Here is a 56000-nt window from a genome sequence, read left to right as displayed (position 1 = left end):
TTTACGGAACCACGGGCAAGAGCGGCCAAGACAGGAATCGGACTCGCTGGCCACCGTTTCCCAAAAGTCTCCGCCGCGGTTTCCGAGATTTAGCTCCTCGTCATCCCCCGTCTCCGTTTGAGCCAGCCACACGATCATCTGAGCGGCCGTCATCACCTCTTCTTTAGGTGTCGCAAAGTCTCTTCTATTAATTTTATGTTCAAATTTGCGTAAACACAAATAGTGTTGCCTTCCCTTGAATACGGCAGCGCGGAACGGAAAAGGAACGACTTCCGTTAACAGGGGCACATCCCTTTCCCGTAGCTGCTCCTGAAGGTTGATCGTATGCGTGCTGACCATCACTTTTTCATCCTGTTTCACGCTGTGATAAATGGCCGGCAGCAAATAACCAAGCGATTTGCCGGTTCCTGTTCCAGCTTCGATCAACAAATGCTTATCCTCATCGAAGGCGCGCGCCACTTCGCCCAACATCAGATTCTGCGCTTCGCGTTCCTCGTATTCCGGCAATTTGGCCCTCAGCCGCTCCCTCACCTGTTCCATAAACTGTTCGAAGGATAAATCGCGCAAAGGGTTGCCGAGCATGGAGTTTCTTGGCGGCTCAATATCCATCCAGTCCTCCACCTGCAGGGCAAACTGACGGTAGTACGTAAAGCCATCCGGATTCTGTTCGGCTTCGCGTTCCCGTTCCTGCAGCATGGCATCAAAGAACCAGCCCAGGTCGCTGTCTTCTCCGACAAACAAATCCGACAACCGCTGCAGCACAAGCAGCGGCAAATCGGCCAGTTCTTCAAGGCATTTCAGAAAAATAAGCGCGGTCGCCAAAGCATCGCTATCCGCCTGATGGGGACGGTCATGCTCCACGCCGAATTCGGAAGCGACAAGTCCTAACTGGTAGGTGGTCAGCGAAGGAAAAAATATTTTCAAAAAATCCATCGTATCGAGAATACGCCCGGTAAAAGGCAGATAGCCGGTCTTATCAAGCGCACTCTGCAAATAATTGAAATCGAACGCCACATTATGGCCGACGAGAACGGCATCGTCAAGCAGCGGAACCATCTCCATCATGACTTCATCCAGCTCCGGCGCATCCTTGACGTCGTCTTCCGTTATTCCCGTAAGCCCCGTAATAAACGGGGGGATGGGCACTCCGGGCTTCACATAGGAGCTGTAAACCCGGGATACCTTCATATCTTCATCTATAATCGCAAGCCCTGCTTGAATAATTTCATCAGAGGACTGGTTACCCGTCGTTTCAAAATCGAGTACGGCATATTTCATGAATTCCAAATCCCTTTCGTTCCAGTCTCTTTTACAGCATAACAGAAGAACGCCGATTTGAAAATTGCGCGGGGGATTCCCTTCATCCTCCAAAAATTAGCGGCTTGGCAAAATAAAAAGCGATGCGCCCCGGCTTTAGCGGGATAAGCATCGCTCTCTTGAGTTCTTGCCGTTCATCCAACAGTTTACCTTTGATTAGGCCAATTCACATTTTACAAAAGCGACGTCAATTCATTCCCATATTGAAGCTTTCCGGAGCTTCGCATGCATGCTTCCAGATTCGCCAGAGGCTCAGCCAGCGAAGGATCGTGATAATGGGCCAGCGTAAAATACTCTTTCGCCTTGGCGCGAATACCCTTGTGCGCCTCGATGCAACCTAACGCATTATAAATGATCGAACGCAGGCGTTTACTTCCGGTCCCCTCCAGAACCCGCCAAAAATGAGGCACGGCTTCTCCGTATTGCTCCAGATGCATATGGCACATCGCCAAATAAGTGCGGGCCACGAGACTTTCCGGAAATTGTTCCAGTGCGAGCTTAAACTGGGCCATACCCTGGGAAAACATCAAAAGCTTATAATAGCCCTGACCTTTGACGAAGGCATCACAGTCCAGCTCCGGGAGATCTAAACTTTTTCCGTTTTCCGGATTTGAACTACTCTGGCGGAAATCGCCCATTTTTTCTTCGAAATTAAGCCATTCCTCAATAATGCCGTCGCTCATGTGCTTGAGCAAATGCCATTTTTTTGCGAGGTCCTGCTTTTGAGCGCCTTGGGCAACGGGGTATAAAGTAATGATTTCATCCAACATATCATTCATTTCCGCAAACACATGCTGAAACATCATCCGCATCCCACCCTTAACGAAAATGAAATCAGTGCGAGCCTTACGTTCATTTTTTGTTAGCGGGGGGCTTTTCATTCCCGAAGGCATTAATTGCATAAGCAGGCGGGATTAACGCACCGTTGCGTGGAGTTCCTGATTTGCCGTCTCAACCGGGCGATTGTTCTCGTCCACGAAAACAACGGTTGGCTTATGGCTTCTCAATTCTTCGGGAGACATCTGCGCGTAAGAAATAATGATCACATTATCTCCCGGCTGCACAAGTCTGGCCGCTGCGCCATTGAGACAAATTACGCCGCTTCCCCGTGGTCCCGGAATCACATATGTTTCCAAACGGGCACCGTTATTGTTGTTTACGATCTGCACCTTTTCGTTCTCAAGCAAATCGGCCGATTCCATCAAGCTTTCATCGATCGTAATGCTGCCGACATAGTTCAAATTCGCCTCCGTCACGGTCGCGCGGTGAATTTTCGATTTCATCATCGTTCTATACATGGAGCGCCTCCCCCTTCTTCATCAAAATAACGTTATCGATCAATCGCGTAGTTCCGAATTTTACCGCCAGCGCGATCAAAACCGGTCCTTTCGCGTCCCTGATATTTTCAAATTCATCCACCGGTTTCAATCCTGGAAAATGAACAATTTCTACGTAATCAATGACAGCCAGCGGTTCGGCCTGTATCGACTGAACCAGCGCCCGGCGGGCATCGCCGGCTGTAACGTCCTCTCCGCCCTCCACTTTCGCCTCAAGCTCCAGCAGGCTTCTTGAGAGTACTAATGCAGCCTGCCGCTCATCAGGGGCCAAATACACGTTGCGCGAACTGAGCGCCAGCCCGTCGCTTTCGCGAATGATCGGGCAAGGCACGATAACGGCATCGAAATTCAAATCCTGAACCATTTGTGCAATCACCGCCGCTTGCTGGGCATCCTTTTGTCCAAAATAGGCGTTGGTCGGTTGCACAATATGGAGCAATTTCCCCACCACCGTTGTCACTCCGTCAAAATGGCCCGGTCGTGAAGCACCGCACAACCGATCCGTCAAACCCTCCACTCTGATTTTGGTCGCAGTGGGCTGAGGATACATTTCTTCCACGCTTGGCAGGAATACGGCGTCGACGCCTTCGCGTTCCGCGAGTGCCAAATCCTTTTCCTCATCGCGTGGGTAACGCTCGAAATCCTCGTTCGGTCCAAACTGGATCGGATTCACGAAAATGCTGAGCACTACGATATCGTTCTCCTGCCGTGCCCGCCGCAGCAGACTGGCATGCCCTTCATGGAGATAACCCATGGTCGGAACAAGCCCTGTCTTCGGAAATTTTCTTTCTTTAGCGGCTCTCACCCGCTCGGATTTCAAATATTCCTTTAGCTCCCTGATCTCCCTAAAAACGTTCATGACCGGGATTCCACCTTCCCTTTGCCGTATAAATTATCGAGTACGCCGTCTTCCGCGGCAAATACATGTTTTTCTTCAGGAAACGCCTTGTTCTTCACTTCGCTCACATAATCCGAAATTCCCGTGCGGATTTGCGAACCGATGTCGGCGTAGGTTTTGACGAAGCGCTTCTCGCGGTAATCCGAAGCGTATTTCAGCACATCATGGAACACGAGAACTTGACCGTCCACCTTGCGGCCCGCACCGATACCGATCGTCGGAACGGAGATCTCAGCCGTAATGGCCCCGGCAACTTCCTCCGTTACCAGTTCCAGTACGATTCCGAACACGCCGGCGCGTTCCAGCGCCTTGGCATCTTCCATCAGCCTCCGGGCATCGGCTTCGTCCTTGCCTTGAATCCGATAGCCGCCGATCTGATTGACCGACTGCGGTGTCAAACCGATATGTCCAAGCACAGGAACGCCAGCCCGGACGATGGCTTGAACGGCTGGAGCGATTTCGGCCCCGCCTTCCATTTTCACCGCATGGGCGTGACCCTCCTGCATAATCCGCCGGACCGTTCGCAGCGTTTCGTCAATACTTCCGTGATATGTCATAAAGGGCAGGTCCGCCACGATAAACGTATGTTGCGCCGCCCGGGCAACCGCCCGGGTATGGTAAACGATATCCTCGGTCGTCACCGGAATCGTGGTGTCATAGCCGAGCATCACGTTTCCGAGCGAATCGCCGACCAGCAGCACGTCGATCCCCGCTTCCTCAGCCAGCTTGGCCGAAGGATAATCGTAGGCGGTAATCATCGTTAGCGGTTCGCCTTCCCGTTTCATTTTTTTCATTTTTACAATGTTTAAAGCATGTTTAGCAGCCATTCTTTTCTCCATCTCCTCCGGCTCCCCGTCGATTGTCACTACAAATGACACGACAAAAAAACCTTTTAGTTTAGGCACTAAAAAGGTCCGAAATCAAAGAAGAGTCACTGTCGCTCGTTCTTTCTGTCTCGGTCCTCTTCGGCTCAGAGCAGAATCCAACGTCACCCGTGGAAACCCTATTGCAAAACCAAACTAAGCTATATTGTGCCCTCATGAGTGCAATTCGAATATACGATATCGCCTCATGAGGACAGTATAACAAATTACGTCACAGATTTCATCATACAAGTTGTACATCGCCAGAAAATATCATAATGTTTTTCCCGCCGTCGTCCAATACGACCAACGCGCCGGATTCATCTAACGCTTCAGCCGTACCGTTCACATCACCTTGAGCCGTTTTGACGGTAACTCGTCTGCCCAACGTTACGGATAACGCCTCCCATAAATGCCGGATCGGCGCAAATCCCTCCTCCTCATACAAGGTGTACAGGAGTTCCAACTCATACATCACCGCAGCGATCAGTTCCGCCCGGTTCTGGACTTGCCCGCTCTCCATTTTCAAAGAGGTCGCAATGTCATGAAGTTCGGCGGGCATTTCGTCACGGTCCACATTAACGTCGATGCCGATACCGGTAATGCAGTATTTGATCCTTTCGTCCTCACCGGCCGATTCGATCAGGATGCCGCAGATCTTTTTGCCTTGAACCAGCAAATCATTAGGCCATTTGATGCCTGCATCGATTCCGCTCACCTTTCTAACGGCACGGCATACCGCTACGGCAGTCAGCAGAGTTAGTTGCGGAGCGAACGACAACGGGCGCTGCGGCCGCAAAAGCAGGCTCATCCAGATTCCCTTATGGGGTGGGGAGAACCATTTCTTTCCCTGGCGTCCGCGGCCGCCGGTTTGCTCCTCCGCGATAACCAGCGTGCCTGAAGGTGCCCCTTCCTCCGCAAGGCGGCGTACTTCTTCCTGCGTCGAGGACGTTACATTGAGGATCTTAAGTTGTCTGCCGAAGGTACGGGTTTGCAACCGTTCAAGCAAGTCAAGATCCACCAGCTTGTCCGGCGAACTCGTAAGGCGGTAACCTTTGCGGGAAACAGCCTCGAATTCATAACCTTCCTCGCGCAGTTTGTTGATCTGTTTCCAAACTGCCGTCCGGCTGATCGATAGCGCTTTGCTGATCTCCTCACCCGAAATATACGTTCCGGGCTGACGCTGCAATATTTCCAGCAATTTATGATGCTCCATGTTCATTCACCACAACTTTCGCTTGTTCCAACAGCGCATCCCGATCATTTGGCCAATCTCCGGCGGCGACTTTGAGCAGCATCGTGTTCATCAGTTCACCTAACCACGGGCCGCCTTTTTTGCTTGAAACCCGCATTACGTCCCCGCCGGTGATCGCTAATTCCTGCAGCGTATTTACTACCGGCTCGCCATGCCATTTGGCTTCCTCCTGCTCGAAGAGATGCGCTGCTAAGTTATCAAGAGACGGAGAATTTTTGACGTCTGCATGCAGCAGAATATTTTGGCGCTCAATCCATCCCGCGGCAACCGCCTTGCCGAAGGCAAGCTGCACCTCTATCCATTTTCGGCGGAGCATCTCCGGACCCTCATGATTCAATTCCGATCTGGCCTGATTCCAGGCCTCGTCAAACCGAATCAGATCGGCGGTTCCTTTTCCAACTGCGTTAGAAAAGGTCCAAGCCTTCATGAGCCCCGTAGCTTCTTCCCCTGACACATCTAACGCCTGTAAAAGCAAAGACCATTTGATTTCCGGTGCGTCAGGCTTAACCTGTTCAATCGCATTTAATAGGGACAGTTGCTCTCCGGATGGCAAAGAAGTCAGAGCCGCTTCAGGCACGGGCGCCTTTACATACTCCAGCAACCCGCTTCGCTGAAGCAAAGCAAGGCCACGAACGGGATCCGGACCCAATACCATTTTTTCCAGTTCCACCCGAATGCGTTCTATGGCAATAAAAGAGATTTTGGATCTGCCGGACCGCAGCGCCGACCATAAACTTTTTACGGGCCGAAAGGCGAACACGGACGCAAAACGGATCCCCCGCATCATACGCAGCGCATCCTCGTCGAAACGGTCCGGAGCACTGCCGACACAGCGAATCACTTTTGCCTTAATATCCGCTTGGCCGCCGAACGGATCGATAAGTTCTCCTCCCACGTCTCCGGCAATGGCATTCATGGTGAAGTCCCTCCGGCGCAGGTCTTCGACGATCCCTTCAACAAACTCAACGCTGGTGGGCCGGCGGTGGTCTTCATACTCAGCTTCTTTTCGAAAGGTTGTCACTTCAAAAGCATGGTCCTCCAACAATACCGTAATCGTCCCGTGTTGAATTCCGGTCGGAACCGTCCGTTCGAACAAGCCGATTACTTCCTCCGGCTTAGCCGAAGTCGCTATGTCCATGTCGTGCACCGGTCTGCCCATCAATTCATCGCGTACGCAGCCGCCTACAAAGTAAGCCTGGTACCCGTTTTCCAGCAGGTGCCGGAGCACCTTTTCCCCCTGACGACGCATCAGGGGGTCTACCATTTTCCAAGGACTCATGTTCCAATCCTCCAACTATAACTCTCGCAATAACATAATGTTTTAACCACAGGCCGGATTAAGATGCGGCAGCTTACGGTTTAAAACACGATAATAAATGGCTTCGTAAGCGGAAGTAATGATTTCGCTGCTGAATTCGCTTTTCGCACGCTTCAGGCAAGCTTCGCGAACGCGGCTCGCCAGCTCCGGCTGACTCAGTAAGCTAATACAGTATTCCGCCATTTGTTCAATATCCCCGATCGGAGCCAAAAATCCGGTCTCTCCATGGGCTACGAGCTCGGGAATCCCTCCTGCCACTGATCCTACGGTCGGCACGCCGCAAGCCATTGCCTCCAGCGCCACGAGACCGAAGCTTTCCTTCTCGGAAGGAAGCAGCAGAATATCGGCCATCGATATCACCTGGGCGATATCATCCTGCTTGCCGAGGAAATGAACGCGGTCGCCAAGTCCCATTTCTTTGATTTTCCACTGGATCTTCGGCAAATCCGGTCCTTCACCAACAAATAACAGCCGTGAAGGTATCTTTTCATTCACTTTATTAAAAACGTCAACAACGTCGCTGACGCGTTTCACCGGCCGGAAATTGGAAATATGCATCAATACTTTCTCCCCGGGATCGGCAAAGTCATTTCGGCAGTTGCAGGCGTTCCGGGGATAATATTCCCGTCCATCCACAAAATTGTAGGTCAAATCAATATCCCGCGAAATATCGAGCACCTCGCGCGTTTCCCTCATCAAGTCCAGGGATACCGAGGTAACGGCATCGCTTTCGTTTATGGCCAGTCGAATCAGGTCCTTGAGCGACTCATCCTGGGCCAAAACTGTAATATCCGTTCCATGCAGCGTTGTGACGATCTTTAAATTGTCCCCGACCATCTGTTTGGCCAGGAATGCGCAAACCGCATGAGGCACAGCATAATGAACATGTAAAATATCCAGTTCCTGCGCCTTGGCCACCTGGGCCATTTTGGTCGCCAGGGACAGATCGTAGGGAGGATACCGGAACACGTAGTAATCGCTGACCTCGACTTCGTGATACTTAATGTTTTTATGGAAGCTGCCTAGCCGGAAAGGAACGCTGTGCGAAATAAAATGCACTTCATGTCCTTTCTCCGCCAGCTGCTTGCCGAGTTCGGTAGCAACTACCCCCGAGCCGCCCAGTGACGGGTAACATGTGATTCCTATTTTAAGAAATGGGTCCATTTGGTGGGGGCCTCCTTTTATTCTGTTCCTGTATAGTTTATATGCGACTGGACCCGAATAGATTTACGAGATAAGGAGTCTTGACCGCGAAACCTTCCGCATACGGGATCAGTTTACGTTGTCCGAGCAAAGCATCCCTGGCTTTGACGCGCTCGACATACCCTTGATTAAGCGGGGTAAGAGCCACGTCTTCTCCCGCCGAAGCTTGGCCGAACTGCGAGCGATAGCAACCCAGGGCCGCTTCCTTGCTGTAATAATAATCCGTTACGTCCACGAGCAGATCCGGCGTCTTCCAATCGTTAATAAAATAAAAATATAAATCCGGCGCCTGCACCGCCGGCTTGTCCGGCATATATCTGCGAAGCTTGGCGTTGAATGCCGCCTCTTCCACGAGCTTGCTGCAAGCAACATGATCGGGATGCCGGTCTTCCCAATAAGGAGCAAAAATCACCGACGGCTCATAATCACGAATGACCTCGGTCACCGCCGCGACTTGCTCCGGCGTTCCGTACAAACCCCGGTCAGGCAATCCCAAATTCAACCGGAGACTGATTCCCAGGGCGTCCCCCGCGGCTGCCGCTTCCTGCTTACGCAATTCTACGTTACCGTTGGAAGATAGCTCGGCCTCCGTGAGATCGCAAAGACCCACCCGGCTTCCGGCAGCCACCTGCTTGGCAATCGTACCGGCCATGCCGATTTCGGCATCATCGGCGTGGGCTCCGAAAATCAGAATATCGAGTTTTCCGCTCATTGGCCCAGCCCCGGTTTGTTCTGTTCCACCAGCTCCCGCCATGCGAAGTCGCCGCGGTCCAGCGCACGGACCAGTATCTCCGCCGTCGCCAGGTTAGTGGCCACCGGTATCCCATGAACATCGCAAAGACGAAGCAGCGCCGTAATGTCCGGCTCATGCGGTTGCGCCATCAGCGGATCGCGGAAAAACAGCACGAGGTCCATTTCGTTTTGTGCGATCAAAGAACCGATCTGCTGGTCGCCGCCAAGCGGACCCGAAAGAAAACGGTGGATTTTCAACTCCGTAGCTTCCATGATCCGCAGCCCCGTCGTTCCCGTGGAGTACAGTATTTTATCTTTGAAAACATGCTCATAGGCAATGACGAAATTAACGATGTCTTCCTTCTTACGGTCATGGGCAATAAAAGCGATATTCAACATATGATTACTCTCCCTCTATCAATCCACAAAATGGTCGAACCCGTAGATCATTCCTTTATATTCAAGCACCTTTTTAATCGCCAGATTGACTCCGGGCATATAGCCAGCACGTTCATAAGAATCGTGACGGATTTTCAGCGTCTGTCCGAAGCCGCCGAAAACAACCTCCTGCTGGGCAAAAACGCCGGGCAGCCGGACGCTGTGAATCCGGAAGCCGTTGTAATATCCGCCTCTGGATCCTTCGATCGTTTCTTCTTCCTGCGGATTCCCCTGACGCAATTCCTCACGGTTCATCGCAATCAGTTCCGCGGTTTTGATCGCCGTACCCGAAGGCGCATCCAGCTTTTGGTCGCCGTGATATTCAATAATTTCAAGGTGCGGAAAATATTTGGCCGCCTGAGCCGCAAATTTCATCATCAAGATAGCGCCGATCGAGAAATTCGGTGCGATCAGTCCGCCGATGCCTTTATCGTTGCAATGCTTGTCCAGAAGCTCGATTTGCTCCGTCGTAAACCCGGTTGTTCCGACCACCGGAGCCACTCCGTGTTTAATCGCCAATGCGGTATTGTCATAGGCGGACGCAGGCGTTGTAAAATCAACCATGACCTGCGGTTTGCTCTCGACGAGCGCAAGTTCGAGGTCACTGCTTAACCGGACTCCGCAATTGTGCAGCCCTACCAGCGCACCGGCATCGATTCCCTCATCATCGGGTTGACCGATCGCGGCTACCAAAGAAAGATCCGGGTCCTCCAGAACCATTTTCACTACTTCTTTACCCATTCTGCCTGCAGCTCCTGCAACAGCGACTCTAATCTGTTCACCCATCCGGATCCCCCCGTATTCTCTAGAAATTAATTGCTGAAAATAAATTACTTCATATATTTCCTGATTCTTTGCTCCAACTCCAACAGCTGTTTGGCGATTCCCTCATCCTGCGGCAACACAGCCGCTTCGCGTACGGCTCGTAGCGCCGATTCGAACTGTTCCAATTCGGCATAAGCGATGGCAAGCCAAACCTGCGCTTCCACCGACATCGGGTCTAATTGAACCGCCCGCGCCAGCAGCCTGGATGCTGGTTCCGCTATCTTCGATTTATTCACCGAACTTTCGGCCGAATCGCCCTCCAGCAGCCGCTTAGCCATATTTGTCAGCTCTTTGGACTGCAGCCGGTCAAAATGAAGCTTATATTCATCCTGCAAAGGAGCAATTGCCGCTGCCAGACGGGCATGGGCCATCGCTTTCTCCAGCCTGTTGCTTCTGGCGCAGGTGATGGAACAACGGTAGTGGATATCCCCATTGTCCGGCTCGAGGGTTAGCGCCTGCTCAAACCATTGGATGGCCTGTTCAAAATCATTTTCATAAATGCTCCGGTACGCCTTTTTTAAATAATCCTCCGCCTTCATCTGCTGTCCCCCTGTCGATGGGCCGTTATTACTACAGCATATGAAGCTGGGACTTATTCGGTGTCCTTTTTGGTCCAGCGGTTGGCGTCACGGGTATTGAATTTATGCATCACTTTATCGTGCGCGGCCGTCAGGTCAATACCAAGCGAGTTGGCGAAGCAAAGGGTAATGAATAAGATATCGCCCAATTCCAGTTCGATCGAATTATCGTCTTCCCCGGCTTTTTTCGGTTTCTCTCCATAAGAATGGTTCACTTCCCGGGCCAATTCGCCGACTTCCTCGCTCATCCGGGCCAACATTGCAAGCGGACTGAAATAACCTTCTTTAAACTGGGATATGTACTGGTCCACTTCACGCTGCAACTCGGCAAGAGACTTCTCCTTCAAGGCCATCCCTCCGTCTGTGGTCAAGTATCATCCCTATGTTATCGTAAAGAAGAATTGAAAACAAATGGTTTTTTAATCGCCCCAGAAAAAGGTATACTAAGGTGTAATGCTCAAAAACCAATCACAATTAACGGGTGAGGGATTATTGAATGAACACGGGTAAACTTGCGGGCTATATGAAAACGGTGCTGCCTATTCTTTTGGGGACGGCCATTTATGCTTTTGGGCTTCTTTATTTTATTATACCCAATCAATTGATGGAGGGCGGCGTTACCGGGGTCACGATTTTGCTTAAATACGCCTTCGGCATATCCCCTTCGCTTTCGAACTTGGTTCTGAACATCCCGCTATTTCTGCTGGGGTGGAAAATTCTCGGCGGACGTCAAATCATCTATACGGGAATCGGAATCGGTTCGCTGTCCTTCTTTCTCTGGATTTTTGAAAAAATGATCGATTCCGGCTGGATCAACACGTTTGAAACGGACCATATACTTGCGTCTTTGTATGCCGGCGTGACGCTTGGAGCCGGACTCGGCATCGTTTTCCGCTTCGGCGGGACGACGGGCGGGTCCGACATCGTCGCACGGATTCTTGGCCGTAAATTCGGCTTTAGCATGGGTCAGGTCATTCTGACCATCGATATTATCATCATCGGGCTCTCCCTGTTTTATGTGGCCGTAGAGAACATTCTGTATACGCTCGTAGCCGTATTTATCGCATCCAAAATGATTGACTTCATTCAAGAGGGAGCTTATGCGGCCAAAGCCTTTATGATCATCAGCGACCATGCGCCGCAAATCGCGGATATTATAACGCGGGACATGGATCGGGGAGTAACACTCATTCCGGCGATCGGGGCCTACTCCAAGCAAGCGAAGCATATGGCCTATTGCGTTGTTTCCCGGCACGAAATCAGACGGCTCAATGAAATCGCCAAATCCGTCGACCCGCGAGCGTTTATCATCATCAGCGACGTCCATGACGTACATGGCGAAGGCTTTAGGGAGGATTAATCCCCCGGTTAATAGCGAGTGGTCGGCCCCTAACAAAAACGCCTGGAGCGTCCTTTACGAGACTGCCCAGGCGTTTATCAATTAGGGAAGGCGAGTTCAAAACCTGTAACTATCGGCCCTGTCTTTACTGGCATGAACCGGTGTAACGTTTTGATCGCCGCGGTATTTGCGCAGACCGGTATAAGCCAGCGCCAGCACGATCCAGCCGCCGATCAGCAGACCCCAGTACCACGGTTGGCCATATCCCGTAATCGGCAAAAAAACGGGCTCTTCGACTTTTCGGCCAAACAGCTCTTTAAGCAATCTGTCGCCTTGGCGAACCGCCTTATTCACGGACGGTTCATCCCACACTTTATCCCGGCTAAGCCTGTCGGCATACGACATCCAGGAATCAAACCGGTTGATTTCCGAAGGGTCCCTGCGAATCACCGCCGCCGGCCGGATCATTGCGTAATGATTTTTCAGAGATAAAAAAGCCTCTCGGACCACGACAGGACTCCCTTCACTCCGCCCCCTCCCCATCTTCTCCAGATCATCGGCCATCACTTTGTAATATTGCAGCCATAGCGGATGGTCCTGATGGGCTAGACTGTTCACCGCCAGTCGAAGCCGGGCGGACGACGAGGCCCAATCATCCCGGGAAATTTCCACGCTGGAGAGAGTTTCCCGGACATCCATGATACTCTCGGCCAAGGCATGAATCCCTTCCACAGAGGTTAGTCCTTTGAAAGAGAGCCCTTCCAGGGCCTCCGTCAGCCTCGCCATATTCTGAAGAGCTCCCTGCGTATCTCCGTCCTGCATATCGCGATACAAGTCTTCCGCAGCCTTCTCAAACAAGGCCAGCTTCTCCGCAGGCTCCTGTTCCGGCTCTTGCGCGCCTTGGTCCGTAAGCCCGGAAGCTGCGGCTACAGCCAGACCGCCACCCGGCAGCAGCCATCCGCCGAGCAGAACCGCCATACCCAAGAACGCGGACAACAACCATTTTCCTTTCCATATATCCACGGACAATCCCCTCCCTACCACCATGGTATGGCAGGCTGTCCGTGCTTAGAACTTCGCTCTTGTTCTTTTCGCGCCTTTCAGGGCCAGCCAGACCAGTACCATGCTGGCAACGGTCAGGCAGATCGTAAACACCATCACTTCAGGGACATTGTCCCATAGCGTTTGCGGAAGCCACGGATATACATCAAACATGTAATCGACAGCATCGTTCAGCAGAGTCCATGCTCCAGCGCATAGCAGCATGCCCGTCCCGAATTTGAACAGGCGAACGAACAGGAGCGCTTCCACGGCCATCGCCAAATGCGAAGCCACCAGCATCCAGTCCTGCCATACCAGATCTCCCCCTTGCGCCGCCCCGGCAAAGATCATAGAAACCGCCCAGACACCGTATTTTACGCTGGTGACTACAGCAAGGCCCTCAATCAGCGTACGTAAAAATTTCAATTTCCCAAGGACCGCCGGAAACATTAAGAACAATAAGGCTAGAGTAAAAAACAGGCTTGCCGTTGGGCTGTCAGGCACAAATACCAGCTGCCATTTCGGATGATGCACCCAGGTATCCCGCAATTGGCTTTCGTACCAGATGTATCCGTATATCGTGCCAAACAGATTGCAAATAAATAATGACCAAAGCAGCAGTCGGGACGACAAAAACGACCGGCTCCAGAAGAAAGACAATTTCAAACCCCTACCCCTTTTCCTTATGTAAGATCAGACACTCCGAATACGATACCAAATTAGCAAAAACCTGACCGCCGCAACGATCAGGTTTTCATTTAATCCTATTTTACTGTTCCGATTTTTGTTTCGCAAGCCATTCGGCCAAGTGGTCGATGTCTTGATCGGTCAAACCGGCGCTAATCGCTGTATCGTACACTGGCGGCATCTTGCCGTTGTAGCCTTCCTTTATAATGGAAAGGATAGCTTCTTTATCATGCTTGTCGCCCACGCCCCGCAACGACGGACCGCCCGCACCCTTCAAATCGGCCGCATGACAGGAAATACAGGTCGCAGTCTTGTAAGTTTCCATAGCCGGATCATCCTTGTCCACGATGGCCACTTCTTCCTGCTTGGTCCCGCTAGAAGTCGGCAACCCTTTTTCCCGATTCTCCCTCGCTTTTTCCTCGCGCTGGATATGTTCCGGCTCCGTTCCGGTCGCCTCCAGTTCGTGCTTGTAGTGCGTCCAGGCAAAATTCGTCAGATACACCAGGGAAATCAGCGAAAGAAACATCAGGGCCGAAGCGATCGGCCGCTTATAGAAGCGCCGCTCTTTGCCGCGGTCCAGGAACGGTGCCAACAGCAAACCTCCGAATGCTACCGTCGGAATACCTAGCGTACCCAAAACAACAAAATCGCCGGAAGCATAAGGGTATTTCAGATATTGGTACAAGAACAGGAAGTACCAGTCCGGCATCGGAATAACCGAGGCGCTGGGATTGGCCGGAAAGCCGAGCGGTGCCGGTTCCGAAATCGTCAATACCAGAAATCCGACGAGGACGACAACCCCTACCATCCATTCCTTCAGCAGAAAGTTTGGGATGAAAGCCTCCGATTTGCCCGGATAAGCCGTATAGTCGGGAGGTGTAATGAACCCGTTGCCTTTACGGACACGGGAATCGCCGACAAATACGACTTTTTCCTGTTTCGATTTGTCTCCATGAGCCATAGTAATGCCTCCCTTCTCAATTTGTCGATATCATCCCCGACATTCGTTCAGTCGTTGCTAACCTGCAATGAATCTTACAACGGACCTGAAATCCCTTGTCTGCGGATCATAATGAAGTGCCCCACCAAAAGGATCAACAGCACGGCAGGAAGGAAGAACACATGGATGGCGAAGAAACGGGTAAGCGTTTCGGCGCCGACAATCGTACCGCCCTGCAGCAGTTCTTTGATCACCGGTCCCAATACGGGAATCGAATTGGCGATTTCCAAAGTTACCTTCGTCGCGAAGTAAGCCTTGTTATCCCAAGGAAGCAGATACCCCGTCAACCCCAGTCCGATCATTACGAAAAAGATGAGCATGCCCACTACCCAGTTCATTTCACGCGGTGCCTTGTAAGAACCGGTGAAGAACACGCGCAGCGTATGCAGGAACATCATTACGATAACGAGACTCGCTCCCCAGTGATGCATACCGCGTACGATTTGCCCGAAAGCAACCTGGGTTTGCAAATACTCAACGCTATTGTAAGCGTTAATGATATCGGGAACGTAATACATCGTCAGGAACATACCCGACAATATCTGGATGACCGTGATAAAGAACGTCAAGCCGCCGAAGCAGTACACAAATGCCGAGAAATGATGCGCCGGGTTGACGTGTTCCGGTACTTCATGATCGGCGACATCTCTCCAGATCGGCGTGATATCAAGACGTTCGTCAATCCAGTCGTATACATTTTTAAACATCTGAATCTACGCCTCCTTATTTCACGATGGTATTCGGAATAATTTCGCCCAAATAAACCCAATCGTCCTTCAGCATCACCTTGTATTCGTCGAGCGGTTTGGACGCAACGGCAAGCTGCTTGCCTTCTTTCGTATAATGCGCCCCATGGCACGGACAGTGATATTCATCCGGATAGTTTTTGTCGTTGTTCCATCCGATCGTACAGCCAAGGTGTTTACAGATTGGTGAAAGCGCATAAATTTTCCCGCTCTCGTCTTTGCGGATCCAGGCGGTGAGGTTCGCCGTGCTTAAGTACCAACCGTCCTGCTGCTTCAGTTCGAATGTAAATTCCTGCGGTTCGCTTGTAATCTTACTGATCTCGACCACTTTTACAAAAGCGCCTTCACCTTTTTTTTGCAGAATTGGATCCACGGCAAAACGAACCATCGGAAGCGTCACTCCGGCTGCCATAAAAGCGGTAGCGCCTCCCAATGTATATGTAAGAAACTGCCGACGGGACATTTCCTTACGTACGGGCGGTTTATGCGATGCTTCATGCTCTTCGTGCTGATTGCTCATACTGTCTTCAACCCCCTTTGCCAGCCAATTCTTTCTCCGTTTTCAATGACATTAATCACAGTAATGTATAAGACATATTAATAATATATTAGCCTTTTGAGAGCGTCAAGAATTTGACACATCTTTTCCACGTTCCGGGAGGTTGACCATTTGAAAATGTCGATAAATTGTCACAATCACCTCTTGCTTCCGTCTTTCCACATCCGTTGGATTTCTTCTCTGACCCTCTGGTTTGCCGTTACTTCGTCGGTTGCGGTAAATCGGCCAGGGGTAACGATTAAATCGGCTTCCGGCAGCAAGTCGGACTCCAGTTCCACACCCGCAGAGATCACGATGGCAAAAGCAAATCCCGATTGCTTAACATTATGACAAACTTCATTGATTTGATGCGCTATTTCTTCTTTGCCGTATTGAAATGAAGGATAGGTGACAACTCTCCCCTGGAAAGGAAGTTCCACCCAATCCATGACATCCCTTAGCTTTTCCAAAGCAGCGGTTACTTCATACGGCTGCTCCGTCCCGTTTAATCCCGTGACCGGAATAAGGCAAGTATCCAAATAAGGGCGCAATTCTTCCCAGGCCCCCGGTTCCACTTCACTGAATTTCATAAAAAACATCTCCCTCCAGTCCTCTTTACCTATATAATATATAGAAAAACCTGCTGATGGAGGAACCCCCTTTTATGGAAATTGAAACACCGACACAAACCTCGGCAACATCCCGATTTAAATTTTTCAATCAGTTCGCCGCTCCTTTCCGGCAATCGCGTCCGTTTCCTTATTTGTGGCTCGGACAGCTGATTTCCGTTCTGGGCAGCTCGGTTACGATGATTATTTTGCCGGTCGTCGTATATACGATAACCGGATCAACGACGATCATGGGCTTTATAATGGCTACATACACGCTTCCGAATATTTTGATGCTGCCGGTGTCCGGATGGATCGTGGACCGCTACAACCGGACCAATATCATGCTGTTTACGGATGCGGCCCGCTTCCTGCTGATGACGGCCATGGCGGCTCTTTTATTTGCCGACAGCCTGTCCATCGGGATCCTGTTTGCGTTAGTCGCCGTGTACGGCATGATGGACGGACTGTTTCAGCCGGCTTACGCTGCGACTCGCGCCGTTGTGTTCACTCCGGAAATCCGGAATTCCGCCAACGCCTTGACACAGATCAGCAACCAGGCAGTTCGGCTTATCGGTCCTTCTCTAGGCGGTTTGCTGGTGACCTTTCTGTCTGCCGGTTGGGGAATCAGCCTCGACGCATTGACCTATGTTGCCTCTTTCGGCTGCCTCTTTTTTCTGCGCAAACTGATTCCATTCCGCAAGAAGGAGATCAAGCAAGGCACCGATGTCAAAGGCGATTTCATGGAAGGCTTGAGCATATTGAAAAGCAATCCCTGGCTCTGGATTACCATCCTCGCCTTTTCGTTCATCAATATTTGTTACAGCGGACTTGTGATCGTTCTGATTCCCTGGCTGTTTAAAGTCCATTTGGCGATGAGCCCCTATGTGTATGGCGTGGCCGTTACATGTTCCGGAGCGGGCGCGATCCTGGCCGGACTGACGTTTGGTGCCCGCAGCCGTTGGCGGCGCCGCGGCCTGCTTGCCTACGGAGGAGCTTTTCTAAGCGGATTGGCGTTGCTGCTTATGGCAATTACTCCATCTGCTATCGGCTTATGCGTGCTATTTGCCCTTGAAGGCTTCGGTATCATGATTTTCGGATTGATCTGGGAAACAAGCCTTCAGGAGCTTGTACCCCAAGAGGCCTTCGGGCGGGTTTCCAGCCTTGATATGCTGGGATCTTTTGCTCTGCTGCCCATCGGTTATATCTTGGTCGGCTGGCTGGCGGATCTTATCGGAGGAACGCAGACGATTGCGCTCTTTGCCGGATTAGGGATGTTGACGATCCTCTCCATCCTTCTGATCCCCTCGATCCGTAAATTCGATTAATCCTGTCCTTATTACATAAAAGGGAGACTGTAAACAGAAAAAGAAATGCCGTTAAGGCATTTCTTTTTATTTTTCCAATGTCTTCAGTTCATCCGTTAGAAGCCGGAAGGCCAGCTCATCGCCTTGTGCCAGAGCGTTGTCGATCTCGCTGTAAATCTGCTCCGACCGATGTCTGCGTAACGCCTCGTCCCATACCATCTCCGCCGCCAAACTGAGCATTGCTTCATAAGTAACCTTCATCTGATCCATAGGATGCACCTCCAACCCTTTGTTAAGAGATCCTATATTCTTTTCCCTTCACTACATAGCTTTCCGCCGTCACTTTCATCCGCAGCAGATCCTCTTCGGTCAGCTCGCGAACGACTCTGGCCGGTGAACCCAGGGAAAGAGTATAGGGTGGAATTTTCTTGTTTTCCGTTATGAGAGAACCTGCCCCTACTAAAGCATATTCACCAATCTCGGCGCCGTTTAAGACGATCGCCCCCATGCCGATTAATGTGCCTTGGCCTATCGTGCACCCGTGAATGATGGCGCCATGGCCTACCGAAACATCATTCCCCACGATTAGCGGTTGACCGGTATTGACATGCCCGATCACGCCATCCTGAATGTTGCTGCGCTCCCCAATCACAATCCCCGCAAGGTCTCCGCGCAATACGGCATTGTACCAGATACTCGAATCGGCTCCAATATTGACATCGCCGATCAGCTTGGCTCCGTCCGCAACGAACACTGATTTATCGAGCACAGGCAACTTCCCTTGATATCCAAGCAACATGTTAACCACTCTCCCATGGTTTTTGAACCGCTATCTTAATTGGGAGTGATTTTAACAATCCTGGCGGCGGTTGTCAACGTCCTCCGGCCAGTTTACCTAAACTTTAAGCAGCTTATGTACTGCGGACTTTCCAAACGGAGTCGTCTGCACGTACCTTTCCCCCTGACCGTCATCTCCGAGCCGCACCATCCCCAAATGAAGCATCATAACTAAAATACGTTCTTCAAATATGGATTCGGGCGAATCGTAGAAAAAGGGCTTGATCAGTGCCGACATCCTCGCATACAGGGAAGTTGTCGTTACCCACTCTCTGGAGCAGCGTTCTATCCAATACATCAAAGAGAGTAAGTTAGGGATTGGCCCTTTATAAAGTCTTAACCAAAAGCTGACGAAATGCAACATCGGTTCGCGTCTTTCTTCTTCCAGAAAAAGTTCACCCGCCGCCGTCAAGCATAACCGATCCACATCTTCACGGATCCACTTGTTATGGCTGGCATAGTCGTAAAGTAAGGCTAACCGGTTGGGATAGTCCTTAAAACGACGGCCATAACCAAAGCGCCAGCCTTTTCCCACAAGCGGTTCGGAAATGTGCAGCTTCTCCAAAATCTGCAATTGATTCCGGCGATACATCACTCCTTCATTATTCAGAGGAATCTCATGTTCCTGCACATAACGCAGAAACAAGATCAAGTCCTGGGACAGCAGATCCGGCTCTTCCCGGTACACTGCAGGCTCTCCGCCGGCGGTCACAACCGCTGCTTTGAAACGATGCTCTAACGCTTCCCGGAAACGCCGCTTCAAATCTTCGGGCACTTCAAATAAATAACGTGTGTTATGGGTCATTCCCTGAAATAACCATCCCCGTTGCCTGAACCTGGAGATGACATCCCTCGGGCTTTCCCGTTCTCTGGCGTCTTCCGTAAAACGCGACTGCTGGGCACAGGCAATCAATTCTTCCAGACTGAACTGGCGGCGTCCGTCGAAGATCAGTCCGTTTAGAAACCGCAGATCTTCCAAACTCATTCCTTCGACATGGTGCTCAATAAATTCCCTTCGCCCAATCGTCTGCAGGATGGATTGAATCAACTCATGTTTGGAATTCCCGTTGCATTCGCATTGGTAATGGTTTGCTATTCTGCTGAGCTGTCCGATGTCGGCAAATGTAAGCATATCCGCCAGATTCATATCATACCGCCTCGCCGTTTTACTACCATTATGGGATTTTTTTCAACATTTATTCTGGCACGCAAAAAAAAGCAACCCGGCTGCATGCCGGATTGCTTCGGGAAAATCACTTCATTTCTTCGATCATCTCTTCCAGGTGACGGGTGCAATTGTAAAGCCGCAGCGCCCATTCCATCTCGGATTTTTCAAGAATGGTCAGCGATAAATTGCCGATTCGTTGAGTGCATTGATCCTGGTACAGGGCAGTAAACAATTGGGCCAACAATCCGCCGTGAGTCACAACCAGCACGTTGCTGTTTCCATGCTTTTCACCCAGTTCCTCAAGAAAAGCAAGCGCGCGCTTGCGAATATCCTCGTCCTTTTCCTGACCGAGCTCCAGCAGGTTCCAGTCCTTGCCCCATTTACTTTCTCTCTCAAGCGCCGTCATGCCTTCCACTTGTCCGAAAGCTCTTTCCTTTATTCGGTGATCCGGTTCCAGGAGAGGAATGTCCAGTTCATCCGCGATGATCTTCCCTGTTTCCTCTGCGCGCATCAAGCCGCTAGTAATGACAAAATCCCATTTATGTTCCCGGTCTCCTTGCAGCCGTGAAGCCAGCAGGCGGGCTTGTTTACGGCCTTCGTCATTTAGCGGAATATCGCTTTGCCCTTGAATTCTCCCCACCGCGTTCCAGTCGGTCAACCCATGGCGTATTAATCCTACCAGCATGCTTCCCCTCCTAAACTTGATGTCGATTTCTTGGAATTCCATTATAACATGTTTGAAATAAATAAACGCCCCCTCCGCGGGAAAGCGGAGGAAGCGAGTGAATTCGTCGGAAACAAAAGCGGTTTATCTTCGATAACGCCTGATTCCTTTCCAGGAGATCAACGCGAGAGCCATCCCGGCCATCGATAAAAGCATCCAGTATTGGGGATAAGCAGGTCCTAACTGAACAACGAACGGCTCCACGATTCCGCGCGAAACGCCCGGTAGCGCGAAGGCAAAATCTTGGGACATCTCGGTAGTATCCGCAGCGGCCACCGCAGCAGGGACAATCCCGGTACTTGGCTTACTAGCCTGGTTCTCTTTTACTGAACCTCCTAAAGCAAACAACAGCGTGCTGAACAGAAAAACGGCCAAAAAACAAGCGGCCCAGATCGATACGCGACGGCGAATCCGTCTGGAGTACCCTTTGTCCCGAATATCCGGCGCCAACCATGGAGATTCCGCATAAATGCGGTCCATGACTTTGCGGTTAACGGCTTCAGCCTGCTCCTCGCTTACCTCGATCGGCAAGGCTTGAACCGCGTCCAGACTTTCGCTCCAGATCTGATATTCAGCCGCGCAGGACTCGCAGCCCAAAATATGCCATTCCAGCATTTTGCGCTGTGGATGATGCTCCGGAAGATCCGGGAGCAATCCGAACAATTCTTGGGCCTCTCTACAATTCATCTGCTTTTCATCCCCTCGTAGTGCTCGTAAATCGGTTCATAAAAGTAGGGTTCAAGCTGACTTTTAACGCTACTCCGCGCCCGGAACAACAGCGACTTCACTGCGCTGACGCTCTGTCCGAGTATACTGGCGATTTCCTGATAATCCAGTTGGTCATATTCCCGCAAAATAAGAGCGGATCTCTGCTTTTCCGGCAAATTGTTAATCGCTTCTCGCACTTTGCCGACTTTCTCGCTACGCAAGACAGCCTGCTCAGGGGCTGCATCGCCGGGGGCGACCGGAACAAATCCGCTTTCTTCCAACGGAACGTTGGCGCTGCGTTGCTTGCGGAGTTCACTAAGCACGGTGTTCCTTGCGATGGTGTACAACCAGGTGGAGAAAGACGCGTCCACTTCGCGGAATGAATCCAAACTGCGGAATGCTTTATAGAACGTTTCCGAGCATATATCTTCTGCGAGCAACTCCAGATGAGCGCTCTTCAGCATGTGGTATACAAAGGCCAATATTTTGCGCTGGTATCGTCGCATCAGCTCCGAGTACAGCTCCGTATTGCCTTCTTTAATCTCACGAATCATTTGGGAATCCGTCATCTGAGTGCGATCCTCCTCGCCCATCCAAGCGCTTCCCCGTTCGATTCTTTTATCATTATTACCGAACAGGATTCAAAAAGTTGCGGTGCCTATGTAACAAAATTAAAAAATTAAGATAAAAACGGCTTAAAACCTATCCAAAAAGCCCTAGTTACAACAACCATTCCATATTATAGCATGAAAGTAGGAATTAAAAAATAACAGCGTTCTCTTTTTCAAATTATTGACTACTTTGGAGGTCCATGCTTTACACTACCCATCGATAAGGATCGGTGAATCTAAAATTTTAGAAAAATATTCCTGCCTCGCATTTTCCATCGCCAACGCTCTGATATATGATTAGGAGGACAACCTGCCGAAAAGGAAGATGAGACATGGAAATCAGAAGAGTCAAAAAAAGTGAGCTAAATCAAGCCGTTGCTTTGGCTAATGCGGTATTTTGCGGCGATAGTCAAAGAGATATGGGAACCTTTTTCCCCACCTTGTTTCAGGCTGGAATAAGCCATTCCTACGGGGCCTTTGACGGAGAAGGCCGCCTCGTTTCGTTCATGGGTCTGGTTCCGCTTGTAATCGTGTCCGGTTCTGCCAGGCTAATATCTTTTTCCGTAGGAGCCGTTTGCACCGAGCCCCAATTTCGCGGATTAGGCCTCGCCGGGGAATTGCTCAAGCAGTGTCGTGAGCACGCCCGGCGAGTGGGTGCCTCCCTGTTGTTCATTTCGGGCGACCGTTCGCTATATACCCGAGCGGGCAGCTTGGCATTCGGACAGGCGGATAAATATCAGATTGAGCTGCAGGCAGCGCAATCGCTTGCCGGATCAAGTATAAAATTAAATAACCGCGATATGAGCGCGGAAGATATTTTTGCGCTGCATGAACTGCTGTCGCAAAAAAACGGCTCGATTGAATGGAGCATTCAGGAACTGCAGCAGTTCGTGGGATCCGCACCGTTCGCCGGTGTTTCGGGACTACAGCAGCATATCAAAATCGCCGAATCTCCGGAAGGAGACATCGCCGCTGCCGCTGTGTTTGCGATACCGGCATCCTTGTCCGACGGCCATCAACGCAGCGGCCAGATGCTGGAATGGGCCGGAGAACCGGAAGCCGTAATGAATTTGATCGCCGATGCGTTTTCCGGCTATTCCCTGGATGTGCTAACAGCCATTTTACCTTGGCAGGATACCGCGGTTTCCGGGCTATTGCAAGCGGCCGGGATTCAACCGGAAGCCCGGAGCAATGCCGGAACCGTACTGATCGCCGATGCCGCGGCCCTGGTTCGTCAAGCCGGTCTGGATGGCGGAAAACCGGACAAGCCGGTCATTTCATTCTTTACGGATGAACGGTTTGAACTGCGTACTGCCGAGGGGAGAATCTTCCCTATTGACGGTACCGCCGAACTTTGTTCGCTATTATTTGATCCGCAAAGCCCTGTACGCCAGAAAGAAGTGAATGGGCTGACGGCATTTCCGCTCCCGTATATGTACGGCCTGTATTTTATCTAACCTGCGCATCCTTTAAAGCATTCAGCCCCAGGACAAGCGCCCCTTTCAGTCCGGCGTCGTCACCAAGACCCGGCGGGACAATGTAATTCGCTATGTCGTCGCCCAATTCCGGTGCGCTGACATAGCCCTGGAGGTTCCGCCGTACCTCGGCATGTATCAACGGAAACAACTGTTTTTGTCCCATGACTCCGCCGCCCAAAATCACTTTTTTCGGGGAAAGCGTCAACACCGTGGTGGTAACGGCCTGGCCGATATAATATGCTTCCATCGCCCAGGCCGGATGACCGTCCGTCAGCTCTTTGCCCGGTACTCCCCACCGCCGCTCCAGCGCCGGTCCCGCAGCCATTCCCTCCAGACAGTCCTGATGATAAGGACAGTTTCCTTGATAAGAATCCTCCGGATGACGCCGCACCGGGATATGTCCCCCTTCGGGATGGACCAGTCCGTGGATCGCTTTTCCTTCCGCCACAATGCCTACGCCGATCCCGGTTCCGATCGTGTAATAAACACAACTGTCCAGACCTTTTGCCGCTCCCCAGGCCGCTTCTCCCAATGCAGCCGCGTTCACATCCGTATCCCAACCGTAAGGCAGATCAAATTCGCGCTTCATGATCCCTAAAAAATCGCAGTTCGCCCAGCCTGGCTTTGGCGTCGTTGTAATGTGCCCGTAAGAGGGGCTCAAGGGATCCAGATTGATCGGGCCAAAACTGCCGATACCGATGGAACTTACGGTTTTATCCTGAAAATATTCTAGGATACGAGCCATCGTCTCCTCAGGCCGGGTAGTTGGAAAACTGACCCGGTCCAAAATTTCCCCGCGTTCGGTTCCTATGCCGCATACCATCTTGGTACCGCCGGCTTCAATTGCGCCAATGTTCATTAACGTTCCTCCTGCGTTTGTCAGCCTTTATGCCGCATGCCGGATCGAATCCTCCGGAAGCGCATGACGTTTTATTTTATAATACGGCGGATTTCCCGCCATCGATATTTATGGAAGTTCCGGTAATATAGGATGCTGCTTCCGAAACCAGAAAAACGATGGCATTCGCGGCCTCCTGCGCTTCTCCGATCCTGCCCAGCGGAATCCCGTGCCGCGGATCGCGCGCGAACTCTTCCCAGCTCAGCTCGGGAGCCGCGGATTTCCATTTCCGCTCGATCTGGTCGCTATGGATAAGTCCGATGCATACCGCGTTAACCCGAATGCCGTCACCGGCCAAATCCTTGCTCATCGCTTTGGTCAGGGCGAGGCCGGCTGCACGGCTTACGGAAGTCGGCAGTGACGACGCTCCCGGCGCTTTGCCGCCGATCGCCGTCACATTCACGATCGCCCCTCCTCCATCAGCTTCGCGCAAATAGGGCAACGCCGCGCGGGAGAAATGAACCGCGCCGAACAGCTTTAAATCAAGATCCGCCGTCCAGGCGTCAGGGCCCACTTCCGGAAATGGATGGGCCGCCGAAGTTCCGGCATTATTAATGAGAATATCCAGGCCGCCAAGCTGCTCCGCCGCGAGCCCGACTGCCCGCTCCGCTTCTTCCCGGACCGACACGTCCGCGGAAATCCAAATCGGAGAGCTGCCCGTTTTTTCCTGAATCAACTTCGCCGCCTGCTTCAAATTCTCCTCACCCCGAGCCACAATGGCCACTTGCACTCCTTCGGAAGCCAGCGTTAACGCCGCAGCCAATCCGATTCCCTTGCTTCCGCCCGTAACAACCGCCTTTTTATGCTGCAAGCCCAAATCCATATGTTCAACCTCCCGCCGAAAATATTATCTTCTGTCTATTGTAAACCATTCCGTACGGACATTCTAATTTGCAGGTAGAGAAGGATGACTATGGTGCGTCGGTATCGCTTATTGGATTTTTCCAATGATCAGGCGAAAATAACGCCAGGAGGCCGCCTGGCGAACAAGGCTCCTTGGATTAAAATCCAAGGAGCCTTCCGGAATTCTAAATCGGCGCCTCAAAACCCAGTTTCCAGCGGCAGGTCATCGTCAGTTTCCCGTCGTTCATCTCGGCTGTAAGCGTACCGCCCATTTTGTTCATCAGACTTTTGGCGATGGAAAGGCCAAGCCCGGATGCTTGAGCGGATCGGTTACGGTCTGCGGTGTAGAACCGGTCAAACAAGAGACTAACGTCGCTTCCGGCTAATTCCTTCGCCTCGTTTACAATCGTCAAGGCCACCGTTTCCCGCTGCCGCTCAAAAATGATTACCACCTGCCCGGTCGCATGCTTGACCGTATTGACCAGCAAATTTTCAACAACTCTCCGAACTGCCGATTCGTCGGCGTATACGGATATATTTTCGTCAGGCAACCGTATGTCCGGTATGATATCTCGTTCGTTGAACGAATCGTAAAACCCGACCAGAATGTCCGTGAGTAGAGCAGTCATCCCGAGTTTTTCGGTTTTGAGTGGATAATCCAGCGATTCAATCACGGAAAGCTCGAAAAAATCGTTCAACAGCGCCTGCAAGCGCTTCGTCCGATTTTTGACGATAGAGATGTGTTGGAGCTTCTCCTCAGGCGTAGTGGACGCCGCTTCCAACAGTTGAATATACCCGAAGATAGAGGTTAACGGAGTTCGAATATCATGGGAAATGTTCGCAACCGCCTGCCGAAATTCATTTTCGATACGTTTTCGATGGGCTTCCGCTTCGATTAATAAATTGGACTGACGATTGATTTGCCCGGCAAGCCCCTCAAGCTTCGAGTCGAACAGAGCCACGTCGATTTTTTTACCGGTTGTCAGATCATTGTGGCGGCGCAATTGCTCCGTCATCCGCCCTAACTCCCGCCTTAACATCCATTGACGGACAAGCAGGAGAACCGCCGTCGCAACCGATATGATCGTCAGAATAAACAGCATTCTCCCGCCCTCCCATCTGTTATTTAATTTCCTTTCTGCGGAACACAAGAATACCAAGCATTCCGGATACAACAATCGTCAATAACGGCACTAGCAGGAGCGCCGGTAAATCTCCACTGTCGATGCTAGGTTTGACGATATCGCCCATCAGTTTGAAAATAGAATAATCGTATAAAGTAGCAACGAACGATATCTTTGAACCTATGCCAGCTAACACCATATCGATCATAAGAAAGAAAATCATCGAGAAACCGATCGTTTTGCCGCTATCGGTAAGAATTACGGTGAACAGTGCCCCGATAGCCGCGTAAGCTGCCGTGTACAATAACGTCAACCCGAGCGCTCGGGGTATGAATAACGCGGTGATCCCGTCCGGCAGGTGACCAAAGCCCGAAAGCAGCGTGACTTCGACCGTACTGACGATAGGAAAAACTAGAGAAATCGCCATCGCTCCGACTGCGAATACGATCAGCTTTGCCGCAAACAGTCGCCCTCTGGTGTTGCCCGAAGAGGCGATCGTCTTCATGACACCTGTAGAATATTCGTTAGAGATGAAGAATCCGGCCAGAACCGCTACACCGAATTTAATGACATAGGCATTGCTCGAAATAAAAGTAAATAAAAATTCGACACCCATGAACTGAGGCTCTCCACTGGAACGATGATCAAAATAATACAACAGAGGATACGCGAGCGAAAGAACGGAAAGTGCGATCAGCAGCGTCCAAAACGATCTATTTTTGCGGAGCTTGAAAAACTCGACTCTGATCAGATTATACATGAAGGTTACCCCCGATCCGCTTCGTGAAGTAACTCTCCAAATCTTCGCCCATGGGCATAAACTTCTCAATTTCCAAGCCTGCGGAGAAAAGCAACGACGATAATTTGCCCGGCTGCTCAATGCGGCTGTATAACTTGATGGCCCCATCCTGCATCACTTCGAAATCGGCCGTGCCCAGTTCGTTCTGAATAACGGCTGTTGCCCTGTCGGGATTATCCACCTTGATTAACACGTACTGCTGGCACTTGTTGTCCAATTCTTCGGCAGTGAGCTGTTCCAGCAACACACCGCGATGAATAATGCCGTAATGGCTTGCCATCAAATGCAGCTCGGTAAGAATATGACTTGAGATCATGATGGTAATCCCCAACTCGCGGTTCAGCCGTTTGAGCAGTTCGCGCATTTCGATGACGCCCATCGGATCCAACCCATTGGTCGGCTCGTCCAGGATCAGGAACTCCGGATCCCCGAGTAAAGCGATCGCAAGACCTAGCCGCTGCTTCATTCCGAGCGAGAAATTTTTCGCTTTCTTCGTGCCAACCTCCTGCAGTCCGACCTGCTTCAGCATCCTTGGAACGCAATCTTTGCCGGGGATGCCGCGCAGAATCCGGTTCGCTTCCAGATTCTCACTGGCGGTCATATGGGGAAACAAGGCAGGGCTCTCAATCATCGAGCCGATCCGCTTACGTGCCTGATTCAAAGCCCGTTCATCGCTCGCGCCGAACAGCTCGATCGTCCCTTCAGTCGGAAAAGCAAGTCCGGTCACCATGCGGATCAAAGTTGATTTTCCGGCCCCATTTTGCCCGATAAAGCCATAAATGGATCCTTTGCGAATAGACAAATTGACTTTGTCCAAAGCCGTATGGCCTTTAAATTTTTTGGATATCTGATTGGTTTTCAAAACATACTCTTGCATCGTCGTCTTGGCCTCCTTTTCTTGATAGACCAAGTATAGAAGCTAATACATAAGAAGAGCTTAAGCCAAATCTTAAGAAAGTCTTAAGGCTTGAGCCGATAGCCCATGCCCCATACCGTCTCGATAAATTCACTTCCTGGAGCGGCCTTAGCCAGCTTGCTGCGCAAATTGCTCATATGGACGTTAACCGTGTTGTCGTCTCCGTAGAAGGGTTCATTCCAAACCCTTTCGTACAAATTGGATTTCGTAAACACCTTCTTCGGTGCCGACAAAAATAACGAAAGGATTTCAAACTCTCGAGACGTAAGCGACAGTTCTGCCCCGTCTGCAGTAACCGACAGTGCATCTTGATCAAGTACAAGTCCTTTATGCCGAAGCACGTTAGGTAAAGCCGGTTGCGCGATCCGCGCGTACAATCGTAAATGCGAATCGATTCGTGCAGATACTTCCTCGACGTCGAACGGCTTCGTAATAAAATCATTCGCTCCACCGCGCAAGGCGGACACCTTGGTTTGGGGTTCGCCTTTGGCCGAAATGATAATCACCGGCATGTCGTCCCGTCCGTCAATCCGCTGGAGCAATTCCTCGCCCGTCATGCCGGGCAGCATCAAGTCCAGCAACAGCATGCTCCATTTACGCTGCTCCAGATAGAGAAGCGCTTCCGTTCCGGAATAGGCGGGCTGGGGATTATAACCGCTTTTCTTAATAATGCTGCACAGCAATCGGTTGATGTCGCCGTCATCTTCAGCAACTAAAATATGTATCGGGTCGTTCATTGAATCTCCTTTTGATACCTGAATTTATCCATGATTTGGATGTTCGCTATTATGTATGATAGCAGGTTTTACCTACTATATCGAGACGAGTCCTGTGAAGAAACGAAATGTCCATAAAAACGCAAAAAAAAACCGCTTCGTAAGAAGCGGTCTTTGCTCACTACCGAGCAAAAGATATTGGATAGGAGTGGAGAGAAACCATACTGTACTTTTATTATATGTATACGTTTTCATTCTGTCAACACTTTTTTATAAGCGTTTTCATTTCGCGAAATACGGGGCCTTTCGGCCCCGCGAAATTAAACGTAAACGGAATATCCAAGCGAGTGCAAATGGTCTTTGGCCCGCTCCATATCGGCTTCCTGCCGAAACGATAGCCTGAGTACGCCGGGGACATCCTCCCGGCTTTCGATAATTTGCATATTGCTCAAGTTGATATGGCGAACGCCGAGCTCCGTGGCGATCTGTCCGATAATTCCCGGCGTATCCGGTACATCGATATACAGATCGAACAAGGAAGTGATCGCTCCCTTTCTCCGTTCCGGCAACTCGCCGCGGAACAGGTTGGCTTTTTCGAAGGCCTGTTTGATGCCTTCGCCATCTTGACCTTCAAGCAAACCGATAAAGCTGCCGATCTCGGCATTCCAGTCCCGGAGCAAGGACAATAGTACTTCCCGGTTGCTAAGAAGAATATCTCTCCAAATCAGCGGGTCGCTGGAAGCGATGCGGGTGATGTCGCGGAACCCGCCGGCGGCCAGCGTCCGGTATAGCTCATTATTGCCATTGTAATCGCACACTTGATTCACAAGCGCCACCGCGATAATATGCGGCAGATGACTGATTGCCCCGACGATTTGATCGTGCATGACCGGATCGATCCGGACGATTTGGGCCCGCGTATAGGCTAGCAGCTTTTCCAATCGGGAATAAGCTTCCTCGGGCACATCCGGGGATGGCGTTAGCACGTAATAGGCATTTTCGAACAGCAACGTGGAAGCGGCGTCCACGCCCGAACGTTCGGAGCCGGCCATCGGATGGCCGCCGATAAAATGCACGCCCGGAAGCGAAAAGCTTCTGGCCCGTGCCGCGACCGAAGCTTTGGTGCTTCCGACATCGGTGATAATGCAGCCCGGCTTCAAAGGCATGGCATAAAGTTTTTCCAGATACTCTTCCAGGTTCCCGACCGGCACGCATAAAAAAATGAAGTCTGCATCTTGCGCCGCCTCCTCCATGGAAAGCGTCGCGGCGTCCACGACCCCGCGTTCAATCATCCGGCTCAGGGAACCGGGGCGAGGGCTATGGCCGATCACCGTAATGTCCGGCTTTCCCTTAAGGCATAAAGCGAGCGATCCGCCGATCAGCCCCACCCCGAAAATCGCAACTTTAATCGTCATAATTTTTCACTCGATTTCTGATTTATAAGTAATGAATTTATACACGTGCGCCTTGCTCGGATAACACATTCTCCAGTGCAGCGATAAACTTGGCGTTCTGGTCGGACGAACCGATGGTAACCCGGATATGATTCGGGTATTTCGAAAACCCGGCTCTGACGATGACGCCCAGCTTGAGCAGCGATTGGAACATCTCCACAGCCGAAGTCTTAACATCAACCATAATGAAATTTCCGTGTGCCGGAAAATATGGCAACTGCAGACGGTCGAACTGTTCATTCAAATAAAGAATGCCATCCCGGTTTTTGGTCCGGCAGTCGGCTACAAACCCGTGATCGGTTACCGAAGCCTTGGCGGCAGCCTGACCAATCCGGGAAGTATTAAACGGCTCGCGTACCTGGTTGATCAGCTTGATCACGTCCGGCTGCCCGATACCGTAGCCGATCCGAAGAGACGCAAGACCGTAGATCTTCGAGAACGTCCGCAATACAATCAGGTTGGGATAATTGGACAACAGCTTGATCCCGTCCGAATATTCCGGATCGGTGACATATTCCGCATAAGCTTCATCGAGAACGACCAAAACATGGTCCGGCACCCGGTCCAAAAAGGACTTCAATTCACGGTCGGAAACGATAGTTCCCGTCGGGTTGTTCGGATTGCATACCCAAACGACCTTCGTTTTTACGCCGATCTTGCCCAGCATGGCATTCAAATCATGTGTGCCTTCCAGGAGCGGAACCTCGATGCTCACCGCACCTTCGATATCGGCATTGCTCTTGTAAACGGAAAACGTGGCATCCGCCATTACGGTTTCGTCTCCAGGCAAAAAGAACGCACGGGCGATCAAAGCGATAATTTCGTCGGAACCGCAGCCGAAAATAACCTGATCCCGGTTGACCCCATGGTGACCCGCAAGCACTTCGGTCAACTCCGCGGCGCTGCCGTCCGGATATAGGCTGATGTTAGCCAATTCCGATTCGATGGCCGCGCGTACGCGAGGAGAACAACCATACGGGTTTTCATTGGAAGCGAGCTTGATGACTTCCTGTAGTCCAAGTTCGCGCTTCACTTCTTCTATCGGTTTTCCCGGCTGGTACACCGGAAGATTTACGATATGGGGTTTAGGTAACATGCTTATTTCCTCCCTCGGTCCATGCCGATCGGGTTCACGCCCGACCGGTTATTTTTTTATCTTTAATTGTGCCACAAAGTCACGGATTTGCAACAATCCCTGTTCCTTCGTTTCTATCTTTTCCAGCAGCGGCAAGCTCTCTTCGATTTTCCGCACGATTGCGCTGCCGACGACGACGCCGTCGCAAATCTTCGAGAACCGTTCGGCCTGTTCCCTGCTGGAGATGCCGAAGCCTACGGCGACGGGCAGATCGGTCTGTGACTTTACCGATTGAATGAACTCATTCACATGCTGGTGAAAAGCGCTCCGCTCTCCGGTTACTCCCAAAGATGAAACGCAGTAGACAAATCCTCTCGCCCGGGACAGGATCATCGAGATGCGGCTGCTGGACGTGGGAGCTACTAGCGGGACAAGCATAATGTTGGCTCTGTCGGCCTGCTTCAATACCTCTTCCGACTCTTCATAAGGCAAGTCCGGAATTATGACCCCGCTGACACCAGCGTCCTGCAAAAGTCCGAAGAACCGCTCAAGACCGGTTTGCAGCACCGGATTATAATAGGTGAACAACACGAACGGCATCTTTACGCCTCGTTCTCTAGCTTTCCGTGCCGTATCAATACAGGTTTCTACGGAGATTTGGGTAACCAGGGCCCGCTCCGAAGCCCGTTGAATAACCGGACCGTCGGCCAACGGATCGGAATAAGGCACGCCCAGCTCGAGTATATCGGCTCCGGCCCGCTCCAGTTCCACGATAATATCGAGCGTGGTCTCCAGATCAGGGTCGCCGACGGTTATAAAAGGAATCAGTGCTGTTTGTCCCTCCAATCGAAGTTTCGCAAACGTCTGCTCCATCAAATTCACGGATGTTCCGTTCATAGTTCGGCACCCCCTTCCGTATAGGCCATAATCGACTCCACGTCTTTATCGCCGCGCCCGGAAAGACAGATCACGATCAAATCGTCTTTGCTCATCTCCGGCGCTAGCTTGAGGGCCTGGGCGACGGCATGCGCGGATTCCAGGGCTGGGATAATCCCTTCCCGGCGGCTAAGCAATTGCAAGGCATCCAGAGCTTCCCTGTCGGTAATCGGATAGTACTTGGCCCGTTGAATGTCTTTCAAATAGGAGTGCTCCGGCCCGATTCCCGGATAATCCAGACCTGCCGAAATCGAATGGGCCGGCAGTACCTGGCCGAAAGCGTCCTGGAGCAAATAACTCATCGAACCTTGGAACACGCCCTTCGTTCCCTTGGTCATGGTTGCCGCGTGGAACTCCGTTTCCACGCCTCTGCCGGCGGCTTCCACGCCGACCAGCTGCACGGAAGTATCCTCCACGAACGGATAGAACATGCCGATCGCGTTGCTGCCCCCGCCGACGGCGGCGATCAGCATATCCGGCAACCGCCCTTCCGCCTCCAGGATTTGCCGGCGCGTTTCGTCGCCGATAATCCGCTGGAAATTGCGAACCATCATCGGATACGGATGCGGCCCTGTCGCGGAGCCGAGAATGTAGAAGGTGTCATGCACATTGCTGACCCAATAGCGAAGCGCCTCGTTACAGGCATCCTTCAGGGTGCGTGTGCCCGACAGTACAGGCACTACCTCCGCGCCGAGCAGCTTCATCCGGAATACGTTGAGCTGCTGCCGCTTCGTATCCTCTTCGCCCATGAATACCTTGCATTCCAAACCGAGCAAGGCGGCAACCGTGGCCGTGGCCACGCCATGCTGACCCGCTCCGGTCTCGGCGATAACCTTCTGTTTACCCATCCGTTTGGCCAAGATCCCCTGACCGATGGCGTTGTTGATTTTATGAGCTCCGGTATGATTCAGGTCCTCGCGCTTCAGATAAATCTTGGCGCCTCCCAGATATTCGGTTAACCGCTCCGCATAGTAAAGCGGCGTTTCCCGTCCGGAATACTGCTTCAGCAAATAATCGATTTCCGCCTGAAATTCGGGATCATCCTGAAACCGGCGGTACGATGCCTCCAGTTCCAACAAAGCGTTCATCAATGTTTCCGGGACATAGCGGCCTCCGAAAGGACCAAAGCGGCCATGTTCGTCCGGTACTTGTTTTTTCTGTGTCATGCTCCCCTTCACCCTCTCCACAAATGCTGCGATCTTGGTCAGATCCTTGATTCCGTCACTCTCTATGCCGCTGGAAACGTCGACACCGTCGGGGGACATCACCGAAATCAGTTGTTCCACATTGCCCGGATGGAGTCCGCCGGCAGCGAAAAAGAGAATTCCGCGTTGCTTGGCCCAGCGCTGATATGGCACCGCCTGATTCCAGGCGAACGCTACGCCGGAGCCTCCGCCATAATGCGGATCATAAGTATCGAGCAGCAGCCCGTCGATCACACCGTCATATGTCTCAAAAGCCAGGTCCCCATGCAGGTTTCCATCTTGTTGCACAGAAAAGGCTTTGAAAATTTTCACTCCATACCGTTCCTTGACTTGCCGGCAAAATTCCGGGGCTTCAACGCCATGCAGCTGGACAACATCCAGCGGTGTGACGGATAGAATATCACCAAGCTCTTCCAGGGAAGGGTTCACGAACACGCCGACGCTTTCCGGGATCACTCCGCTTTGCCATGTTTTCAGGACAGCGGCCAATTCTGCCGCACGGGATCCGCTGATCTGTCGCTTACTTCTGGCAAAAACAAATCCGATATAATCAATCGGCAAGTTTATCATAGATTTTAGCACTTCAACGCTTTGAAGTCCACAAATTTTTAACGCCGTTTCACCCATGGTTAGACAGGCTCCCTTCGGGATCTGACTTCAGGAAACCGCGGTTTACCGGTCCCATCAGCTCATGAATCCCCTCATCCACATGCTCATTCCGCATAAACGTCTCGCCGATCAGCACGCCTTTGGCTTTTGACGCCAGTAAATAATCAATATCTTCCCTATTCCGAATTCCGCTTTCGCTGATCAGAGTGATATCAGGAGGCACAAGCTCAGCCAGTGCGGCGGTCGTCTCTAGCGAAGTCTCGAACGTGCGCAAATTCCGGTTGTTGATGCCGATCAATTTGGCATCTCCGAGAGCCAGCGCCCGCTCCAGTTCCTCCCGGTCGTGCACCTCCAGGAGCACATCCAGGCCAATCGCGGCGGCCGCGTCCAAATAGTTCCTCAGTTGGACATCGCTCAAAATCGCGGCGATGAGCAACACGGCATCCGCCCCGATTAACCGTGCCTCATAAATTTGCCGCTCGTCTATAATGAAGTCCTTGCGAAGCAACGGGACATGGACCGCCGCGGAAATCTCCGTCAAATAAGTCGCGCTGCCCTGAAAGTATTGTTCGTCCGTCAATACGGATATGCAGTCCGTTCCTGCCGCCGCATAACTTTCGGCAATCTTGACCGGATGAAAATCCGGGCGGATCAGACCTTTGGACGGCGACGCCTTCTTCACTTCGGCGATCAAACCCAGTTCGCGTTTGCGCCGCACCGTCAATGCCTGATGGAATCCACGGGTCGGTGCCATCGCCGAAATTTTCCGCTCCGCATCGGCCAGCGAGAAACCTGCAGCCAGCCGTGCAACTTCCTGTTTTTTCGTCTCTACGATTTTATCAAGATACATAACTTAGTTCCCCCGTTGTTTGGATAAGCTGTTCCAGTTTAGCATACGCCTTACCGGAATCGATGGATTCCGCGGCGATGATCACTCCTTCACGGATGCTGTCCGCAAGGCCCGAGACATAAATGCAAGCTCCCGCATTGGCCAGTACCACCTCGCGGTAGGCCCCTTGTTCCCCTTGAAGCACACGGCGGATAATGTGAGCATTCATGACCGGATCCCCGCCCATCATCTCCGTGAGCGAATAGCTTCGGAGTCCCAATTGTTCCGGTGTCAGTTCATAGGTTAACACTTCGCCGTTTTTCAGTTCGGACACGCGGGTGGGCGATGAGATACTGATCTCATCCAGTCCTTCCGCGCTATTTACGACCAGTGCCCGCTTGGAACCCAGTTCACGGAGTACCCGGGCGATCGTTTCCGTTTTGCTTCCGTCGTAAATGCCCAGTACTTGGCGATCCGCACCAGCCGGATTTGTCAGCGGGCCAAGCATGTTAAATACCGTTCTGACGCCGAGCTCTTTCCGCGGTGCGGCCGCATGGCGCATCGAAGGGTGATACAACTGCGCAAACAGGAAACAGATACCGATGTCGTCAAGGCAGCGTTTGGCTTGCTCGGCACTCAGCTGGATGTTCACGCCCAGTGATTCCAACACATCGGCGCTGCCTGCCCGCCCCGAGGCCGACCGGTTTCCGTGTTTCGCCACCCGCACCGATACCGAGGCGGCTACGATTGCCGATGTCGTCGAGATGTTAAATTTATGGATGCCCGATCCGCCCGTGCCGCATGTATCCAGCAGTTGCTGCGTTTCCGTGGTCATCCGGCTGCCATGCATCCGCATCGCTTCCGCAAACCCGGTAATTTCATCCACGGTTTCCCCTTTGATCCGAAGTGCCGTCAACAGTCCGCCGATTTGGGCGGGCGTAGATTCGCCGCCCATGATCGCCTCCATAATACTGCGAGCCTCCTGCCGACTCAAATCCTGTCCTTCAATCAACCGTCCGATTCCGCTTTGTACCGTTTCCTGTCCGTTCATCGCCCTTCTCCTTTCTTTTAACCTCTCGGGGTATATTCGTAAAGATAATCCTGATTAATGAAATCTTCGGCTTTCGGTTGGGGCGGAAACATCATCTCCGCCGTCCGGATCGCGGTCAGCAGCGCTTTCGCTTTATTGACCGATTCCTGGTATTCGTTCTCAGGAAGAGAATCCCACACGATGCCTCCGCCCGCCTGGACGTAGGCTTTACCGTGTTTGAACACGATCGTCCGGATCGTGATGCAGGAATCCATATTGCCGGAAAAGCCCAAATATCCGATCGCACCGGCATATGTGCCGCGCGCTTCATTCTCGAGTTCCGCGATGATCTCCATCGCCCGCAGTTTAGGCGCTCCGGATACCGTTCCGGCTGGTAAACAGGACAGAAAAGCGTCAAAGAAATCCTTGTCGGCCGACAGCTTGCCGGATACTTTCGAAACCATATGCATCACGTGCGAGTAACGTTCGATTTCCATGTAAGAATCGCATTTTACCGTACCGAATTCCGATACCCGCCCAAGATCGTTGCGACCCAGATCCACCAGCATAAGATGCTCAGCCCGCTCCTTCTCGTCCTTTAGCAGTTCCGCTTCCAGCGCATGGTCTTCCTCCGCCGTCGCTCCCCGCGGCCGGGTACCGGCGATCGGCCGGGTCTCCACCCGGTTGCCCTCCACCTTCACCAGTGCTTCGGGGGAGGTGCCGACGATAATTTCATCATCCATTTTGAGATAGTACATATAAGGGGAAGGATTCATCGTCCGGAGTACCCGGTATACATGCAGCGGATCTACCTCGGTTTCGATATGAAAACGTTGGGATAGCACTACCTGAAAAATGTCCCCCGCGCGGATATACTCTTTTCCTTTTTCCACGTTGGCAATAAACTGTTCCTTACTCAAATTCGACTCGATCTTGCCGAGCTCCACATTCCCGGGAAGCGGTCTGCGGTTAAAGCTTTCACCCGGCCCTTCCTGTTGCAGCAGGTCCGCCGCTTCATCCAGCTTTCGCTCCGCCTGGGCGTAAGCCCTGCGGATATCTTCGTCCCGGTCCCCCTCCTTGATGTGCACGTTAGCTACCAGCAAAATCCGCTGCTTGATATGGTCGAACACAATGACCTGGTCGCAGAACATAAACTGCATATCCTGCATGCCCAAATCGTCTACGCGGTGGGATGGCAGCTTTTCGTAATATTGCAGCAAGTCATATCCGAAAAAGCCGATCGCCCCGCCGGTAAACGGCGGCATTTCCGGCAGCTCGGGACTGCGATAACTCCGCAGGACCGCCTTCAAATCATCGACGGGTCTTGCCGACTTTACCGTTTCCCTCACACCCTGGCGTTCCATGACAACCTCGCCCTTCTTGGCCGTCATCATCAGAAACGGGTCCATGCCGATGAAGGAGTATCTTGCCCATTGGATGCCTCCCTCTACGCTTTCCAGCAAAAATGCCCGTTCCCGCTGGGCAATCCGGCGGAAAATGCGGATCGGAGTTTCCAGATCGGCGAGCAGCGTCCGGACGATGGGAATCAGATTGTAGTCCTTCGCCATCGCGATCACCTGTTCAACTTGCGGGGTTGTCATAATAGCTCACTTCCTTTTTCGAGTTATCTATTGAACGATCCATTCACGTCTATAACAACAAAAAAACCTCCACCGAAGTAGAGGTTTGCTTTATTTGCAGGAAGTTATTATCGGCGATGTCCCGTTAACGGTAATCCAAAGCAAGACAACATCAGGAAATCGCGCCATACCCATACCATGCCACGACGGTTAAGAAGGCAGATCAACGCCCTACCTCTTACCCATTATCCTGCAATCGAATGCTTCCAACCGCTAATGCCGGCTCGAAAAATCCCGCCAGGCCATCTCTCGGCTCAACTCTGCTCATCTCAGCTATGCTCTGCTCGGCTCTAAATCTCACTAGGGCAACCGACTCCGACCGACACTCCTGCCGATCCCGAAAATCACTTGCCTAAAATCTTAAAAATACTATACCTTATGATATCCGCTTTGGCAACTCCCGATTTCGATCCCCTGTCTTCTAGGAACCTGAAATGCTTAAATCCGGACGCAAAGCCTGGGCTTCGTTAAGATAAACATGCTTCATTTCGCGCTGGCCTTTGTTCGTATTGACCTGAATAAGCAGGCGAATGCATTTCGGAAGACCGCCTTTCACGGGGATTTCCGTAGAACACATTAGCGGAACCATGTCCCATCCGTTCAGGACACGAATCGCGCGAGCCGGAAATGTCGCGTCCAGATCAGGCGTGACGGTAATCCATACACTGCAGATATCTTCAGGTTCGATTTCATTCCGTTCGACGACTTGCTTCAAAAGCGCGGCCGTCGCTTCCAGAATTTCCGCTTCTTCATTGCGGGCTACCGTTGTGGCACCCCGGATTCCCCGGTTATACATGCTGCTCCTCCTCTTTCAGATCTCTGATGACCCGGCGAACTTCGTCTACCGTCACATCCGAAACAATCTCGACTTTGCCGATGCTAAGCGGCAGAATAAAGACAAGTTTTTGTTCCTTGAATTTCTTATCATGCATCATCGCACTGACGATTTGCTCTTCATCCAAATGCTTCGGCATCACAATCGGAAGCCCGAAGCCCGAGAGCAATGACACCGTTTCCTCATACAGGGAGCGGTCCGCGCCGCGGTTGACGGCAATCAGGGCAGCGGCGGCCATTCCGATCGAGATCGCCTCGCCGTGCAAAAATTCGCCATAGCCGCCAATCGCCTCCAGCGCATGGCCCAGCGTATGGCCCAAATTCAATATCGCCCGCAAACCAAGCTCTCTTTCATCATCCGAAACGACCTGGGCTTTGATCGAGCACCCTTTGGTAAGCCCGTATACTAACGTATCCGCATCCAACGCCAGCAGCTCGGAGGTATGTTCGCGGCACCAATCGGCAAATTCCGCATCCCAGATCAGCCCGTGTTTGACCATTTCCGCCAAACCGGCTCGGACTTCCCGCTCGGGAAGGGTTTGCAAGGTATCCACATCATATAGAACCATTTCCGGCTGATGAAAGGCGCCGATCATGTTTTTTGCGAGACGATGGTTGACGGCTACCTTGCCTCCAACGCTGCTGTCGTGGGCCAAAATGGTTGTGGGCATCTGCACGAAGGTAACGCCGCGCATATAAGCCGCAGCTACAAATCCCGCCAAATCGCCGACGACGCCTCCGCCGAGAGCCACGACCGCCGAACGGCGGTCCAGCCCGCCCTCGATCGCCGTCGTCATCACATCTTCAAACACGTCCAGCGACTTCGATTTTTCCCCGGCCTTGACAACTTTGCTGACCGTCCGGTAACCGCTGTTCTCCAGCGACTCCTCCACCTGCTTCAAATATAACGGAGCCACATGATCGTCGGTTACGATAAGGACAGGACTTTTCTTGCTCAATTGATGATTTTCGAAATAACTCCCGGCTTTAGCCAACAGACCGCCGCCGATATAAATCGGGTACGAACGTTCTCCCAAATCTACCTGCAGCGTCCGCATCAGTAATTCTCCAGTTGAGCCAAGTAGCTTTGCACATTGCGTTCGATCTCTTCCATCGAATCGCCTCCGAATTTCTCCAGGAACGCCTTGGCGACTTCCCAAGCCACGACATGCTCCAGCACCACGCTGGCCGCCGGCACCGCGCAAGCGTCGGAACGTTCAACCTGCGCCGTAAACGGTTCCTTGGTATCGATATCCACGCTTTGCAGCGGTTTATACAAGGTAGGGATCGGCTTCATGACCCCGCGGACCACGATCGGCATCCCGTTGGTCATCCCGCCTTCGAATCCGCCGAGACGGTTGCTGGCGCGATGGTATCCCTTTTCCTCACTGTACAAAATCTCGTCATGCACCTGGGAACCGGGCCGTTTCCCGGCTTCAAATCCGATTCCGATCTCCACGCCTTTGAACGCATTAATCGACATCACAGCCTGGGCGATGCGTCCATCGAGCTTGCGGTCATACTGCACATGGCTGCCAAGTCCGACAGGCACGCCTTCCACGATGCATTCCACGATGCCGCCGATGGAATCGCCTTCTTCCTTGATCCTGTCGATATAGGCCTCCATCTTCTTTTCCGTTTCGGGATCCACGACGCGGACGGAGGACTCTTCCGTAATCCGCGCCAATTCATCAAGCGGCAAATCATGATGCGGTGCCTCAATTTCCCCGATGCGGATGACCTGCCCGGCTATTTTGATGCCGAATTTCTCCAACAGCTGTTTGGCAATGGCGCCGACTGCAACCCGAACCGCTGTTTCCCGCGCGCTCGAACGTTCCAGCACATTGCGCAGATCCTTCAAATTGTACTTAAGTCCGCCGTTCAAATCGGCATGGCCCGGACGCGGACGGTGAACCCGGCGTTTCTCCTCATCCGTTCCTTCGATCGGTTCAATGTTCATAATGTTGCGCCAGTGCGTCCAGTCGTTGTTCGCTACCACAAGAGCTACCGGAGCACCAGTCGTATATCCATGACGAACGCCGCCGACGATATCCGCCGTGTCCTTCTCGATCTGCATCCGCCGGCCTCTCCCGTATCCTTTCTGGCGGCGGGCCAGTTCGAAATTCAATGTTTCAAAATCAAGTTTCAAATTGCTGGGCAATCCTTCAATAATGGCTGTAAGCTGGGGACCATGCGTTTCCCCGGCGGTTAAATAACGTAATGTCATGATGCGTTCCCCCTTTAAACTGTTAAACTGTAAAGAGCTAAAATCCGATAATTCTTTTGCTCATTATAGTATACGACCAACCTTTTGACAAGAAAGCCTTACCGCTTCGACATCTTAAAAAAATGCTGACCGTTAACCCCAATCCGCAAAAAAAACACGCCGCTCCTTCAGCCTTGTGACAGAAGAAACCGCGCGTCCGATTGCACTTATCATGGTAAAAGAAATATCATTTTCAATCAGCCCTATGAATTGCTGGTGGCTTGCTGGTTATCCATCAGAGGGTCCCGCTGATGATGCTCCGCTGGAGCCGGCTCCAACAAATCTACGATGTGGGTTTTCTCCACACCAAGAACCTGGGCGCATTCCTGTAACGTAAGGAACCCGCGCCGGTAAGCATCGATCACCTTTCTTTTATCCATAGCTGAGCTGACCTCCCTAACTCTATTGTCCATCATTATTGGGAAACAAAGAGAGGATTATACAACCGGCTATGCTTTTTTACGATAAAAGAATGTTTCCGCCGGCTCCAGGTCATATTGGGACGGAGAGAAGATTTGTTCCGTGCTTCCGACAAAGAGAATCCCGCCGGGGCGCAGCGCCTTGGCAAATTTATGATAGAGCGCGTTCTTCGCCTCTTCGGTAAAGTAAATCATCACATTTCGGCAAACGATCAGATCAAAGTCCTCTTCAAAGGTATCCAGCAACAGGTTTTGCTTCTTAAATGTTACCGCTTTTTTCAATTTTGCATCAAACAGGAACCGGGCGCCATCCGGGGTAAAATAGCGCTTTACTACGTCGGAAGGCACATCTTTCAACGAACGGTCCAGGTAGAGGCCCTCGGCCGCCTTGGCTAAAGCTCCTTCGTCGATATCGGTCGCAAGCAGATATGTATTTTGCAGCAAACCCTGATCCGCCAGTATCATGGATAACGTGTACGGCTCCTCCCCGGTAGAGCAGGCCGCACTCCAGACCCGTAGGCGCGATTTTCCGGCGGACAAGCCCGGCAACACGATATCTCGAAGCACTTCCCAACGGTTCGGGTTGCGCCAAAATTCGGATACGTTAATCGTCATTTTATCAAGGAATTCATAAAACAGCGTCTTGTTAAGCATCATCGCATTATAAAAAGCATCAAAAGTGGAATAACCGTTTTTGTTGCGGAGGGTGGTCAAACGGCGCTTCATTTGAGCTTCCTTGTACTGTGCCAAGTCAATCCCCGTGCTCTTTTTGATACTTTCGATGAACCCCGCATAATCGGGATCCGCAGAAGCTGTACCTCCGTTCAAGGAGGTCTCGTCACCGCCTCGGATCATATCCATGAGGAGATGCTCTTCGAGTAATCGACAAGTTCATGAAGATCAAAGAAATTGGCTATTTCCCGCTCCGCGCTCTCCGGTCCGTCAGAACCATGAATCAGATTAAACGGCGTGTGGGCCGCAAAGTCTCCGCGAATCGTACCGGGCAAGGCCTCGGTCACTTTGGTTTTTCCGATAACCATACGCGATAGCGTGATTACGTCGTCCCCTTCCCACACCATGGCAAATACAGGCCCGGATGTAATAAAGCTGACCAATTCGTCAAAAAACGGTTTTCCCTCGTGCTCCGCGTAATGTCTCTTGGCCTGTTCTTCCGAAACCTGCACTAACTTCCCTGCCGCAAGCTTGAATCCTTTGTCTTCAAACCGGCTGACGATTCTGCCAATCAATCCGCGCTGCACTCCGTCCGGTTTGACCATTAAAAAAGTACGTTCCATGGTTTTCCTCCCGATTTAGACAACTTCCATCTTTAGTGTAAAGGCTGCATTAACGGTATTCTACCAAAAAAACGTCACGCTGATAAGCTTCAAAAAGAGGTTTGACCGTAATTAATAAGAGCGCTTGTTAACAAACTGAGCTATCTCTTTAAGATGATTTCTCGTTTTGCTTTCCGGGAGGCATTCGAGCGCTTCCATCGCCTTGGCGATAAAGCGGTCGGCGAGCTGCTCCGCCCGTGCAATTCCGGAACTCGATAAGATCATCCCGATCGCACGGGATGTATCAGCTTCAGACCCTTCCGCCCGGATTGCATTTATCTCCTGCAAGAGCGGTTCCCGAAGTTCTTCCTCCTGCAGCGCGTAGATTACCGGCAACGTAATGTTTCCCTGCCGCATATCACTGCCCGGCGGCTTGCCGATACTCTTCTCCGTGCCGCACAGGTCGAGCAGGTCGTCGCGGATCTGAAAAGCCATCCCGACATTATAGCCATAGCGGTAAAGCAAGTTGTGGACCTTGGCCGGGGCGTCCGAAGCCAAAGCACCCAACTGGCAACTGATCGCGATCAACAGCGCCGTCTTGCGGCGGATTCGCAGCAAATAGTGGCGTACCGACTGATCGGTGTTGAAAAAATCGCGGATCTGCTCCATCTCACCCACCGACATCTGTACCATCGCCTTGGCCAGTATCCGGTGAGGTTCGGGATTCTCCAGCTGTGTCGCGAGCATCAGTGCTTTGGCATAGATATAATCGCCGGTATACATGGCGACTTTGTTGTCCCATTTAGCTTTCACCGTCGGCTTGCCTCGGCGTGTGCCCGCGTCGTCGATCACATCATCATGAACGAGGGAAGCCGAGTGGATGAGCTCCAGGGGAACCGCGACATGCTGCAGCTTTTCCAGATCATAATTGCCGAATTTGCCGCCCAGCAGCACAAAAATGGGACGCAGTCTCTTTCCTCCCGCTTTCAGCAGATGCAATGACGTTTCGCTCAGCAGCTCATCATCGCCTTCGATGCTCCGGTACAACTGCCGTTCAATAAAGTCCATATCCCTTTTCAGCGCGCCGAAAATATCCATTAATTTCATTCTTTCACCCGTATCAGCTTATTGTCACTCCAAATGTCCATCACAACTTCATTCGGCAGAAGTCCCATTTCATGGGCGTAAGAAAAATATAAGGCCAGTCCGTTCTGCCTTTGTTCACTAAAATCATAACATAAGTTCTTGAAATAATGATGCCAATAATCGGACGTGCCGCCGATCTCGCGAAGGGCTTTCTCCACCAGCGGATTTAAGTCTTCCAAACTGCGCCGTTTACTTGCAGCGAATGCCTCGCATGCCTTGGAAAGAAACTCCGGATTTCCCTCGGCAAACGTCTTCTGTACGGCCCACACGGCGAAGGTCATTCCATAACCCGTCCATTGTTTCCAGACTTCCCCCAAATCCGTAACGATATAACCATGATCCCTCCAGGAAGCCTGAATGGCATGATCTCCAATCAGCAGCGCCGCGTCGCTGGATTCCATCATAGCATCGAGAATCGGCTCGCTGTCCCAATACGTCGGTTTGCCGCCGTATGCTTTTTCCATAATGATTTTCAACAGGTTTACCGAAGTCGCCGACGTGTTCGTAAGTGCAATCACGCCATCGCGGATTTGTTCCGGCGGCTTGCGGGAAAAGAGCAAAATCGAGTTTACGGGACCATCCGAGCTGACGGACAACTCCGGCAGGAGCATGAAGCGCTCTGACCCGTATCCAAAAGCAAAGGAGGACACCGGCGACAAATCGAGTTCCCCCTTCAGCATTTTCCGGTTGAGCACGGACGGTACCTCGGTCACAAGTTGAGCCGGCCGCGACAGTTCCGTCGTCTTAAAATGATGAAAAACAGGCCAAACGTTGGTGTACTTTATTTTTCCGATGAGGATGTCGTCATTCTCCCGGTTGTTCACTGTGATCCCCCCATCTAGTAAAGAGAGCATGTTCGATTTTTAAGTTGTCCAGTACTTTACCCACTAAAAAAGCAACCAAATCATCGATGTCTCTCGGACCAAAATAAAACGCAGGCATGGCCGGAATCATCCGGACTCCAAGCCTCGCCAGTTTAAGCATATTTTCCAAATGAATCGCATGCAGCGGCGTCTCCCGCGGAACAAGCACAAGCGGTCGCGACTCCTTCAACATGACGTCCGCCGCCCGTGTCATCAGATTATCGGAAGACCCACTTGCTATCGATGAGAGCGTCCCCATGGAGCAAGGCATAATTACCATGCCTTCTACCAAAAAAGAACCGCTCGCGATGGAAGCTCCGATATCTCCGACCGGATGATAAATGTACGCTCCCGGATAGCCTTGAAAATGCTCTTTCAAAACCGCTTGACGGTCAGAGACTTCCCAGCCTAATTCTTCCTTGATCACCCGCCAGCCGGCATTCGAAATGACAAGATGCACCGTAATGCCTTGGCTTAACAGGGTTTCAATCAGCTTCACTCCGTAAATTGAACCGCTTGCCCCCGTAATCCCGACCACCAGCGCCTTGTTCTTGTTTTCGTTCATCAGGAATGCCGCACCACCAAATCGATCAGCGTAAACGAGAACACGACGATGCTGAGGACGCCGTTCATCGTAAAGAAAGCGGTCTGAAGTCTGCTGAGATCGCTGGGCGAAACGATATAATGTTCATAAAATAAAATGAGATATGAAATCAGCATGCCGGCAATATACCACCAGCCGAGGTCCGTCATAAGAAGTATGGCTATATAACCAAGTGCGGTAAGGATGTGGAATACCTGCGCGATCCGCAGCGATTTCGCCACGCCAAACCGGGCAGGAATCGAGTACAGGCCTTCTTTTTTGTCAAACTCCACGTCCTGGCAGGAATAAATAATATCGAAGCCAGCTACCCAAAAAATATTCGTCACAAAAAGCACCATTGCCGCCGCATCCACTTTACCCGCTACGGCAACCCAGCCGCCGAGCGGAGCCAGCGCAATCGTGATCCCGAGCACTATATGGCAAAGCCATGTAAAGCGTTTCGTATAAGAATAGAGCACAAGCATGAATACCGCGATCGGAAGCAGCTTCATCGCCAGCGGATTGAGTTCGGCGGCCGCCCAGAACAACAGGGCGAATGAAATGATAATGAAGAGTACTACCTCGCCGATCTTCAAAAGACCGGCAGGAATGGCCCGGCCAGCGGTCCGCGGGTTCTTGCCGTCGCTGACCCTGTCGATCAGCCGGTTAAGTCCCATCGCCGCACTGCGGGCTCCGATCATGGCCATTAACACCCAGCCGATTTGAGCCCAGGAAGGCAATTCGTGATGAATCGCTACGGACCCGAGCAATGCACCCATAAAAGCGAAAGGTAACGCAAATACGGAATGTTCAAATTTAATCATTTGCAGAAAGATCGTTATTTTTCTAAACATGTGGCGTCCCCTTCGTTCCGATGTGTAAAGCGGCTATTCCGCCGGTTAAAGGATACGCTTCAACTTGAATAAGTCCGGTTTCACGGAAAACTTGCGCGAGTTCTTCACGCCCCGGAAACTGGACAAGCGAATCCGGAAGCCATTTGTATTGTTCGTACCGCTTCGCGATCAATTTTCCGAGCATGGGCAACAGATGCTTGAAATAAAAATAATAAAGGCCTTTAAACGGTTGCCAGGTCGGTTTGGACAATTCCAGGCAGACAACCATGCCGCCCGGTTTGACGACCCGCTTCATTTCGTTCAGCACCTGCCGTAAATCCGGCACGTTTCTAAGCCCGAAACCGATCGTTGCATATTCGAACGTATTGTCTTCGAACGGCAATGCCATCGCGTTCCCCTGGATCAGGTTTATCGATGACTCCATGCCGCTTTCGGCGATTTTCTTGCGCCCGACTTCCAGCATGCCTTCGCTGAAATCCAGGCCGGTAATGCTGCCTCCGCTCGTTTGGGCCATGCTTATGGTCCAGTCGCAGGTTCCGCAGCATAGATCGATCGCGGTGTCACCCTGCGACATATCCATCTTTTTCATTGTAAATTTACGCCATGCCTTATGACGGCGGAAACTCAAAATATCGTTCATGATATCGTACTTGGGAGCGATGCTCTCGAATACCGAATGCACAAACTGCTCCTTCGGTTTGGAGGACGGATTACTCATGTTCAACCCTTCACCTTACCCTTCCTGTATTGCACGGCGATGTGAGGACAAGACGGCGATCATCGGTTCCAGAATACCGGCAATTTCAGAGCGGATCTTGTCACCTTTGCATTCCGGAACAAGACTTTGCACGCGGTCCACCGATTGGCGGAGCATGGACGCCAGCTGTTCCTTGATTTTGTATTTGGCGAGAAGCCGGTTCCAGTCACTTTCGCCGATTCTGCGGGCGGAAATCATCTCTTTGTCTTCGGAGGTTCCCGTCTCCCAAATATGCAGATATGCATATCCTCTTCGTTCCTCCGGTGGCTCGGCGCAATAATTCAGTTCATCCATCATTACTTCGCAGCGGCTAAGCTCCGCCAGCAGCAATCTCCAAATGTTTTGCACCGACTTGTCCAACTGATGGGAAAAAGAAAGGAATAGCGGCATCTTTAAGTGGACGCATTCCTTCAAGTACTCCTCTGCGGGCAATAGCATTCTTTTCAATCCGTTGTAAAGACGCACCTTGATCCGGTTCACTTCGCAGATCGCCGCGCTCATTCTTGAAACCGTACCGATTTCATCCTTCTGGGCCAGCAGTTCATAGAACACGCTGCTGAAATAATCGCCCGCCAGTACCTTTAATTGGCGTGAGCGCATCGCCTTCTCTTCTCTCCTGGTATCCCCAACGTCAATCCGATCATGGGTGTCCAGCCCGAGCTGTACGAGAAAAGCGGCAAGCGAGCAAGCTTCCGCTGAACGGGCGGCATCATGCTCACGATGGTTTAAAAACGTATAAAGCAAACGAACACGGGGTACCGGAAATTCCGGAAGCTCCGTGTGAGTTGAAATCATGTCGTATTCGACATACTTTTTGGCCAATTCTGTTATGCGATCAGGTATCATCCTCTGCCTCCGAGCCGCTATTCCTGACATCCACAACCGTATTAAAAATTTGAAGATGTCACAATCTTGTCTATTATAGCATATGTTTAGGGGGAGCGCACGAAACAGAACTAATTGACTCCGCTCTTCCAGAGTTGAGTTTCCGTGACCCGGAACCAGGCACGAAGTTCCCTCGGCAATTCCATATTTCCCGTAGTTCTCAATGCATAAAGTGCACTTTCCGGCCATTCTCCGCGGCGGACATCCGCAGCCAGCAGCAAATACCTTTTATCGAGCCAACGGTCTTCGGCGACTAGGCGCAACAATAATTGATCGATATTCGTCGTCCGTTCAAACGAGAATGAGATCAGCTCGGCGATACCGCGGTATAGCTCTCCTTTATCGAACCGGTCCTCCGTAACCTTCAGATCGACGGACAATACCGCCCCGTTCAAATCCACCTTCGCGATCGGAACAGGCAGATCAAGCTCGGACAAGCCATCGACGAGATTATCATCCCTTAATTCCACCGGTTTCTCCGAGAGAAACGTCGCGGCTGAAGCAAGCTTGCTTTTTTCGAATATCGGGCCTCCAGCCTTTGTAATGACGGCAAGCAGCAGCGCGCTTCCAATCGTGAATAGCAGACTTTGTATCATCCATTTTGCTTTCACGGGGATCCCCCTCAAGAGACGACATTTGACCAACCTGTTTTTGGTCCATATCCCATTGTACAAAAGAAAAAAGCAGGCTATGCCTGCAATTTCAAAATCATTCTTCCGTATCGATAACACCGTGCTTCGTAAAGACAACGGCTTTGCCTCTGACTTTGACTGCCGATGTGTGATCGGTAAACTGGGCAATCAAAACTTCGCCCTTATCCAGCTTTTCCGTATGGTGAAACCGCGTATCTTTTCCCCGGGTAAGACCGATGACCGTGACGCCCTGTTCCTTCGCTTTCACGACGAAATAGTCACCATTGTTAACGCCCCGTTCGGCTCCGCCCGCGTTACCGGCATTTGGCTGCTGTTGATCCATGAAGTGCAACCCTCCCAAGATATTATTGCCCTCACTAGCTAAAAGAAAAGGCCGTGAACAAAATTGCCCACGGACTTTTTAGCACGGAAAATATGTAGAAATCTTTATTTAATTCCGTCTTTGAGCGCTTTGCCAGGTTTGAAAGCTGGAATTTTGCTCGCAGGGATTTCGATTTCTTCTCCGGTTTGCGGGTTGCGGCCTTTACGGGCGGAACGCTCGCGGACTTCAAAGTTTCCGAAACCAACCAGTTGTACTTTGTCTCCGCTTTGAAGCGCCTCGGAAATAGCTTCGAAAACTGCATCAACCGCTTTCGTAGCGTCTTTCTTGGACAATTCAGTGCTTTCCGCAACTTGAGAGATCAAGTCGGACTTGTTCATCAGGGTTCACCTCCCTACTAATGTATTATATCATTCTGTTATTCTGTGTTTCCGTTTTGCCGTAGAATATACGTTGAACCGCGCATATTACGTGCAAAATCCCGTTAAAACCGCCGTATTAACTACGATTCGGGGGCGCGGAACAAACTTATAGTAATACAGCGCATCGATATTTTCAAGTTTTTTAGGCTGAAACTAGTCAAAATTAAGAAAATGACGGAATTTCCGCCGGCCAAAGCGGTTCATAAATGCCAAAAAACCGCGTGAGGACCGGATGGGCCTACACGCGGCAATGTCTTACAATATGATGGCGATGAGTCCGCCTGAGCCTTCGTTAATAATTCGCCCGAGCGTCTCCTGCAATTTATAGCGGGCGTTGTCGGGCATCATGGCAATCTTGCCTTGAATGCCTTCTCTGACGATGGAATGGAGCGAACGGCCGAAAATGTCGGACTCCCAAATCTTGATCGGATCGTTCTCGAAATCCTGCATCAGATATCTTACGAGTTCCTCGCTTTGCTTCTCGGTTCCGATGATCGGCGCGAATTCCGACTCGACATCGACGCGAATCATATGAATCGAAGGAGCCGTCGCTTTCAACCTCACTCCAAATCGGGAACCTTGACGGATGAGCTCCGGTTCATCGAGCGCCATCTCGGCAAGCGACGGTGCCGCAATGCCGTATCCGGTAGTCTTGACCATTTCAAGTGCTTCCGCAAACCGGTCATATTCCCGTTTGGCATGCGTGAACTCCTGCATTAATTGGAGCAGGTGATCCTTGCCTCGGATCTCTACGCCAACAACTTCCATGAGGATATGATCGTACAGATCATCCGGAGCATAAAGATCGATTTCTGCCACGCCCTGGCCCATATTCAAACCGCTAAGCCCAGCGCGGTCGATAAAGTCATATTCCATGAAATTGCTGACAACCCGGTCGACGTCGCGTAAACGGCGAATATCCTTGACGGTGTCACGCACGGAATTCTCATAATTGCTGCGGAGCCAATGGTTCTCATTCAGCACCATGACCCAGCTAGGCAGATTGACGTTGACCTCATGTACCGGGAATTCGTAAAGCACTTCCCGCAATACGCCGGTCACATCTTCTTCGGTCATTGTAGCAGCGCTTAACGTAATAACCGGAATATCGTATTTCGTAGCGAGTTCCCCGCGCAATTGTTGGGCTTCCTCACTATTCGGCCGCGTGGAATTGATGACGAGCACGAACGGCTTGCCGACTTCTTTCAGTTCGGCGACCACTCTTTCTTCCGATTCCACATAAGAATATCGAGGAATGTCGGCGATCGTGCCGTCGGTAGTTACAACGACACCCAGGGTGGAATGCTCCTGAATGACTTTCCTTGTTCCGATTTCAGCCGCTTCCTGGAAAGGAATCGGCTCCTCGAACCAAGGCGTGGAAATCATCCGCGGGCCGTTTTCATCCTCGTATCCTTTCGCTCCCTCGACCGCATAACCTACGCAATCTACCAGTCTTACGTTGACTTCTAAACCTTCTGCCACCTTGATTTGTACAGCGTTGTTCGGGACGAACTTCGGTTCGGTCGTCATGATCGTCTTGCCGGCCGCACTTTGCGGAAGCTCATCCACCGCTCTGACCCGGTCCGCCTCGCTGGAAATGTTCGGGAGCACCACCGTTTCCATAAATCGTTTGATAAACGTTGATTTGCCGGTGCGGACAGCTCCGACGACACCCAGATAAATATCCCCTCCGGTACGTTCGGCAATGTCCTTAAAAATGTCCACTTTCTCCAATACCAATGATATCCCCTCCTCAAAATTCGCCGAAGGAAAAATGCTTTGAGAGCATCCGCTTCGTTATTCACCAACATTTTGAAATCATAGCTACAGCAGGAGCGGCAGCTCCCCGTACCCGTGTCCGCCGCCGCAAATCCCGGTGGAGAGAACAAAAACGAAGCGGCGTAACTCGTACATGCATTTGGACTAGTAACATCTTATGTACCAGATGCGGATTTATGACGGAATACACCGTCCGAGCCCACTTTTTTTACACCGGCGCTTCGTCACAAGCAAGGCGGATCATTTTCCGCCATATTGAATAGTTATGAGTCTATCGATTCCAATATGACGATTATCAATAAAAAAGGAGATAGTATATTTCTGCCGGATGAAGCGAATGAGAGGAGAAGAGAGGAGAAGACGACAAAAAAAGCCGCCTGAATATTTACAGGCAGCTTACATCATTTTCCGTTTATTCAAGCTGCGCTACCGGAGCCCCGCCGATCCAGCGGTAAGGAAGCGATTTGACCGGGACAAAATAGGATTGTTCGGTTAAAACCTCCCGCAAATCTTCGTTATTCTGCGGTGAAGTGCCCGATTTGTCCAAAGCCTGCATGATATCAAAAGCATAGTCTGCGAAAACGCGGCCGGCTTCGTCCACAAGGTAGTCCAGGGTCTGCCCGGAATACACGCTTTTCAGGTCGTAAGCCTCCGCCTCTGCTTGCTTCAAATTCACCGTGTAGAGCCCGGGGTAGGTCTCCCCCTTGTCCTTGACAGGCAGCTTGCCGTCATGAGAATTACGGTATTTGTCCACCAAACGCTGCACATCATTCACCTTCTGGGCCGTCTGCAAATCCATCACCTTAACGGACGGATTCTGCTCTTCATTGATCAGAAGAAAATAAGCGCTCCCGCCCTGTTCAAACGCGGTGGATGGAATCTCATCTAGATATCCTTGCTTTTGCAGCATATCTAGATCAATCCTGAACTTTTCATAGCGCGGCGTTTCTTCTCCGGCTGTGATGATCGGCAAAATACCTTGATCACCCTGAAACCTGTCCACCGCACTCTGTATCCTGTCAACGCTTTCAACATAAGATACTCCTCGCTCTTGCCTTTGTTCGCCGGGATACAGGCAACCGGCAAGCAGCCCGGCAAACACGCCGAGGAGCACCGCCGTCAAGGCCGGACGAAGGATTGCCTTAAACCATCCTCTTCTGGCATGCCATTTCAAATACCTTCATTCCTTTACTGTAAGTTATCGTTTCACCACAGATCCTCGTCATTTTGTCGCTCCAGTTGTTTACGGATTGCCGCTTTCAAAGGATCCTCGGGCAGTTTAACAATCGCGGAGCCGATAATGTTGGCCTGGCAAGCAAGTCGAATTCCCTGATCCAGCAGCGGACCCAGCTTACGGCGTTCGGCCTCGGTGGGCGGCGTCAAGGCGGCCTTATCTGCGGGTTCCACTTCCACCTTGCACATCAAGCAGCCGGCATTGCCTCCACAACGGGTCGGGATATGAACCCGGGACTTCCGTGAAGCCAGAAGCACGCTGGTTCCGGGGCGGACCTTCAACGTCTTTTTCAGCGGTAAAAAGGTTATTTGTGTCTCCACAAGTTCCTCCTTAGGTATGACTGCCGTCAAGTTCTCCCCAGCGAGCCGAAAGAAGTGGCTGATCCAGCAATTCCGCCATCCTGATTATGTACTCGGACGTCCACAAATTTCGCTCCAGCAACCGGATTAAAGTCTCCATGTGTTGTTCCGGATGACTCCGGATAACGCTGGCGATCGCATGATAACGGTCAGGACGCGCCCTTAACACATTGAAAACAAATTCATGTGCCAATGGCATGACAGAAATATTACTTTCGCCCAGAGAGACTCTCCGGGCCGCCGGAGCAAGTACATCGGCTACTTCCGTGCGATACAATGCACCCGGAGTTTTAATCTGAAATCCTCCGACCAATTCCAGCGTCAAATCGTCCAGCTTGTAGTGGCTTAATCTGGAAGTATAAAACCCGCTCTGATCAAGGCGAGGCTCGTCCAATGCCGAAAGTTCCAGCAGCCCGTGGAGCTGATCACCATGCTGCATATCGGTGTAAACATCAATATCGCGCGGAGCCTTATCCAAAGGCACCCCCTGCAGCCATAAACCGCAGCTTCCCCCCAGCAACCAAAGGCCTTCGGCATCTTTACAGCTCTCGCTAAGCTTATGCAGGGCCACTATTACTTCCGGGTACATTTCTCTTGATCCTTCGAACTCCATCGTCATGTTCCTATCCTCTTCTCTTTTCTTGTCCGGCCTTAAGTTATCGATACGAACCCTGCCAGAAAGCCTGCCAGCATGATTACAAAAGCGATCAGGGACAGCACGCCCCGAATCACGCCTTTGGTTTTCGTCCGCGCAAACGTAATCAAGAAAACAGACAAGCCCATCACGAGAATTGCTGCCAGTGATAACCACATTTTGGTCATAGCGTCCATGAACGTTACACTCCTAATCATTAATCGCGGCATTTTTATGATGAATATTATAGCATTTCCCGTTCAAACAGGCTACGCGCTCCTCGTTTGGATTTTAATCCTCCTGAATGCATTCGTCCCAGGTACGCACAATCTCTCGTAAAAAAAGTTCAGGGACTATCCCGACAGCCTAATTTCAGCTATCTGGAAGTCCCATACATCCAAAAGGTTATTTTTTGATCATCAATTTCATCAGTGCTTCCATATTGGACGGATTCATGCCGCTTTTCTTGACGGCCCCGACAATTTCGTTGATCGTACTTTCCGTGACGGGCACTTTGGCCATGGCGGAAACCTGCTTGATCAGCTTTCTCAGTTCCGCTTCATTCTGCATTGTTGAGGGTTTCACCGTACTGGCCAGCTTTTTAACCGCGCCTTCAGAAATGTTTTTTCCGGTTTTTTTATTGATCGAATTTAAAGCGTCTTTGGAAATCTTGCCCATTATTTCGCCTCCTCCGTTGTCCTCCCCATCAGTTTATGAGGCGGCAACGAAAAAGGTCCTAGGCCCGTGCGGATTCCGGCCGGATGCCTAGGACTTACATCAAGCTAAGTATGCCACTGCTCCCAGGTTTCGAGAGACATCATTTCCATTTCGGTCTTGCGGTCGCGCCCCATTAACGCTTCAACAGCCGTTCTTGGATCCAGTCCCTCAAACAGCACATGATATAGCTGTCCGGCAATCGGCATCTGAACCTTATATTTCTCCGAGATCGTATGTGCGGCTTTGGTCGTACGGATGCCTTCGACTACCATCCCCATCGAACCAAGCACTTCATCCAGCGATTTGCCTTCTCCCAGCATGAATCCGGCCCGCCAGTTGCGGCTATGGCGACTCGTTGCCGTTACAACCAAATCGCCGATGCCGGCAAGGCCTGCAAAGGTAAGCGGGTTGGCGCCCATTTCCACGCCGATGCGGGTAATTTCCGCAAGTCCTCGCGTCAACAGCGCCGCCTTGGCATTATCGCCGTAACCGAGGCCGTCGGACATACCTGCTCCCAGAGCGATAATGTTCTTCAGAGCTCCCGCCAGTTCGGCGCCGACCATGTCCCGGTTAGTATAAACCCGAAAATAGGAGTTCATGAACAAGTCCTGCGCTGCGGCCGATTGCGTATCGTCCATCGAGGCTACCACCACGGTAGTCGGACATCGTTTGACGACTTCCTCCGCATGGCTTGGCCCGGACAACACGACAATCCGGCCTTCCTCACAACCCAGTTCTTCTCCAATTACGGTTGAAATTCTTTTCATGGTTTCGGTTTCAAAGCCTTTTGTCGCGTGTACTACCAGCATATCTTCATGCCAGAACGGCTTTAAGGCTCTTGTAACTTCCCGAACGGCCGATGACGGAGCCACGATTACCACGGCCTTGGCCCCCGAGACCGCTTCCTCCATATCGGTAGTTGCATGCAGATTCGGAGACAACTCGACTCCCGGCAAGTAACGCTCATTCCGGTGCAAGTTATTAATCTCATCTCTTTGCGCTTCATTCCGGGTCCAAACGGCTACATCCATATCCTTGTCGGCAAGTACGCTGGCTAGTGCCGTTCCCCAACTGCCTGCAACCAGCACAGCAGCTTTTTCAGACAACGCGTTTTCCTCCTTTGGAGCCCAGTTTGTTCTCTTTACCCTGAGCGATTTTCACAATATTCGTGCGGTGTCTCCAAAAAGCGAAGACGCAAATAACCAGACTCGCCCAGAAGTATGCGCCAAATTCGCCTGTTACCGCAAGAAAAACCGGTGTCAAAAACACGAAAATCAAAGAGCCGAGCGAGACATATCGCGTAAACACGATCGAAAGAATGGCAATAATTCCGGCATATAACGCCGGAAGAAAGACCAGGGTTGCCATGACGCCGATGGTCGTGGCAATGCCTTTTCCGCCCCGGAAGCGGAAATAAAGAGGCCAGTTATGGCCAATGATGGCTGCAATGCCGCAAAGTGCGGCAATCCACTCCGTGCCGTCTCCCAGCCAGCGGCCTATCCATACGGCGGCGATCCCTTTCAAGACGTCGAGCGCCAGTACCAGAATCGCCGGTCCCTTGCCAAGCACCCGCAGCGTGTTTGTCGCACCGGCATTGCCGCTGCCGTGCTGACGGATGTCAATACCTTTCAGTGCTTTCGCAAGCACGACGCTAAAGCTGACCGAGCCCAGCAAATAGCATGCAATGATAGCAATGATGGGAAAAATCACTTGATTTGTTCGCCCCTAACCTTCATCAGACTTACGCCGCGTAAACAACCGGATCGGCGTTCCTTCAAAATCAAAAGCAGCCCTGATTTTGTTCTCCAGATACCGTTCATACGAGAAATGCATCAACTCCGGATCGTTGACAAACACCACAATCGTAGGTGGCTTGACAGTAACCTGGGTGACATAGTTAATCCGTAATCTGCGGCCTTTGTCTGTCGGAGGCGGGTTGATCGCGATAGCGTCGGAAACGACATCGTTCAGCAGATGAGTCTGAACCCGCTTTGTATGCTGGTCGGCCACATGCTGCACGACGGGCAGCAGCTTGTGCAAACGCTGCTTCGTCTTGGCAGACAAAAATACGACTGGAGCATAAGTCATAAACAGGAAATGATCCCGTATTTTTTGCTCAAACTGATGCATCGTCTTGTCGTCTTTCTCCACAACGTCCCATTTATTCACTACGAAGACGGAAGCCTTACCGGCTTCATAGGCGTAACCTGCGATGTGCTTATCCTGTTCGATGATGCCTTCCTCGCCATTGATCAGGACAAGAACAACGTCCGCCCGTTCAATCGCCTTCATCGCGCGCATAACACTGTATTTTTCAGTCGTTTCATATACTTTGCCGCGCTTGCGCATCCCTGCGGTATCAATCAAGACGT

The 56000-nt window shown here is 51.5% G+C and carries 65 protein-coding genes and 1 pseudogene (2 of these 66 only partly in view); 3 read left to right on the top strand and 63 right to left on the bottom strand.

Going from position 1 to position 56000, the window contains the following annotated elements; translation table 11 throughout:
• From dinG to ACLB09_RS03670, 13 genes are all read right to left on the bottom strand, one after another.
• Positions 1-1287 carry the start of an ATP-dependent DNA helicase DinG gene (gene dinG, locus ACLB09_RS03730; protein WP_410768398.1) on the bottom strand. It extends 1581 nt beyond the left edge of the window, so only the first 1287 of its 2868 coding nucleotides appear in the window; the start codon lies at positions 1285-1287; its stop codon lies off the left edge, out of view.
• 203 nt (positions 1288-1490) lie between these two features.
• Positions 1491-2123, bottom strand: coding sequence for a tetratricopeptide repeat protein (locus tag ACLB09_RS03725; protein ID WP_410768396.1), 633 nt, complete (start codon positions 2121-2123; stop codon positions 1491-1493).
• Positions 2124-2231: 108 nt separating this feature from the next.
• Complete coding sequence (panD, locus tag ACLB09_RS03720; RefSeq protein WP_410768395.1) at positions 2232-2615, bottom strand: aspartate 1-decarboxylase; 384 nt, start codon at positions 2613-2615, stop codon at positions 2232-2234.
• Complete coding sequence (gene panC, locus ACLB09_RS03715; RefSeq protein WP_410768394.1) at positions 2608-3513, bottom strand: pantoate--beta-alanine ligase; 906 nt, start codon at positions 3511-3513, stop codon at positions 2608-2610. The genes panD and panC overlap by 8 nt, the downstream gene beginning before the upstream one ends.
• Positions 3510-4379, bottom strand: coding sequence for a 3-methyl-2-oxobutanoate hydroxymethyltransferase (gene panB, locus ACLB09_RS03710; RefSeq protein ID WP_410768992.1), 870 nt, complete (start codon positions 4377-4379; stop codon positions 3510-3512). Before panB ends, panC begins: the two co-directional genes overlap by 4 nt.
• A gap of 280 nt (positions 4380-4659) precedes the next feature.
• Positions 4660-5631 carry a biotin--[acetyl-CoA-carboxylase] ligase gene (locus ACLB09_RS03705; protein WP_410768393.1) on the bottom strand — a complete coding sequence of 324 codons (972 nt, stop codon included), beginning with the start codon at positions 5629-5631 and terminating at the stop codon, positions 4660-4662.
• Entirely contained in the window at positions 5618-6949 is a 1332-nt protein-coding gene (locus tag ACLB09_RS03700; protein ID WP_410768392.1) for a CCA tRNA nucleotidyltransferase, read from the bottom strand. Before ACLB09_RS03700 ends, ACLB09_RS03705 begins: the two co-directional genes overlap by 14 nt.
• A 42-nt stretch (positions 6950-6991) precedes the next feature.
• Positions 6992-8152, bottom strand: a complete 1161-nt coding sequence (gene bshA / locus ACLB09_RS03695; RefSeq protein WP_410768391.1) for an N-acetyl-alpha-D-glucosaminyl L-malate synthase BshA — start codon at positions 8150-8152, stop codon at positions 6992-6994.
• Positions 8153-8189: 37 nt separating this feature from the next.
• On the bottom strand, positions 8190-8903 hold the full coding sequence (gene bshB1, locus ACLB09_RS03690) for a bacillithiol biosynthesis deacetylase BshB1 (RefSeq protein WP_410768390.1): 714 nt from the start codon (positions 8901-8903) through the stop codon (positions 8190-8192).
• The gene (gene mgsA, locus ACLB09_RS03685; protein ID WP_114495193.1) at positions 8900-9322 is read right to left on the bottom strand and encodes a methylglyoxal synthase; all 423 of its coding nucleotides are present in this window, start codon (positions 9320-9322) and stop codon (positions 8900-8902) included. Before mgsA ends, bshB1 begins: the two co-directional genes overlap by 4 nt.
• Before the next feature lie 18 nt (positions 9323-9340).
• On the bottom strand, positions 9341-10147 hold the full coding sequence (gene dapB / locus ACLB09_RS03680; protein ID WP_410768389.1) for a 4-hydroxy-tetrahydrodipicolinate reductase: 807 nt from the start codon (positions 10145-10147) through the stop codon (positions 9341-9343).
• Positions 10148-10191: 44 nt separating this feature from the next.
• Positions 10192-10725 carry a tetratricopeptide repeat protein gene (locus ACLB09_RS03675; RefSeq protein WP_410768388.1) on the bottom strand — a complete coding sequence of 178 codons (534 nt, stop codon included), beginning with the start codon at positions 10723-10725 and terminating at the stop codon, positions 10192-10194.
• Positions 10726-10778: 53 nt separating this feature from the next.
• On the bottom strand, positions 10779-11117 hold the full coding sequence (locus ACLB09_RS03670; protein WP_410768991.1) for a nucleotide pyrophosphohydrolase: 339 nt from the start codon (positions 11115-11117) through the stop codon (positions 10779-10781).
• Between the two features lie 143 nt (positions 11118-11260).
• Between ACLB09_RS03670 and ACLB09_RS03665 the strand changes: the two genes are divergently transcribed.
• A complete protein-coding gene (locus tag ACLB09_RS03665) occupies positions 11261-12124 on the top strand; it encodes a YitT family protein (RefSeq protein ID WP_410768387.1) in 864 nt (287 codons plus the stop codon).
• Between the two features lie 96 nt (positions 12125-12220).
• On the opposite strand, the gene ACLB09_RS03660 is transcribed toward ACLB09_RS03665, so the two are convergent.
• The 6 genes from ACLB09_RS03660 to ACLB09_RS03635 form a co-directional block, all read right to left on the bottom strand.
• On the bottom strand, positions 12221-13126 hold the full coding sequence (locus ACLB09_RS03660; RefSeq protein WP_410768386.1) for a sporulation protein YpjB: 906 nt from the start codon (positions 13124-13126) through the stop codon (positions 12221-12223).
• Positions 13127-13171: 45 nt separating this feature from the next.
• A complete protein-coding gene (locus ACLB09_RS03655; RefSeq protein ID WP_410768385.1) occupies positions 13172-13810 on the bottom strand; it encodes a DUF1405 domain-containing protein in 639 nt (212 codons plus the stop codon).
• A gap of 103 nt (positions 13811-13913) precedes the next feature.
• On the bottom strand, positions 13914-14792 hold the full coding sequence (locus ACLB09_RS03650) for a c-type cytochrome (RefSeq protein WP_410768384.1): 879 nt from the start codon (positions 14790-14792) through the stop codon (positions 13914-13916).
• Between the two features lie 74 nt (positions 14793-14866).
• On the bottom strand, positions 14867-15538 hold the full coding sequence (gene qcrB / locus ACLB09_RS03645) for a menaquinol-cytochrome c reductase cytochrome b subunit (RefSeq protein WP_114495186.1): 672 nt from the start codon (positions 15536-15538) through the stop codon (positions 14867-14869).
• Positions 15539-15554: 16 nt separating this feature from the next.
• Positions 15555-16097, bottom strand: a complete 543-nt coding sequence (locus ACLB09_RS03640) for a QcrA and Rieske domain-containing protein (protein ID WP_410768383.1) — start codon at positions 16095-16097, stop codon at positions 15555-15557.
• A gap of 176 nt (positions 16098-16273) precedes the next feature.
• On the bottom strand, positions 16274-16705 hold the full coding sequence (locus tag ACLB09_RS03635; protein WP_410768382.1) for a DUF2487 family protein: 432 nt from the start codon (positions 16703-16705) through the stop codon (positions 16274-16276).
• 74 nt (positions 16706-16779) lie between these two features.
• On the opposite strand from ACLB09_RS03635, the gene ACLB09_RS03630 reads away from it, so the two are divergent.
• The gene (locus ACLB09_RS03630; protein ID WP_410768381.1) at positions 16780-18051 is read left to right on the top strand and encodes an MFS transporter; all 1272 of its coding nucleotides are present in this window, start codon (positions 16780-16782) and stop codon (positions 18049-18051) included.
• Between the two features lie 66 nt (positions 18052-18117).
• On the opposite strand, the gene ACLB09_RS03625 is transcribed toward ACLB09_RS03630, so the two are convergent.
• The 6 genes from ACLB09_RS03625 to ACLB09_RS03600 form a co-directional block, all read right to left on the bottom strand.
• A complete protein-coding gene (locus ACLB09_RS03625; protein ID WP_114495182.1) occupies positions 18118-18300 on the bottom strand; it encodes an IDEAL domain-containing protein in 183 nt (60 codons plus the stop codon).
• Positions 18301-18322: 22 nt separating this feature from the next.
• A complete protein-coding gene (locus ACLB09_RS03620) occupies positions 18323-18829 on the bottom strand; it encodes a gamma carbonic anhydrase family protein (protein ID WP_410768380.1) in 507 nt (168 codons plus the stop codon).
• Between the two features lie 96 nt (positions 18830-18925).
• On the bottom strand, positions 18926-20014 hold the full coding sequence (locus tag ACLB09_RS03615; protein WP_410768379.1) for a hypothetical protein: 1089 nt from the start codon (positions 20012-20014) through the stop codon (positions 18926-18928).
• Between the two features lie 106 nt (positions 20015-20120).
• Positions 20121-20720 carry a histidine phosphatase family protein gene (locus ACLB09_RS03610; protein WP_410768378.1) on the bottom strand — a complete coding sequence of 200 codons (600 nt, stop codon included), beginning with the start codon at positions 20718-20720 and terminating at the stop codon, positions 20121-20123.
• Between the two features lie 123 nt (positions 20721-20843).
• Positions 20844-21446: an anti-sigma factor gene (locus ACLB09_RS03605; RefSeq protein ID WP_410768377.1), complete on the bottom strand. Its 603-nt coding sequence runs from the start codon at positions 21444-21446 to the stop codon at positions 20844-20846.
• Positions 21443-22036, bottom strand: a complete 594-nt coding sequence (locus ACLB09_RS03600; RefSeq protein WP_410768376.1) for an RNA polymerase sigma factor — start codon at positions 22034-22036, stop codon at positions 21443-21445. Before ACLB09_RS03600 ends, ACLB09_RS03605 begins: the two co-directional genes overlap by 4 nt.
• A gap of 374 nt (positions 22037-22410) precedes the next feature.
• Between ACLB09_RS03600 and ACLB09_RS03595 the strand changes: the two genes are divergently transcribed.
• Positions 22411-23535 (top strand): GNAT family N-acetyltransferase, encoded by a 1125-nt coding sequence (locus tag ACLB09_RS03595; protein WP_410768375.1) that lies wholly within the window; start codon positions 22411-22413, stop codon positions 23533-23535.
• Here ACLB09_RS03595 and ACLB09_RS03590 read toward each other — a convergent pair.
• From ACLB09_RS03590 to der, 38 genes and pseudogenes are all read right to left on the bottom strand, one after another.
• Positions 23528-24415, bottom strand: coding sequence for an ROK family protein (locus tag ACLB09_RS03590; protein ID WP_410768374.1), 888 nt, complete (start codon positions 24413-24415; stop codon positions 23528-23530). The genes ACLB09_RS03595 and ACLB09_RS03590 overlap by 8 nt on opposite strands.
• Positions 24416-24491: 76 nt before the next feature.
• Positions 24492-25277: an SDR family NAD(P)-dependent oxidoreductase gene (locus ACLB09_RS03585; protein ID WP_410768373.1), complete on the bottom strand. Its 786-nt coding sequence runs from the start codon at positions 25275-25277 to the stop codon at positions 24492-24494.
• 205 nt (positions 25278-25482) lie between these two features.
• Positions 25483-26400, bottom strand: a complete 918-nt coding sequence (locus tag ACLB09_RS03580) for a sensor histidine kinase (protein WP_410768372.1) — start codon at positions 26398-26400, stop codon at positions 25483-25485.
• 19 nt (positions 26401-26419) lie between these two features.
• Positions 26420-27181 carry an ABC transporter permease gene (locus ACLB09_RS03575; protein ID WP_410768371.1) on the bottom strand — a complete coding sequence of 254 codons (762 nt, stop codon included), beginning with the start codon at positions 27179-27181 and terminating at the stop codon, positions 26420-26422.
• Positions 27174-28097, bottom strand: coding sequence for an ABC transporter ATP-binding protein (locus ACLB09_RS03570; RefSeq protein ID WP_410768370.1), 924 nt, complete (start codon positions 28095-28097; stop codon positions 27174-27176). The genes ACLB09_RS03575 and ACLB09_RS03570 overlap by 8 nt, the downstream gene beginning before the upstream one ends.
• 83 nt (positions 28098-28180) lie before the next feature.
• Positions 28181-28873: a response regulator transcription factor gene (locus ACLB09_RS03565; protein WP_410768369.1), complete on the bottom strand. Its 693-nt coding sequence runs from the start codon at positions 28871-28873 to the stop codon at positions 28181-28183.
• Between the two features lie 299 nt (positions 28874-29172).
• Positions 29173-30267, bottom strand: a complete 1095-nt coding sequence (locus tag ACLB09_RS03560) for a prephenate dehydrogenase (RefSeq protein ID WP_410768368.1) — start codon at positions 30265-30267, stop codon at positions 29173-29175.
• Between the two features lie 37 nt (positions 30268-30304).
• Positions 30305-31402: a histidinol-phosphate transaminase gene (gene hisC, locus ACLB09_RS03555; protein ID WP_410768367.1), complete on the bottom strand. Its 1098-nt coding sequence runs from the start codon at positions 31400-31402 to the stop codon at positions 30305-30307.
• A gap of 48 nt (positions 31403-31450) precedes the next feature.
• Positions 31451-32278, bottom strand: a complete 828-nt coding sequence (trpA, locus tag ACLB09_RS03550) for a tryptophan synthase subunit alpha (protein ID WP_410768366.1) — start codon at positions 32276-32278, stop codon at positions 31451-31453.
• On the bottom strand, positions 32275-33483 hold the full coding sequence (gene trpB, locus ACLB09_RS03545; RefSeq protein WP_410768990.1) for a tryptophan synthase subunit beta: 1209 nt from the start codon (positions 33481-33483) through the stop codon (positions 32275-32277). The genes trpA and trpB overlap by 4 nt, the downstream gene beginning before the upstream one ends.
• A gap of 27 nt (positions 33484-33510) precedes the next feature.
• Positions 33511-34149: pseudogene (locus ACLB09_RS03540) on the bottom strand (phosphoribosylanthranilate isomerase); the annotation flags it as partial.
• Positions 34142-34981 (bottom strand): indole-3-glycerol phosphate synthase TrpC, encoded by an 840-nt coding sequence (gene trpC, locus ACLB09_RS03535; RefSeq protein WP_410768365.1) that lies wholly within the window; start codon positions 34979-34981, stop codon positions 34142-34144. The gene trpC and the pseudogene ACLB09_RS03540, both read right to left, overlap by 8 nt.
• A complete protein-coding gene (gene trpD, locus ACLB09_RS03530) occupies positions 34971-36011 on the bottom strand; it encodes an anthranilate phosphoribosyltransferase (protein ID WP_410768364.1) in 1041 nt (346 codons plus the stop codon). Before trpD ends, trpC begins: the two co-directional genes overlap by 11 nt.
• Before the next feature lie 17 nt (positions 36012-36028).
• A complete protein-coding gene (gene trpE, locus ACLB09_RS03525) occupies positions 36029-37591 on the bottom strand; it encodes an anthranilate synthase component I (RefSeq protein ID WP_410768363.1) in 1563 nt (520 codons plus the stop codon).
• A gap of 460 nt (positions 37592-38051) precedes the next feature.
• Positions 38052-38426 (bottom strand): chorismate mutase, encoded by a 375-nt coding sequence (aroH, locus tag ACLB09_RS03520; protein WP_410768362.1) that lies wholly within the window; start codon positions 38424-38426, stop codon positions 38052-38054.
• The gene (gene aroB, locus ACLB09_RS03515) at positions 38419-39522 is read right to left on the bottom strand and encodes a 3-dehydroquinate synthase (protein WP_410768361.1); all 1104 of its coding nucleotides are present in this window, start codon (positions 39520-39522) and stop codon (positions 38419-38421) included. The genes aroH and aroB overlap by 8 nt, the downstream gene beginning before the upstream one ends.
• Positions 39522-40691 (bottom strand): chorismate synthase, encoded by a 1170-nt coding sequence (gene aroC, locus ACLB09_RS03510; protein ID WP_410768360.1) that lies wholly within the window; start codon positions 40689-40691, stop codon positions 39522-39524. Before aroC ends, aroB begins: the two co-directional genes overlap by 1 nt.
• 242 nt (positions 40692-40933) lie before the next feature.
• The gene (locus ACLB09_RS03505) at positions 40934-41110 is read right to left on the bottom strand and encodes a hypothetical protein (protein ID WP_410768359.1); all 177 of its coding nucleotides are present in this window, start codon (positions 41108-41110) and stop codon (positions 40934-40936) included.
• 69 nt (positions 41111-41179) lie between these two features.
• Positions 41180-42004 (bottom strand): CheR family methyltransferase, encoded by an 825-nt coding sequence (locus ACLB09_RS03500; protein WP_410768989.1) that lies wholly within the window; start codon positions 42002-42004, stop codon positions 41180-41182.
• On the bottom strand, positions 42001-42444 hold the full coding sequence (gene ndk, locus ACLB09_RS03495; protein WP_410768358.1) for a nucleoside-diphosphate kinase: 444 nt from the start codon (positions 42442-42444) through the stop codon (positions 42001-42003). Before ndk ends, ACLB09_RS03500 begins: the two co-directional genes overlap by 4 nt.
• A gap of 111 nt (positions 42445-42555) precedes the next feature.
• On the bottom strand, positions 42556-43530 hold the full coding sequence (locus tag ACLB09_RS03490) for a polyprenyl synthetase family protein (RefSeq protein ID WP_410768357.1): 975 nt from the start codon (positions 43528-43530) through the stop codon (positions 42556-42558).
• Entirely contained in the window at positions 43527-44423 is an 897-nt protein-coding gene (locus ACLB09_RS03485; RefSeq protein WP_410768356.1) for a menaquinone biosynthesis protein, read from the bottom strand. Before ACLB09_RS03485 ends, ACLB09_RS03490 begins: the two co-directional genes overlap by 4 nt.
• A complete protein-coding gene (locus ACLB09_RS03480) occupies positions 44374-44997 on the bottom strand; it encodes a UbiX family flavin prenyltransferase (protein WP_410768355.1) in 624 nt (207 codons plus the stop codon). Before ACLB09_RS03480 ends, ACLB09_RS03485 begins: the two co-directional genes overlap by 50 nt.
• The gene (locus ACLB09_RS03475; RefSeq protein ID WP_410768354.1) at positions 44997-45869 is read right to left on the bottom strand and encodes a UbiA-like polyprenyltransferase; all 873 of its coding nucleotides are present in this window, start codon (positions 45867-45869) and stop codon (positions 44997-44999) included. Before ACLB09_RS03475 ends, ACLB09_RS03480 begins: the two co-directional genes overlap by 1 nt.
• The gene (locus tag ACLB09_RS03470) at positions 45862-46587 is read right to left on the bottom strand and encodes a demethylmenaquinone methyltransferase (protein ID WP_410768353.1); all 726 of its coding nucleotides are present in this window, start codon (positions 46585-46587) and stop codon (positions 45862-45864) included. Before ACLB09_RS03470 ends, ACLB09_RS03475 begins: the two co-directional genes overlap by 8 nt.
• Before the next feature lie 15 nt (positions 46588-46602).
• A complete protein-coding gene (locus tag ACLB09_RS03465) occupies positions 46603-47472 on the bottom strand; it encodes a heptaprenyl diphosphate synthase component 1 (RefSeq protein WP_410768352.1) in 870 nt (289 codons plus the stop codon).
• Positions 47473-47582: 110 nt separating this feature from the next.
• Positions 47583-48122: a hypothetical protein gene (locus ACLB09_RS03460; RefSeq protein ID WP_410768351.1), complete on the bottom strand. Its 540-nt coding sequence runs from the start codon at positions 48120-48122 to the stop codon at positions 47583-47585.
• A gap of 97 nt (positions 48123-48219) precedes the next feature.
• Positions 48220-48486 carry a trp RNA-binding attenuation protein MtrB gene (mtrB, locus tag ACLB09_RS03455; RefSeq protein WP_410768350.1) on the bottom strand — a complete coding sequence of 89 codons (267 nt, stop codon included), beginning with the start codon at positions 48484-48486 and terminating at the stop codon, positions 48220-48222.
• Between the two features lie 104 nt (positions 48487-48590).
• A complete protein-coding gene (locus ACLB09_RS03450) occupies positions 48591-48863 on the bottom strand; it encodes an HU family DNA-binding protein (RefSeq protein WP_018751416.1) in 273 nt (90 codons plus the stop codon).
• 297 nt (positions 48864-49160) lie between these two features.
• Positions 49161-50639, bottom strand: coding sequence for a stage IV sporulation protein A (gene spoIVA / locus ACLB09_RS03445; RefSeq protein WP_410768988.1), 1479 nt, complete (start codon positions 50637-50639; stop codon positions 49161-49163).
• A 457-nt stretch (positions 50640-51096) separates the two neighbouring features.
• Entirely contained in the window at positions 51097-51858 is a 762-nt protein-coding gene (locus ACLB09_RS03440; RefSeq protein WP_410768349.1) for a DUF3939 domain-containing protein, read from the bottom strand.
• Between the two features lie 32 nt (positions 51859-51890).
• Positions 51891-52238 (bottom strand): 2Fe-2S iron-sulfur cluster-binding protein, encoded by a 348-nt coding sequence (locus ACLB09_RS03435; protein WP_410768348.1) that lies wholly within the window; start codon positions 52236-52238, stop codon positions 51891-51893.
• Positions 52239-52248: 10 nt separating this feature from the next.
• Positions 52249-52896: a nucleotidyltransferase family protein gene (locus tag ACLB09_RS03430; protein WP_410768347.1), complete on the bottom strand. Its 648-nt coding sequence runs from the start codon at positions 52894-52896 to the stop codon at positions 52249-52251.
• A gap of 32 nt (positions 52897-52928) precedes the next feature.
• Positions 52929-53108 carry a DUF2768 family protein gene (locus ACLB09_RS03425; RefSeq protein WP_410768346.1) on the bottom strand — a complete coding sequence of 60 codons (180 nt, stop codon included), beginning with the start codon at positions 53106-53108 and terminating at the stop codon, positions 52929-52931.
• A gap of 208 nt (positions 53109-53316) precedes the next feature.
• The gene (locus ACLB09_RS03420) at positions 53317-53589 is read right to left on the bottom strand and encodes a stage VI sporulation protein F (RefSeq protein ID WP_410768345.1); all 273 of its coding nucleotides are present in this window, start codon (positions 53587-53589) and stop codon (positions 53317-53319) included.
• 104 nt (positions 53590-53693) lie between these two features.
• Complete coding sequence (locus tag ACLB09_RS03415) at positions 53694-54734, bottom strand: NAD(P)H-dependent glycerol-3-phosphate dehydrogenase (protein ID WP_410768344.1); 1041 nt, start codon at positions 54732-54734, stop codon at positions 53694-53696.
• Complete coding sequence (plsY, locus tag ACLB09_RS03410) at positions 54727-55338, bottom strand: glycerol-3-phosphate 1-O-acyltransferase PlsY (protein ID WP_410768343.1); 612 nt, start codon at positions 55336-55338, stop codon at positions 54727-54729. The genes ACLB09_RS03415 and plsY overlap by 8 nt, the downstream gene beginning before the upstream one ends.
• Before the next feature lie 15 nt (positions 55339-55353).
• Positions 55354-56000: the final stretch of a ribosome biogenesis GTPase Der gene (der, locus tag ACLB09_RS03405; RefSeq protein WP_410768342.1), read on the bottom strand. The gene runs 676 nt beyond the window's last position; only the last 647 of its 1323 coding nucleotides appear in the window; its start codon lies off the right edge, out of view — the gene reads right to left on this strand; it ends in the stop codon at positions 55354-55356.

The sequence above is a fragment of the Fontibacillus forbon genome (genome assembly GCF_046559655.1).
GTDB lineage: Bacteria > Bacillota > Bacilli > Paenibacillales > Paenibacillaceae > Fontibacillus.
Note: the sequence above shows the minus strand (reverse complement) of the source record. Positions and strands in the feature narration are given on the sequence as shown.

Coding starts and splice junctions, on each gene's coding strand:
- dapB (WP_410768389.1), bottom strand. CDS start 10,147: ATGGGTGAACAGATTAGAGTCGCTGTTGCAGGAGCTGCAGGCAGAATG.
- aroC (WP_410768360.1), bottom strand. CDS start 40,691: ATGACATTACGTTATTTAACCGCCGGGGAAACGCATGGTCCCCAGCTT.
- ACLB09_RS03580 (WP_410768372.1), bottom strand. CDS start 26,400: ATGCTGTTTATTCTGACGATCATATCGGTTGCGACGGCGGTTCTCCTG.
- ACLB09_RS03650 (WP_410768384.1), bottom strand. CDS start 14,792: ATGGCTCATGGAGACAAATCGAAACAGGAAAAAGTCGTATTTGTCGGC.
- ACLB09_RS03430 (WP_410768347.1), bottom strand. CDS start 52,896: ATGACGATGGAGTTCGAAGGATCAAGAGAAATGTACCCGGAAGTAATA.
- ACLB09_RS03450 (WP_018751416.1), bottom strand. CDS start 48,863: ATGAACAAGTCCGACTTGATCTCTCAAGTTGCGGAAAGCACTGAATTG.
- ACLB09_RS03490 (WP_410768357.1), bottom strand. CDS start 43,530: ATGAAATTAATGGATATTTTCGGCGCGCTGAAAAGGGATATGGACTTT.
- trpC (WP_410768365.1), bottom strand. CDS start 34,981: ATGTATCTTGATAAAATCGTAGAGACGAAAAAACAGGAAGTTGCACGG.
- ACLB09_RS03575 (WP_410768371.1), bottom strand. CDS start 27,181: ATGTATAATCTGATCAGAGTCGAGTTTTTCAAGCTCCGCAAAAATAGA.
- ACLB09_RS03705 (WP_410768393.1), bottom strand. CDS start 5,631: ATGGAGCATCATAAATTGCTGGAAATATTGCAGCGTCAGCCCGGAACG.
- ACLB09_RS03465 (WP_410768352.1), bottom strand. CDS start 47,472: ATGATACCTGATCGCATAACAGAATTGGCCAAAAAGTATGTCGAATAC.
- ACLB09_RS03610 (WP_410768378.1), bottom strand. CDS start 20,720: ATGCTGGTAGGATTAATACGCCATGGGTTGACCGACTGGAACGCGGTG.
- ACLB09_RS03600 (WP_410768376.1), bottom strand. CDS start 22,036: ATGACGGATTCCCAAATGATTCGTGAGATTAAAGAAGGCAATACGGAG.
- mgsA (WP_114495193.1), bottom strand. CDS start 9,322: ATGTTGAATATCGCTTTTATTGCCCATGACCGTAAGAAGGAAGACATC.
- ACLB09_RS03480 (WP_410768355.1), bottom strand. CDS start 44,997: ATGAACGAAAACAAGAACAAGGCGCTGGTGGTCGGGATTACGGGGGCA.
- ACLB09_RS03505 (WP_410768359.1), bottom strand. CDS start 41,110: ATGGATAAAAGAAAGGTGATCGATGCTTACCGGCGCGGGTTCCTTACG.
- ACLB09_RS03675 (WP_410768388.1), bottom strand. CDS start 10,725: ATGAAGGCGGAGGATTATTTAAAAAAGGCGTACCGGAGCATTTATGAA.
- panB (WP_410768992.1), bottom strand. CDS start 4,379: ATGGCTGCTAAACATGCTTTAAACATTGTAAAAATGAAAAAAATGAAA.
- trpA (WP_410768366.1), bottom strand. CDS start 32,278: ATGAACGGAACATCCGTGAATTTGATGGAGCAGACGTTTGCGAAACTT.
- aroB (WP_410768361.1), bottom strand. CDS start 39,522: ATGCGGACGCTGCAGGTAGATTTGGGAGAACGTTCGTACCCGATTTAT.
- ACLB09_RS03565 (WP_410768369.1), bottom strand. CDS start 28,873: ATGAACGACCCGATACATATTTTAGTTGCTGAAGATGACGGCGACATC.
- panC (WP_410768394.1), bottom strand. CDS start 3,513: ATGAACGTTTTTAGGGAGATCAGGGAGCTAAAGGAATATTTGAAATCC.
- ACLB09_RS03670 (WP_410768991.1), bottom strand. CDS start 11,117: ATGGCCTTGAAGGAGAAGTCTCTTGCCGAGTTGCAGCGTGAAGTGGAC.
- panD (WP_410768395.1), bottom strand. CDS start 2,615: ATGTATAGAACGATGATGAAATCGAAAATTCACCGCGCGACCGTGACG.
- ACLB09_RS03635 (WP_410768382.1), bottom strand. CDS start 16,705: ATGAAATTCAGTGAAGTGGAACCGGGGGCCTGGGAAGAATTGCGCCCT.
- ACLB09_RS03620 (WP_410768380.1), bottom strand. CDS start 18,829: ATGTTGCTTGGATATCAAGGGAAGTTGCCTGTGCTCGATAAATCAGTG.
- hisC (WP_410768367.1), bottom strand. CDS start 31,402: ATGTTACCTAAACCCCATATCGTAAATCTTCCGGTGTACCAGCCGGGA.
- ACLB09_RS03420 (WP_410768345.1), bottom strand. CDS start 53,589: ATGGGCAAGATTTCCAAAGACGCTTTAAATTCGATCAATAAAAAAACC.
- trpB (WP_410768990.1), bottom strand. CDS start 33,483: ATGACACAGAAAAAACAAGTACCGGACGAACATGGCCGCTTTGGTCCT.
- ACLB09_RS03425 (WP_410768346.1), bottom strand. CDS start 53,108: ATGGACGCTATGACCAAAATGTGGTTATCACTGGCAGCAATTCTCGTG.
- ACLB09_RS03595 (WP_410768375.1), top strand. CDS start 22,411: ATGGAAATCAGAAGAGTCAAAAAAAGTGAGCTAAATCAAGCCGTTGCT.
- trpD (WP_410768364.1), bottom strand. CDS start 36,011: ATGAACGGACAGGAAACGGTACAAAGCGGAATCGGACGGTTGATTGAA.
- bshA (WP_410768391.1), bottom strand. CDS start 8,152: ATGGACCCATTTCTTAAAATAGGAATCACATGTTACCCGTCACTGGGC.
- ACLB09_RS03605 (WP_410768377.1), bottom strand. CDS start 21,446: ATGAATTGTAGAGAGGCCCAAGAATTGTTCGGATTGCTCCCGGATCTT.
- ndk (WP_410768358.1), bottom strand. CDS start 42,444: ATGGAACGTACTTTTTTAATGGTCAAACCGGACGGAGTGCAGCGCGGA.
- ACLB09_RS03630 (WP_410768381.1), top strand. CDS start 16,780: ATGGAAATTGAAACACCGACACAAACCTCGGCAACATCCCGATTTAAA.
- ACLB09_RS03570 (WP_410768370.1), bottom strand. CDS start 28,097: ATGCAAGAGTATGTTTTGAAAACCAATCAGATATCCAAAAAATTTAAA.
- ACLB09_RS03700 (WP_410768392.1), bottom strand. CDS start 6,949: ATGAGTCCTTGGAAAATGGTAGACCCCCTGATGCGTCGTCAGGGGGAA.
- ACLB09_RS03475 (WP_410768354.1), bottom strand. CDS start 45,869: ATGTTTAGAAAAATAACGATCTTTCTGCAAATGATTAAATTTGAACAT.
- ACLB09_RS03625 (WP_114495182.1), bottom strand. CDS start 18,300: ATGGATCAGATGAAGGTTACTTATGAAGCAATGCTCAGTTTGGCGGCG.
- qcrB (WP_114495186.1), bottom strand. CDS start 15,538: ATGTTTAAAAATGTATACGACTGGATTGACGAACGTCTTGATATCACG.
- ACLB09_RS03725 (WP_410768396.1), bottom strand. CDS start 2,123: ATGATGTTTCAGCATGTGTTTGCGGAAATGAATGATATGTTGGATGAA.
- ACLB09_RS03615 (WP_410768379.1), bottom strand. CDS start 20,014: ATGAATCTGGCGGATATGCTTACATTTGCCGACATCGGACAGCTCAGC.
- ACLB09_RS03665 (WP_410768387.1), top strand. CDS start 11,261: ATGAACACGGGTAAACTTGCGGGCTATATGAAAACGGTGCTGCCTATT.
- ACLB09_RS03585 (WP_410768373.1), bottom strand. CDS start 25,277: ATGGATTTGGGCTTGCAGCATAAAAAGGCGGTTGTTACGGGCGGAAGC.
- ACLB09_RS03470 (WP_410768353.1), bottom strand. CDS start 46,587: ATGAGTAATCCGTCCTCCAAACCGAAGGAGCAGTTTGTGCATTCGGTA.
- ACLB09_RS03640 (WP_410768383.1), bottom strand. CDS start 16,097: ATGAGCAATCAGCACGAAGAGCATGAAGCATCGCATAAACCGCCCGTA.
- ACLB09_RS03560 (WP_410768368.1), bottom strand. CDS start 30,267: ATGACGATTAAAGTTGCGATTTTCGGGGTGGGGCTGATCGGCGGATCG.
- ACLB09_RS03590 (WP_410768374.1), bottom strand. CDS start 24,415: ATGAACATTGGCGCAATTGAAGCCGGCGGTACCAAGATGGTATGCGGC.
- aroH (WP_410768362.1), bottom strand. CDS start 38,426: ATGTATAACCGGGGAATCCGGGGTGCCACAACGGTAGCCCGCAATGAA.
- trpE (WP_410768363.1), bottom strand. CDS start 37,591: ATGACAACCCCGCAAGTTGAACAGGTGATCGCGATGGCGAAGGACTAC.
- ACLB09_RS03485 (WP_410768356.1), bottom strand. CDS start 44,423: ATGCTCTCTTTACTAGATGGGGGGATCACAGTGAACAACCGGGAGAAT.
- mtrB (WP_410768350.1), bottom strand. CDS start 48,486: ATGGATCAACAGCAGCCAAATGCCGGTAACGCGGGCGGAGCCGAACGG.
- ACLB09_RS03500 (WP_410768989.1), bottom strand. CDS start 42,004: ATGATCCGAGGCGGTGACGAGACCTCCTTGAACGGAGGTACAGCTTCT.
- bshB1 (WP_410768390.1), bottom strand. CDS start 8,903: ATGAGCGGAAAACTCGATATTCTGATTTTCGGAGCCCACGCCGATGAT.